At 39.9% G+C, this 57,671-nt stretch carries 44 protein-coding genes, 1 tRNA gene and 1 pseudogene (2 of these 46 cut by a window edge); 17 read left to right on the plus strand and 29 right to left on the minus strand.

Translation table 11 applies throughout. The features are described 5' to 3' along the window. The 4 genes in view from G7074_RS14625 to G7074_RS14640 are tightly spaced (at most 56 nt apart) and all read left to right on the plus strand, a layout consistent with a single transcriptional unit that may run on beyond the window. Positions 1-422, plus strand: the final stretch of a protein-coding gene (locus G7074_RS14625; RefSeq protein WP_166209126.1) for a RagB/SusD family nutrient uptake outer membrane protein. Its footprint begins 787 nt before the window's first position; the window shows 422 of its 1,209 coding nt (coding positions 788-1,209); the start codon falls outside the window, past its left edge; it ends in the stop codon at positions 420-422. 56 nt (positions 423-478) lie between these two features. Further along, positions 479-1,921: a TlpA disulfide reductase family protein gene (locus G7074_RS14630; RefSeq protein WP_166209129.1), complete on the plus strand. Its 1,443-nt coding sequence runs from the start codon at positions 479-481 to the stop codon at positions 1,919-1,921. Between the two features lie 20 nt (positions 1,922-1,941). Next, positions 1,942-3,048, plus strand: a complete 1,107-nt coding sequence (locus G7074_RS14635) for a peroxiredoxin (protein ID WP_166209132.1) — start codon at positions 1,942-1,944, stop codon at positions 3,046-3,048. Next, a complete protein-coding gene (locus G7074_RS14640) occupies positions 3,045-3,605 on the plus strand; it encodes a hypothetical protein (RefSeq protein WP_166209135.1) in 561 nt (186 codons plus the stop codon). Before G7074_RS14635 ends, G7074_RS14640 begins: the two co-directional genes overlap by 4 nt. A gap of 129 nt (positions 3,606-3,734) precedes the next feature. Here G7074_RS14640 and G7074_RS14645 read toward each other — a convergent pair whose 3' ends face one another. The 6 genes from G7074_RS14645 to G7074_RS14670 form a co-directional block, all read right to left on the minus strand. Beyond that, positions 3,735-5,255 (minus strand): RagB/SusD family nutrient uptake outer membrane protein, encoded by a 1,521-nt coding sequence (locus tag G7074_RS14645; RefSeq protein WP_166209138.1) that lies wholly within the window; start codon positions 5,253-5,255, stop codon positions 3,735-3,737. A gap of 21 nt (positions 5,256-5,276) precedes the next feature. After that, positions 5,277-8,585 (minus strand): TonB-dependent receptor, encoded by a 3,309-nt coding sequence (locus G7074_RS14650; RefSeq protein WP_166209141.1) that lies wholly within the window; start codon positions 8,583-8,585, stop codon positions 5,277-5,279. A gap of 261 nt (positions 8,586-8,846) precedes the next feature. Then, positions 8,847-9,968 (minus strand): FecR family protein, encoded by a 1,122-nt coding sequence (locus G7074_RS14655; RefSeq protein WP_166209144.1) that lies wholly within the window; start codon positions 9,966-9,968, stop codon positions 8,847-8,849. A 77-nt stretch (positions 9,969-10,045) separates the two neighbouring features. After that, positions 10,046-10,618 carry an RNA polymerase sigma factor gene (locus G7074_RS14660; RefSeq protein WP_124558452.1) on the minus strand — a complete coding sequence of 191 codons (573 nt, stop codon included), beginning with the start codon at positions 10,616-10,618 and terminating at the stop codon, positions 10,046-10,048. 720 nt (positions 10,619-11,338) lie between these two features. Further along, the gene (locus tag G7074_RS14665; RefSeq protein WP_158673982.1) at positions 11,339-12,235 is read right to left on the minus strand and encodes a hypothetical protein; all 897 of its coding nucleotides are present in this window, start codon (positions 12,233-12,235) and stop codon (positions 11,339-11,341) included. A gap of 39 nt (positions 12,236-12,274) precedes the next feature. Then, entirely contained in the window at positions 12,275-13,513 is a 1,239-nt protein-coding gene (locus G7074_RS14670) for an O-antigen ligase family protein (protein WP_166209147.1), read from the minus strand. Between the two features lie 900 nt (positions 13,514-14,413). Between G7074_RS14670 and G7074_RS14675 the strand changes: the two genes are divergently transcribed. Then, positions 14,414-14,914, plus strand: coding sequence for a DUF6252 family protein (locus G7074_RS14675; RefSeq protein WP_124558454.1), 501 nt, complete (start codon positions 14,414-14,416; stop codon positions 14,912-14,914). 300 nt (positions 14,915-15,214) lie between these two features. Here G7074_RS14675 and G7074_RS14680 read toward each other — a convergent pair whose 3' ends face one another. From G7074_RS14680 to G7074_RS14720, 9 genes are all read right to left on the minus strand, one after another. Then, complete coding sequence (locus G7074_RS14680) at positions 15,215-16,627, minus strand: efflux transporter outer membrane subunit (RefSeq protein ID WP_166209150.1); 1,413 nt, start codon at positions 16,625-16,627, stop codon at positions 15,215-15,217. A gap of 8 nt (positions 16,628-16,635) precedes the next feature. Further along, a complete protein-coding gene (locus G7074_RS14685) occupies positions 16,636-19,788 on the minus strand; it encodes an efflux RND transporter permease subunit (protein WP_166209153.1) in 3,153 nt (1,050 codons plus the stop codon). A 20-nt stretch (positions 19,789-19,808) separates the two neighbouring features. Further along, positions 19,809-20,873, minus strand: a complete 1,065-nt coding sequence (locus tag G7074_RS14690; protein WP_166209156.1) for an efflux RND transporter periplasmic adaptor subunit — start codon at positions 20,871-20,873, stop codon at positions 19,809-19,811. A 239-nt stretch (positions 20,874-21,112) separates the two neighbouring features. Continuing rightward, entirely contained in the window at positions 21,113-21,868 is a 756-nt protein-coding gene (locus G7074_RS14695) for a LytTR family DNA-binding domain-containing protein (protein ID WP_166209159.1), read from the minus strand. Beyond that, positions 21,858-22,970 carry a sensor histidine kinase gene (locus G7074_RS14700; protein ID WP_166209162.1) on the minus strand — a complete coding sequence of 371 codons (1,113 nt, stop codon included), beginning with the start codon at positions 22,968-22,970 and terminating at the stop codon, positions 21,858-21,860. The genes G7074_RS14695 and G7074_RS14700 overlap by 11 nt, the downstream gene beginning before the upstream one ends. 84 nt (positions 22,971-23,054) lie before the next feature. Beyond that, positions 23,055-23,474, minus strand: a complete 420-nt coding sequence (locus tag G7074_RS14705; protein WP_166209165.1) for a hypothetical protein — start codon at positions 23,472-23,474, stop codon at positions 23,055-23,057. Between the two features lie 428 nt (positions 23,475-23,902). Then, complete coding sequence (locus tag G7074_RS14710; protein ID WP_166209167.1) at positions 23,903-24,616, minus strand: HesA/MoeB/ThiF family protein; 714 nt, start codon at positions 24,614-24,616, stop codon at positions 23,903-23,905. Further along, on the minus strand, positions 24,616-27,231 hold the full coding sequence (locus G7074_RS14715; protein ID WP_166209170.1) for a DUF4132 domain-containing protein: 2,616 nt from the start codon (positions 27,229-27,231) through the stop codon (positions 24,616-24,618). Before G7074_RS14715 ends, G7074_RS14710 begins: the two co-directional genes overlap by 1 nt. A gap of 2 nt (positions 27,232-27,233) precedes the next feature. Beyond that, the gene (locus G7074_RS14720) at positions 27,234-27,623 is read right to left on the minus strand and encodes a hypothetical protein (protein ID WP_166209172.1); all 390 of its coding nucleotides are present in this window, start codon (positions 27,621-27,623) and stop codon (positions 27,234-27,236) included. Between the two features lie 1,029 nt (positions 27,624-28,652). Here G7074_RS14720 and porV point away from each other — a divergent pair. Both porV and G7074_RS14730 read left to right on the plus strand, forming a co-directional pair. Beyond that, positions 28,653-29,813 (plus strand): type IX secretion system outer membrane channel protein PorV, encoded by a 1,161-nt coding sequence (porV, locus tag G7074_RS14725; protein WP_166209175.1) that lies wholly within the window; start codon positions 28,653-28,655, stop codon positions 29,811-29,813. Between the two features lie 92 nt (positions 29,814-29,905). Next, a complete protein-coding gene (locus G7074_RS14730; protein ID WP_166209178.1) occupies positions 29,906-36,247 on the plus strand; it encodes an Ig-like domain-containing protein in 6,342 nt (2,113 codons plus the stop codon). Positions 36,248-36,568: 321 nt separating this feature from the next. Here the strand turns inward: G7074_RS14730 and G7074_RS14735 are convergent, their stop codons facing one another. From G7074_RS14735 to G7074_RS14775, 9 genes are all read right to left on the minus strand, one after another. Then, on the minus strand, positions 36,569-37,585 hold the full coding sequence (locus tag G7074_RS14735) for a zinc-binding alcohol dehydrogenase family protein (RefSeq protein WP_166209181.1): 1,017 nt from the start codon (positions 37,583-37,585) through the stop codon (positions 36,569-36,571). Between the two features lie 21 nt (positions 37,586-37,606). Further along, complete coding sequence (locus G7074_RS14740; RefSeq protein WP_166209183.1) at positions 37,607-38,614, minus strand: aldo/keto reductase; 1,008 nt, start codon at positions 38,612-38,614, stop codon at positions 37,607-37,609. 14 nt (positions 38,615-38,628) lie between these two features. Then, the gene (gene fucP / locus G7074_RS14745; protein ID WP_166209186.1) at positions 38,629-39,882 is read right to left on the minus strand and encodes an L-fucose:H+ symporter permease; all 1,254 of its coding nucleotides are present in this window, start codon (positions 39,880-39,882) and stop codon (positions 38,629-38,631) included. 4 nt (positions 39,883-39,886) lie between these two features. After that, positions 39,887-40,225 (minus strand): L-rhamnose mutarotase, encoded by a 339-nt coding sequence (locus G7074_RS14750; protein ID WP_124561918.1) that lies wholly within the window; start codon positions 40,223-40,225, stop codon positions 39,887-39,889. Positions 40,226-40,361: 136 nt separating this feature from the next. Continuing rightward, complete coding sequence (locus tag G7074_RS14755; RefSeq protein WP_166209189.1) at positions 40,362-41,807, minus strand: alpha-L-fucosidase; 1,446 nt, start codon at positions 41,805-41,807, stop codon at positions 40,362-40,364. Between the two features lie 222 nt (positions 41,808-42,029). Next, positions 42,030-42,245 carry a hypothetical protein gene (locus G7074_RS14760; RefSeq protein WP_166209192.1) on the minus strand — a complete coding sequence of 72 codons (216 nt, stop codon included), beginning with the start codon at positions 42,243-42,245 and terminating at the stop codon, positions 42,030-42,032. Between the two features lie 466 nt (positions 42,246-42,711). Next, positions 42,712-43,071, minus strand: a complete 360-nt coding sequence (locus G7074_RS14765) for a PleD family two-component system response regulator (protein ID WP_166209195.1) — start codon at positions 43,069-43,071, stop codon at positions 42,712-42,714. A gap of 200 nt (positions 43,072-43,271) precedes the next feature. After that, positions 43,272-43,688 (minus strand): hypothetical protein, encoded by a 417-nt coding sequence (locus G7074_RS14770; RefSeq protein WP_124561914.1) that lies wholly within the window; start codon positions 43,686-43,688, stop codon positions 43,272-43,274. A gap of 10 nt (positions 43,689-43,698) precedes the next feature. After that, on the minus strand, positions 43,699-44,415 hold the full coding sequence (locus tag G7074_RS14775) for a hypothetical protein (RefSeq protein ID WP_166209198.1): 717 nt from the start codon (positions 44,413-44,415) through the stop codon (positions 43,699-43,701). 1,336 nt (positions 44,416-45,751) lie between these two features. Here G7074_RS14775 and G7074_RS14785 point away from each other — a divergent pair. The 4 genes and pseudogenes from G7074_RS14785 (at position 45,752) to qatD (ending at position 50,323) form a co-directional block, all read left to right on the plus strand. Then, positions 45,752-47,445: pseudogene (locus tag G7074_RS14785) on the plus strand (P-loop NTPase fold protein). Beyond that, positions 47,445-48,278: a Qat anti-phage system associated protein QatB gene (qatB, locus tag G7074_RS14790; protein WP_166209206.1), complete on the plus strand. Its 834-nt coding sequence runs from the start codon at positions 47,445-47,447 to the stop codon at positions 48,276-48,278. The pseudogene G7074_RS14785 and the gene qatB overlap by 1 nt, the downstream one beginning before the upstream one ends. Continuing rightward, positions 48,265-49,608 carry a Qat anti-phage system QueC-like protein QatC gene (gene qatC, locus G7074_RS14795; RefSeq protein WP_166209208.1) on the plus strand — a complete coding sequence of 448 codons (1,344 nt, stop codon included), beginning with the start codon at positions 48,265-48,267 and terminating at the stop codon, positions 49,606-49,608. The genes qatB and qatC overlap by 14 nt, the downstream gene beginning before the upstream one ends. After that, entirely contained in the window at positions 49,595-50,323 is a 729-nt protein-coding gene (qatD, locus tag G7074_RS14800; RefSeq protein ID WP_166209211.1) for a Qat anti-phage system TatD family nuclease QatD, read from the plus strand. Before qatC ends, qatD begins: the two co-directional genes overlap by 14 nt. Positions 50,324-50,455: 132 nt before the next feature. Here the strand turns inward: qatD and G7074_RS14805 are convergent, their stop codons facing one another. The 3 genes from G7074_RS14805 to G7074_RS14815 are packed head-to-tail and all read right to left on the minus strand — an operon-like array spanning position 50,456 to position 52,297. Next, complete coding sequence (locus G7074_RS14805) at positions 50,456-51,295, minus strand: ImmA/IrrE family metallo-endopeptidase (protein WP_166209214.1); 840 nt, start codon at positions 51,293-51,295, stop codon at positions 50,456-50,458. After that, a complete protein-coding gene (locus tag G7074_RS14810; RefSeq protein ID WP_166209217.1) occupies positions 51,267-51,614 on the minus strand; it encodes a hypothetical protein in 348 nt (115 codons plus the stop codon). Before G7074_RS14810 ends, G7074_RS14805 begins: the two co-directional genes overlap by 29 nt. After that, complete coding sequence (locus G7074_RS14815; protein WP_166209220.1) at positions 51,611-52,297, minus strand: sigma-70 family RNA polymerase sigma factor; 687 nt, start codon at positions 52,295-52,297, stop codon at positions 51,611-51,613. Before G7074_RS14815 ends, G7074_RS14810 begins: the two co-directional genes overlap by 4 nt. An 86-nt stretch (positions 52,298-52,383) precedes the next feature. On the opposite strand from G7074_RS14815, the gene G7074_RS14820 reads away from it, so the two are divergent. From G7074_RS14820 to G7074_RS14845, 6 genes are all read left to right on the plus strand, one after another. Beyond that, a complete protein-coding gene (locus G7074_RS14820; protein ID WP_166209223.1) occupies positions 52,384-53,220 on the plus strand; it encodes a hypothetical protein in 837 nt (278 codons plus the stop codon). A gap of 1 nt (position 53,221) precedes the next feature. Beyond that, a complete protein-coding gene (locus G7074_RS14825) occupies positions 53,222-54,370 on the plus strand; it encodes a nucleotidyltransferase (RefSeq protein WP_166209226.1) in 1,149 nt (382 codons plus the stop codon). A 4-nt stretch (positions 54,371-54,374) separates the two neighbouring features. Next, positions 54,375-54,767 carry a hypothetical protein gene (locus tag G7074_RS14830; protein WP_166209229.1) on the plus strand — a complete coding sequence of 131 codons (393 nt, stop codon included), beginning with the start codon at positions 54,375-54,377 and terminating at the stop codon, positions 54,765-54,767. 11 nt (positions 54,768-54,778) lie between these two features. Beyond that, on the plus strand, positions 54,779-55,111 hold the full coding sequence (locus G7074_RS14835) for a hypothetical protein (RefSeq protein ID WP_166209232.1): 333 nt from the start codon (positions 54,779-54,781) through the stop codon (positions 55,109-55,111). Between the two features lie 341 nt (positions 55,112-55,452). Further along, entirely contained in the window at positions 55,453-56,199 is a 747-nt protein-coding gene (locus G7074_RS14840) for a recombinase family protein (RefSeq protein ID WP_166209235.1), read from the plus strand. Beyond that, positions 56,180-57,103, plus strand: coding sequence for a zinc ribbon domain-containing protein (locus G7074_RS14845; RefSeq protein WP_166209238.1), 924 nt, complete (start codon positions 56,180-56,182; stop codon positions 57,101-57,103). Before G7074_RS14840 ends, G7074_RS14845 begins: the two co-directional genes overlap by 20 nt. Positions 57,104-57,291: 188 nt before the next feature. On the opposite strand, the gene G7074_RS14850 is transcribed toward G7074_RS14845, so the two are convergent. After that, positions 57,292-57,376, minus strand: a tRNA-Ser gene (locus G7074_RS14850). A gap of 171 nt (positions 57,377-57,547) precedes the next feature. Next, on the minus strand, positions 57,548-57,671 hold the final stretch of the coding sequence (locus tag G7074_RS14855) for a DoxX family protein (protein WP_233603958.1). Its footprint extends 317 nt past the window's final position; only the last 124 of its 441 coding nucleotides appear in the window; the start codon falls outside the window, past its right edge; its stop codon occupies positions 57,548-57,550.

Here is a 57,671-nt window from a genome sequence, read left to right on the forward strand (position 1 = left end):
GTACAAGTGTTAATCCCGATTTTCTGGGCACTACACCAAATTTCAGCATCGGGGTTCCCGAAATGATGTTAATCAAAGCCGAATGTTTGGCCAGATCGGGAGATAAAGACGGAGCAGTTGCTTTGCTAAATGCATTGCGCGTAAAGCGGTTTAAACCTGCAGATTATGTGGCAGTTTCGGCAACAACTACAGATGATGCCCTGATAAAGGTACTATCAGAGCGTAGGAGGGAGCTTCTTTTCCGCGGAGTGAGGTGGTTTGAGTTGAAAAGATTAAACCGCGATGAACGTTTCAGGAAAAACCTGAGCCGTGTAGTAAGTGGCCAAACTTATACCCTCGAAGCCAACAGCGAACGCTATTTATTGCAGATAGCCCCTAAAATTATTGCAATAAACCCATTAATTATTCAAAACCCCAGGTAACAGGTGTTAAAACCTGTTTACCTGAATTTAGTAACCCATAAATTATTCCTTCAATAATGAAGTACCTACTTATTATATCATTACTCTTTCAGTCGCTGCTTGCCACTGCAAAACAAATTACTTTCTATGGGAGTTTTTCAGGCCCCCAACCCTTAACCGAAATAAAAGCCACCCTTTGGGATATTACTGAAGGATACCGCGATGTTGGTTTAGGAAGGGTAAAGAAATATGAGCTCACTTTCGATGAAAAAGGTGGCTTTAAAGTACTGCTTAATGCAGCCAAACCTGGTATTTATAAACTGGCCTATACAGTAAAAGGCAGTCCGGGTGCTGTAGATTTTTTTGTAATGCCCGATAAAGATGTTCATGCCAGTTTTACCGTTACCAACAGTACCGCTACTTTAGATTTAGCAAAAGATATTAACGAAGAGACCAGGGTGCTTTATCAGGTAAATACAGCCGTAACGCCCATTATAATGCGTATTTACCGCGAAAACAAAAACCCCGATTCGGTAAAAATGGAGCTTGGGGAGATAAAAGAACTGTATGCCAAAGCAAAAGCCGGTTACAGCGGAAAAAGTACATTTATCAAAACCTATCTCGATGAGGCAGCATTTTTTCAATACACGGCTATATTGTACGATTACCCGGGTCTTTATAAAGGCCGGAAAAAGAACAAAGACAATATCTGGGTAATGCAGCCCACATACTACAATGATGGTTACGATTATAAGAAATATTTAAACCAGGATGGGGTGATGCTGCATTTAGATGCACCCTTGTATTGGTTAGATCAGTATATAGCGGTAAACCATGCCCCGGTTAATGTTACAGATAAAGCTAAGGTTCTGGATAATTACTTACAGCAAGCCTATCAACTGGTAACGAACCAGCAATTACGCGATGCCTATTCTTTTTATAAGCTAAGTAGCTATTTAAAGGCCACCAAAGGACTTATCCCTACGTCCGAAACTGAACAAATCATTGCCGATAACCTGCACAAGATTAAAGATACGGCTTATACCAATGTGCTTTCGGTAAGCGTTCAAAAATCAAAAAGGATGCTGGCCGGTGCCGAAGGTTTCAAATTTGCGCTCGAAAATACAGGCGGGAAACCTGTTTATCTAAAAGATTATGCAGGCAAATACCTGTATGTAGATGTATGGGCAACCTGGTGCGGCCCTTGTAAAAAAGAGCGCCCTTTTTTCGATCAGCTGGCTTCGCGTTACCAGGATAAGAACATTCGCTTTGTTGGGGTTTCTATTGATAATGTGAACCAGAAGCAGAAGTGGCTGGATATGGTTAATGCAGATACCAATATCGCTATCGATCAGCTTTTTGCAGGCAGTGGTTCGGCATTCGTAAATTATTATGATATCACTGCAATCCCGAGGTTTTTGATTTTCGATCCCAACGGAAAACTGCTTCAATACGATGCGCCCAGACCCAGCAATACCGCAATTACAGCCTTACTGGATCAGTTGGTTGGAACAAAATAAGACTAATAAGACATTAAGAAATGATTGTTTATTTTAAAAGAAGCCTTGTTGCAGTACTATTACTGGTGGCAGGCACATTTAATGCAAAGGCACAATCTTCAGGCAAGGTAAGTATCGATATTGTATTAAGTTCGGCACTACATCAGCCCGGTACCAAATTAAAGCTTTACCGCGATTGGCCAAACAGAAAACTTATAGATACCGGTATACTGGATAGCCAGCACCAATATAGCTTTAAGGTTAGCGATAGTATGCCAGCTGTTTTTACCCTCTCGGCACGAAAGCCCTTTCTCGATCGTACGATAATTTTAGAGAAGGGCGTTTGCACCATTGTAGTAAATGCCGATTCGCAAACTGTGGTTAGCGGAGGTGCATTACAAAGCACTTTCGAAAACTATCAAAAAATGATTAAACCGATGGAGAAGGAATGGACCATCATAGGTAACAGGTATGTTAAGGCCACTACACTTGATGAAAAGCTGCAAGCTGAAAAAGAAAATAAAGTGTATGCCGAAAAGGTTCAGTTGGCTCAGGTTACATTTATTAAGAATAACGTAAACAACACCATCGGTCAGTACCTTACGCATAATCGCATCAATATTTGGCAGGACAAGGATTTAAAAACACTCAGAGATGCCTTTTATCCAAGCAGGAAAACAAATCTGGTATCGGATGAGATCGAAAAGAAAATACTCGAATCATCTCGTAACCTGCTGCTTGGAATGAAAGCCCCTTTATTTACCTTACCAGCGGTTAATGGCGATTCTATTTCTTTGGCGCAATTGTTAAAAAAGAACAAGTATGTGCTTGTCGATTTTTGGGCATCGTGGTGTACGCCATGCCGCGCAACCAACAGAAATATAGCGCCATTGTATACCCGTTTAAAAAATAAAGGCATAGAAATCGTTTCGGTTTCAGTAGATGAAAATAAAACCCTGTGGAAAAAGGCAATAGCAGCTGATCAGATTCCCTGGATTCAATTAATTTCGCCCCTGGCCATGAAATCAGCAACTGTGCAGGATTATCAGGTAAAAACATTGCCAGCTACCTTTCTTATCGATCAAAACGGAGTAGTGGTAAAGCAGAATTTAGAAGTGAAAGCGTTGGAGCAGCTGTTGTTAAAATGAGTAGCAGAAAAGCGCATACCATAGGGGAGAGAAAGGCTTTTTTGAAGTTTTTACTCCTCTTTACTGGTAAATCAGGCGCCTCTGCACGGAAACGGGTATATCAGCTCGCCGAAATTGTTCAATTGCAGGCCGGAGATCATCTCCCGGCTGTAAAGCTAACGGCTTCGGTAAATAAAATAATCATCGTGCTTGATGGGCTGGTAAGCGGCTATGTATTAAAAGCATCACAACCCCGACGGGATATTTGGTTAGGCTCGGGCAGGAGTGTATTTATCAATGAGCGCTTAATGCCGGGTACCAATTATATAAACCTCGAAGCCATCGAAAACTCACTTATCCTGTTAATTTCACAACAGGAGCTTGAAATTGCATGTAATTCTTTTCCTGTGCTCGACCGGCTTTTTGCTCAGTTTATCTTCCCCAATGCAATCAGGGGTTTATCGCACCATACCATGCTAAGTAAGATCGGGCTCCCGGCCCATAAACTCAGTTACTTCAGGAAAGTGTACCCCAGCATATTGGATAGGGTGCCCCCAGGATATACAATTCTTTTGTAGGGCAACAGGAGTGATAAGGTTGATCGAAAGGCCTGGTGGGGCTACTTTCGTGATAACGAAAAAGCCTGAAATCGTATGATTTCAGGCTTTAAAATTTGTATCGGGCTAAGCCTAATACAAAAATGAGTATTAATATCCGGTATTTTGTACCAGTTGTTTATTGCGGTCTACTTCTGCCTGCGAAAATGGCAATACGTTGTTCTTTTCGCCAAACTTTAGCGGAACGCCTGCCGGATTCTTTAATGGGGACAGTTTAGCATCCATTAAATTCCTTCTTTTTAGATCGAAATAACGATGGCCTTCTAAAGCCAGCTCTATTCGCCTTTCGTGAAGAATAAAATCTCTCAGCTTATCTTTCGTATTGTACACCGTCTGATCAACAGCAGGCATTTTTACACTTGCCCGGTCTCTTATATCGTTTAAAGCTTTATAAACAGATGCATCTGGCCCGCTTTCTTCATTTTTAGCCTCTGCGTACATGAGTAATACATCAGCATAACGGATATGGATGATATTCTGATCCGTTAACGGCGTCTTGGTTCTGTCGAATGGTAATTTCGAAAGGTCTACATATTTCTTTTGAGAGTAAGTGGTAAGCAGCGGATCCGATTCGTTAAAAACCGATCCATCCGGATTGATATACTTCTCTGTAGGTACTTTCACCGTAAACTTTAAACGCGGGTCTCTGTTGCTGTACGGATCAGCCGCATTATAGCCCGAGCCGGCTTCGCCTATCATTTTCCCATTGCTCATCTCATATTCATCAATCAGGTTTTGGTAGGGGGCAATACTGCCATACCAGCCCAGCTCTACCAACACACCTTCTCCGTCCTGAGGGTTATTAGGCGCTAGGTATTTAGTAGAGAATATGATCTCGGGATTATTAATCTGTGTAGCGGTGAGAAAAAGCTTATCATAACCACCCTGGTACAGCTGGAATTTACCACCTGTAATTACATCGTTCGAAAATTTAGCGGCCTGTGCCCAGTTTTGCTGAAATAAATAAACCCTGGCTTTTAATGCCTGTGCACTTCCTTTTACGGCATGGCCTGAATAGGCGCCATCGGGCAGATTGGCAATGGCAAAGTCTAATTCCTGGTGGATAAAAGTTAAAACATCTTCTTTTGTGCTTTTGGCTATTTTACCTTCATCAACGGTTTTTGGAGCGGTTTTATAAAGCACCACACCGCCGTAAGCCTGTACTAGATCAAAGTAAAACATAGCCCTTAAAAAGCGGGCTTCGGCTTTATATCCATTTTTAGCGGCTTCACTGCTGGGTGCCTTATCAATATTATCCAAAAAGAAATTACAGCTGGCAATACCTGCATAAGGCGTATCGTAAAATGCGCCAGGTATGTTGGTAGGGTTAACTATGCCCTGGGTTAAATTGCCGAAGCCGAAAAAACTATGCCTGTCTAAAGCGTTATCCGAATAGGTATCTAACCACAATTTTCTTGCACCATAAAAGCCTGCCTGTAACCTGCGGTAAACACCGGTAAGGCCCATTTGGGCATCTGCATCACTTTTCCAGAATGTTTCGCTCGAAATGGCTGCCGTAGGGTTTTTATCCAGAAAATCTTTTTTACAGGAAGTTAACATCCCAATGATGATTAAAACAGCCAAGCTTATCTTGTTATATTTTGTTTTCATTTCTATATAATTTAAAATGACCTAATATTTAACTTTTAGCCCTATGGTATAAATCCTGATCTGCGGAAATTGTGCAAATCTTCCCGATCCGGCTCTCTCAGGATCATTGCCCTCATATTTGGTCCAGGTAATCAGGTTGTCTCCTGAGGTATAAACAGTTACCCCGGTCGATCCGATTTTCTTTGCTATGTTTTCGGGTAAGGTGTAAGAGAGGTATAAATTCTTCAGGCGTAAATAAGAAGCATCCTGTAAAAAGTAGGTAGAGTTGTAACCCGCTACACCTGCATATCCGGTAAGGTACACCGCTGGTATGGTATTGCTTGGATTGGTTGGTGTCCACGCATTAAGAAATTTGGTTGGTGGAGCTGAACCTTGCATAAAAGGTTCGTAACCCCATTGGCTTACGTTAACTTTCTGCCCTTCTACACCCTGAAAAAATGCGCTCAGGTTAAATCCTTTCCATCCTGCATTTAAACTAAACGAATACGTGTAATCGGGAAAACTACTGATGCGGATCCTATCTTCGGGCCCAACAGTACCATTTCCACTTACATCTCTTATTTTTAGGTCGCCAGGTTTTAGCACACCCGAATTAGGTTGTTTAGGCGAGTTGTCTATCTCTTGCTGACTTTGAAAAACCCCAATCCAATCGTAAACAAAGAAATTGTTAAACGGTTGGCCCACTTCAAAGGTTCCGAGTGTTTCTGTAATTACTTTGGTTACCTTGTTTCTATAGCGGTGAAAAATAAAATTGGCGCCGTAGGTAAAGTCGCCAATACGGTTCTGGTGTCTCAGTTCAATTTCTATACCTTTATTAACCATGGCGCCGGCATTTACTGTTGGTGCAGCAAGCCCAAAACTTGTAGGAAGATCTGTGCGGGTTGCCAAAATATCGGTTGTATTCTTTCTATAATAGTTAATGGTTGCACCAAATAAACCTTTATATAAATCGAACTCCAGACCGATATCTCTAACAGATGTTTTTTCCCAGCGTAAATTCTTTTCTACCAGTCTGGTAAGTTGCACACCAGAGCTTAAGCTCGAAAAAGGATAAGTAGTAAGCGAAAGAATATCCTGATAAGGATAGTAGTTTAAATTTCCATTGGTTACAATTTCCTGGTTACCCAGTACACCATAAGAAGCTCTTATTTTTAAATTATCGATCCACGAAAAATTATCTTTAATAAAGCTTTCTTCTGATATTTTCCAGGCAGCCGATCCGCCGCCGAAAGTTCCCCAGCGGTATCTTTCATCTACCCTCGATGTTCCGTCATGCCTGATGTTACCTTCTAAAATATACTTTTCCTTATAGTTGTAATTTACCCTTCCAAACAGCGATTGAAGCGCCCATTCAAATGAATTGCCACCTAATGTTTGGTTAAGCGGCGAGCTTCCATCCAGTTCCATAATGGTGCTGTTCGGAAAATCGAACCTGCCGCCACTCAGGTTGGTACTTCTGTTATCTTGCTGTTCGTATCCGGCTAATACGCCAAAATTATGGTTGTTGGCAAAAACTTTATTGTAATTTAAGGTGCTGTAAAAAGTTTTGGTAATGTTCCTTGCCGAGCTTTGTTGAAGGCCGGCAAAATTCGAATTACCATTACCTACCTCCTGATAAACACCAGCGGCATTGGGCTGATAGGCAAATGAAGGACTTCTAAACTGGCGGTTCCTGAAATCCTGATTAAAGAAGGTAATTGCGCCTTTTGAAAGCCAGTTTAATCCCTTGATAATATTGATATCGATATAGCCCTGCGCATTTACGTTGTAGTTTTTTGTAAACTGAGAACCTGTATTGTACACTTCTTCGGGGGTACGGTTTGTTCCGCCGCTCGATACGTAATCGCGGGTAGCTACCCTGCCGCTTCCATCGGGTAAAAAGGGCTTAAAAGTAGGCGCTGCTGCATAAGCCAATAACAATAAATCATCGTTCACTAACCATGGAGCCTTTAAATCCTGAAAAGACATGTTAATGTTAGCACCTATTTTTACCCTCGAATGTACCTGTGTAGAAAAATCAAGCAAGCCATTGTATCTTTTGTACAAATAGCCTTTGGTAATACTGTTTTGATCGAGATAATTTAAGGAAACATTGTATGTGCTTTTAGTAGTACCACCCGAAAAACCCAGGTTATGGTTGTGGATAGGGCCTTTACCTAAAATATATTCCAGCCAGTTAAAATTAGGGTATTGTTCGTTGTTTGGATTGTTTCTGTAAGCATCTATCTGGGCCTGTGTATACTGTGCAGGCTGGCCACTCCTGGCTTTGGCCTGGTTATACATTTCCATGTAAGTAACCGAATTGGTAATCAGATCGGGCATTCTGGTGGCCTCGCTGGTACCGTAACTGCCATTATACTCAATAACATCAGTACCCATTTTGCCCTTTTTGGTGGTTACCAATATTACGCCGTTAGCTGCCCTTGCACCATAAATAGAGGCCGAAGAAGCATCTTTTAATACCGTTATGTTTTCTACATCTTGTGGCGAAAGATTATTGATCGAGCCTATAATCCCATCAACCAATACCAGCGGAGACGAAGAGGCACCATAAGAGCCAAGGCCACGTAGCCTGAAGCTACCATTATCTCTGCCGGGCTCGCCGGTTGGCTGTACAATATCAAGTCCGCTGATGCGCCCCTGCAATAAATTTGAAATGTTGGGTACAGGACGTTCGGTAATGGTTTTGCCCGAAACCGAGCTTACCGAACCCGAAAGGTTGATCTTTTTTTGCGTTCCATATCCCACTACCACAAACTCATCCAGGTTAGCTGACATTTCTTTGAGGGTTATGCTGATAAATGTACGGTTGTTTACCGCCACGGTTTGTGTTTCAAAACCTATGGCCGATACGGTGATTTCGTTTTCTCCGGTAGCCAGTGCCAGGCTAAAATTGCCATCCACATCGGTTGACACCCCGCGCTTTGTTCCCTTTATCAGGATGTTTACGTTTGGAATGGGTTTACCACTCACATCGATAACTTTTCCCTTAATATCTATTTTCTCTGCTTTTTCTATTACCCGCTCGGGCAGCACTTTCTGCCTGCTCAGAATAATAGATTTTTGTTTGATCTCGAAATCGAGCTTTTGATCTTTTAAGATAATTTTTAATGCCTCATTTATAGGCGTCTTCTCTAAATTAACCGATATTACTGCTGCCCTGTTTACAATTGAAGATTCGTAGAGCACAACGTATCCTGTTTGTTTTCTAATTTGTGAGAAAATGTTCCGCAGGTTTTTATTCGTCTCTTTCAGCGTTACATATTGGGCAAAGGTCGATGCCCTTATCTGCAGGATAAAGGTTGCCAGAATGACTAGAGTCAGTTTCATAATACGCAATGTGCGTTTAAATGTAATATCTTGAATACCACATTTAAACAGATGGATAGATTTCATAAATTTGTTTGTTTTGGTTGATTTACGAATGCCTTCTCATCGTCGAAAATTTGTAGGCAATCGTGTCTTAAACGATAAAATAATTCCATTTTAGGAGTGTAATCAAAACATCCAGTCAGTCCTGACTTAGTTCAGGGCTGATTGTTATAAATAGGTTTTTTTGGATATCTTGAATTACCGGGTGGTTTAATAAGCTTATTTCATAACAATTATTCTCCTTTCTTCTATTTTTAAGTGTATATTTTTTGTTGACTCCAAAATTTCCAACACCGTAGATACATTTTCGTACCTGGAAACCCCTCCACTATATAATTTATCCTTATCTACATCTTTTGCATATTCGATGTCTAAATTATACCATCTCGATATCCGGCGCATAATGCTTTCTAAAGGTTCATCTTCAAAAAGAAAAACCCCATCTTTCCATGCTACTGCATCATCAGCATTTACATTACTCAGGGTAAATTTTCCTCCTTTATCAATTGCTGCCTGCTGATCTGGTTTTAACATATGGCTTATCGGTCCCTGTTTAACTTTCACGCTTCCTTCTAACAGGGTGGTTGTGGTTGCAGGCTCATCAGCATAGCTGTTGATATTAAAATGGGTACCCAAAACTTCTACCTCCTGATTGGCTGTGCTTACAATAAAAGGATGCGACTTATCTTTAAAAACTTCGAAATAAGCTTCTCCCTTTAATTGAACCCTACGTACACCCTTATCAATAAGATTTGTAGAGTAAGTGATGCTGGATGCTGCATTAAGCCAGACTTTTGATTTATCGGGTAAAATAAGCAAATAGGTTTCGCCACGTGCAGTAGAAAGGGTATTCAGCATATTTTTTTTAGCGCTACCATTGGCTGTAGGTGCAAATTGATAAGCCAGCTGTCCGTTTTGCATTTTGGTAATGCTTACGCCGGTTTCTTTGGCTATTTCGCCATTTACTGCATCGCTTAGCTTAATCTTTTGTCCGTTGGCCAGGGTTAGTGTTGCCCCTGTTTTACCGGGAACTATATTTTTTACGGTAGGTTTTTCTTTTTGGGACGGAGGAGTGTTTGTTTTATAGTAGGTGATGCCAATACTCATTACTATAAATGCAAGTGCAGCGGCAATAGAGAAGCGTGGCCATAAACGACGCCCACGGTGTAAAGGTAAAGCACTTGAAAGGGCATTCATCTGGTTTTGCAGCTCTTTTTCGCTTAAGGTAAATTCGGGAAATTCACCAAAGTCTATCCAACTTTCAACCTGCTCTTTTTCAAACTGGCTACAGTTGCCCGACTTGTATTTCTCAAGGAGCTGCTTTGCGTAATGTTGATCCATCTACTAATTATATTTGGCTGTAATTAGTAGTTAGTCAGTTACCAAGCAATTTAGGGTTAGTCTTTTTGTAAAAAAAATTAAAGTAAAAAAACAATGCTCAGCATAGAGCCCAGTTTCATCTTTAATCTTTTGAGCGATTGGTACATATGGGCTTTAACAGTCTCTTCAGAAAGATTGAGGAGTTCGGCAATCTGTTTGCGGTTATAACCGTTTTTACGGCTCATTTCGAATACTTTTCGCATTTGTGCCGGTAGTGCATTAATTTCCCGGTCGATGAGGATTTCGAGTTCATGGTGTCGTACTGCATGATCGGTAACATCCTTTTCGCTTGATAGGTATAGGGTAAAGCTATCTAAATAACGTGCCGAAACATGCTTATGGGCAATGGCATTGGCTACCTTATTCCTCATGGCGGCATGCAGATAAGTAGATAATGAATGCTCGATGACCAGATTTTCGTGATTTAGCCACAAGGAAAGAAATACCTCATGAACAATGTCCCATACCTCTTCTTTTTCTCCAAGTCTGCGAAAAGCAAAGAGGTATAACAATCTTTTATAACGGTTGTAAACTTCGGTGTATGCCACACGGTCTCCTTCACGCAACAGCTGAGCGAGTAGTTGGTCGGTGTATGCGTTATACTTGGTCATTAACTCGGTTATCTATATATGATTGGATAAAAAACACATGATGCAGCAATTCAGAGAGGGGTAACGGCTGGTTCGTATGCGGTTAAGCCGCTTTTGGTAGCTTCGTGATTTATTTGGTTATACATGGCTCATATTGCTTCGAAGCAATAGTGTTAAATCAGCAGGATAAACTGACTTACAGTGCAATTAAATGATAAAGTTAGAATTAAAATTCAATTAAATTGGCAAATTATTACCTCTTATTGGTAAATATATTTGGGCTCTTGCTAGTCCGGATTGGTAATCCAGATCTATGGTTCTTTGGATTTAAAATCCATTTATGTCATCGTGTATTTAAGATTGTGGTTAAAAGACGGGATTACAAATCCCGACTAACTGGAAGATGTTGTATCATAAGTAGGCTATATGCCGGTGCACTTGTACTGTGTGTGGAAATATGATCTGATAGAGCTATGTTGCTTAGTACAAACACTAAAAAGGTTGTAGCCATAAAAATGCCCCCAATAAGTGTCTAACTTTTTGGGGCAGTGTACAGGACTACAACCTTTTTAATTATTGCCTGTTATGGTTATTTCCATTCTTTTTACTAAACTTTTTTCGTTAAAGAACGAATCAAGGCTCTATAAGGATTCTATGAGGTCAATTAAGGTAGTAAAAGCCATATCACGATTAAAATAGATCATGTCAAAGTATTACTAATAAAAATGATCTTCATATAGATTACAAGTCTCCTCCATCTCCCTGCCTCAATGGAATGAATCCTCCATCAAGATTTACCGTTACATTAGCTGGCGGTGTCCATGTTCTTATGGCTTGTGCTAGACTATGAGGATAATCACCAATGGTAGTTACAGTTGGTAATGAAATTCCGATTAAACCAATAGCCTCTTTGAAAAGGTGGTATCCTTCAAATGAATTAATAGTATAATTATGGCTAACTGTAGGTGTTTGTCTTTTTGATAAATAATTGAGAAACGGCCCGAGGAAAGTTGCTGTTTTCGAAATACTATACGTATACGCCAGGCCACTGGTATTCGTAAACACTCCCGGGTAACTCACATCTTTAACAATTGAATAGGTGTTAGGATAAAATGCAACTGCTCTGCTATATCCTCCATTTTTAATACCTAAAGAAATTACACCACCATATGGACCATATTCCAATATATATAATGTAATAACCGAACCTCCAAACTCTGGTGCCGAACCAACCTCATCAATTATGCTGGTTGTTGGCACACCATATTGAAGAATTGAAAAAGATTGTGGGGCTTCCTTTTTTGGATCATTAAGAACAGGTGCAGTAACTGGATATTTTGAAGGATTTGCTTTGGTAATCGAATCAATGCGTTTAGCTCTCTTGATATCTTTCTTATTCAATGCCAGTTCAACCGAATTTTGAGGGCATGCGTATGAGACAGACCACTGCCATATATCATAGGTCTCAAGACAAGCGTTAAAAGTAGTCGATGACATTTTTTGATTCAGACTGATGTTTTTAGTATCAAGTAATTCATCAAAACTGTCTTTAGATTTTTGACAAGATGCAATTATTACAATAAATGCAAAAACTGAAATTGTAATTCCAAAACTTAGGAGGTAATTTGATTTTTTCATGGTTTTTTAGGTAAGGGTTATACTTCTATTATTGAATTTTCATTTAATCAACATTTTTTTTACTTCATTTTTTATGCTATCTACTTCATTTGAAGGTATTTTTACTGGCATGGTCAATATTTCTTGCGCTACAGCATCTGCCTTCTTAAAATCTTTAATTTCGTGATAAAGCCTAAACAGATTGTATTTTGGGATAAATCTATTAGGTACCATAAAAGAAGCATCTTTGAAGATTTTCTCAGCATTATTATATTGTTTAACGGCCTGGTAAGATTTACCTAAGTATAGCATTACGTCTAGAGTGACAAACTTATTCCTAAGGTCTTCGAAGATTTTAACACTTTCTGGATACCGGCCATATTGAAATAATGTAACCCCATAATTGTAATTAAAAGCTGGCCGATGGTTTAATTCGTTAGATATTTCTTTATAAACCTTTAACGATATTTCGGGATGAGATTCCATGTGATTTATTGCTTTCTTCCACCTGGCAGTGGCATTGTATTGTTCTAAACTATAATAGAATAATAAAGAACATAAAATAAATAACAAACCTTTTATTAATAATGTAACCGATTTATTTATAGTTACGTATAAATTTAATTCACTTTCTCCGCTAGAGATATAGGCCAGGCACAATAGGAGGACCAAAAATATTGTCGTAGATTGAAAAGTAAAATAGACAAAAGCCGATAACAAGATTAAAGTTAAGGTAAAGAAAAAGGAATATTCATTCTTATTATGGATGTTTTTCGAAAATTTCCAGATTATTCTGATCGTTATAGCCAAACATAAAATACCCATAATGCCATGATCTACAAGTATTTTTAGGTATTCGTTAAGAGGTGAGGATACACTATCAGCGACCATCTTATATTTATAAGCGTCTGAAGATAGATTGTTTTTGAAATATGTTGCCTGTTGATCCAGATATGATTTTTCAAATCCACCAGATCCCCATCCTAAAATGGGTTTTTGCCAAAACATTTCAAAAGAATTTTGCCATATAAAAAGTCTGCCTAATGCTGATGGAACTTTTAAATATATCAAAGTTGTTATTAAGGCTGTTGAAAAAATAATTGTCGCTGTAAGCAGTATAACCTTATATCTACTTTTAGAATAAAAGCTTTTTATATATGTACGGAATAAAAATATCAAACTGATGCAGTAGAGAAATAATCCAGCTCGGGATTGGGTAGCTAAAACCAATAACAATATGAATGATAGCAGAAAGATATTCCAATAACTAAATATTGAATCTAACTTGTTTTTAGCCATGTTAAACCTTATAGGAAGGAATGATGCTAGATAAATAGAAAAAATTCCGGAATGCCTAAAACTTCCGCTAACAGTTAAAGAAATGTCTAAACCATTCAAGTAGGAGTAAAAAAACTGTACTGCTCCAAGATGAGATGTATATCAAATATTAATATAAAAACCTGAACTACAGAGGAGTAATTGTGTTTTATTAAATACTTGAAAGGAAAGTACATTATTAAAATAAAGCTTAATGATAACAAAGAATCATTAAGAAATAAATTTCCCTTCCCTATGTTCCAAATAATATGAATTATAAGAAACAGAAAAAAAAACACCACTCCCAGATCAATCAGGTTTAATCGTTTTTTTGAATCATTCAATTCTAGTATTAGTATAGGCACAGAGAATAACAATGAAATAAAAAAGAATAAATAAACATTTGGCAATGCACTCCATTGACTTATTAATGGGTTATTTAGGCAAGCTAAAACTAGCACAAGAAATAGAAATGCCTGAATTAAAACAACTCCTTTTTTAGATGTAAAAGAAAAATTATTGAGCATAATTCTTTCGTGGATCTAGAGACTAAAGTAGAACTTCGATAGTTCTCCATTCTGATAGAGATATTGTGATAATTTTGAGCTCTTGGCTGGAAGTTTTTTGATTCATTGAGGGCGTTTAAGTAATTTATTCTAAAGTAGCAAAAGATTGAACAATCTCCAAAATATCAGATACCTTACGCTTATGAAATTTATGGAATATGGAATCTTATTTTAATGCTATTGGATCCAGTTGAATTATTTCTTAAAAAACTTTATGTGTGATACATAACAACATTCATTTTTTTAGAAAACACTTATTTATCAAAAAAAATATCTAAGTTTTTTCCGAAAAACGATACGCTCAACTCTACTCCTTGTGAAAATCTCACTGCATTTGATAAAATGCTATATATCAATCTTACTGTTAGTTTTAACATTAACTTCTTGTAAGAAACATTCTTCTATAACTAAAGATGAAGAACTACCAGCTGAAACCCAGGTAGGAGCAAATACATTTGGGTGCCTTATTGATGGTAAGGTATACACGCCAGATGGTGTGATTGGTCTGCCGGCACTCACAGCCTCAATACAATCTGATATTTTATCCCTTTATTCCAGAAGAAAAAGCACTAATGAAGGAGTTGGTTTACCAGTTAGAAATATGGTAGCCACAGGCGAGTATCCAATTACTTCCGAAACGACGTATAGCGGTTTTGATGCTGCTTACCCTGCCATTGAAGGAAAAATAATCATCACCAAGTACGATAAGGTCAAAAATATTATTTCTGGACGATTTTACTTTACTGGCAAAAATGCCTCTACAGGAAAGCTAATCTCTGTCACAAATGGGCGGTTCGACATTAATTTCACGAACTAAAAAATACCATAAATATTTATCCAAAATGGTCTTATTTCTGTTATTGTTTAAAAAACTCTAGTTCTTAAGATTTTGAATCCATTTATGGCATCGTTTATTTAATATTGAGGTTAAAAGCCTGGATTGCAAATCCCGACTAACTGGATTATAGTAACGGTAAGGCTTACAGCATTGGAGAAGCTGTAATGAAGCGAAAATGCAGAAGCGGCTCGAGTGTGTAGTGAGGGGTATCCAATAGGGTGAACGTTGCCCACCCTATATAGATCAACCTTAAAGATAGCAAGAGAAATGCTTAAATATTTATTCTACGCCACCACCTAGCGATCGGTAGAGATCGATTATGGCATTGAACTGATCGCGTTTGATCTCCGTTCTTTCCAACTCGTTCTGTAAACTGTTGTTTTGTGCTACAATTACTTCCAGATAAGTTGCCATTCCGCTCTTAAAGAGTAGCATCGCATCACGACCTGCTTTTTCGAGCGCAGTCCTTTTTTCGTCAACAAGCAACGAACGTTCCTCTGCATATTTCGATTTCACTAATGCATCCGATACCTCGCCAACGGCTGTCATCACCGAAAGCCTAAACTGTTCTGCCGATTTCTGCTGTTCGAGTTGCGCAATTTCGTAGGCCGTTCTTAATTCCTTTTTGCGGAAGATAGGCTGAGCAATATTGCCAGCGAAGTTTCTTGCCAGCGAACCTGGTAGGTCAAACCAGTTATTAAATTTAAATGAGTTCATGCCTACAGAAGGAGTGAGGCTGAATGCCGGAAACATGGCTGCTTTAGCCAAGCCTGTATTGGCATTTGCAGCCGTCACCGCATATTCAGCAGCTTTAATATCTGGCCGGCGGGCAAGCAAATTTGCGGGTACCCCTGTTGGGAATAATTTGGTACGAACCAATTCAGCCCTGTCTGATGCTCTTTCAATCTGGTCTGGGAATTTTCCGCAGAGAATACTCAATGCATTTTCCTGTACTTCTATATTCAGTTTTGTTAAGGGAACAAGCAGTTCGGCCGTTTTTTTCTGTGCCTCTGCCTGGGCTACCGCCAAAGAATTAACCTGTGCTGATTTAAACTGGATACGGATCATTTTCAGTGTACTATCGCTCAATGCAGTGTTCCGCTCAGCAACCTTTAACTGCTCATCCAAAGTGATCAGGTTATTATAACTTTGTGCTACCTGTGCTACAATTCTGGTTCTTAAGGCCTCCAGGTTTTCTTTTTGCATCAGGTAGTTTGCTTTAGCCCCAGCTTTTTGCATTTTTACCTTGCCCCATATATCGGCCTCCCAGGATAGGGAAAGTGTGGCATTGAAATCATCCAGGTACCGCTCGCCCGTAAACTGTTGATTTAATGATCCGTTAAGCGAATTCTTTGAAGGGAAATTCCTGGATGCACCAATGGCCAGATCGAGCGAGGGAATCAACCCCAGCTTGGCCTGTTTGTAAGTAAGGTTAACCTGTTCGAGGTTTAACATGGCTACGGATACATCCATGTTTTTTACCACCGCCTGGTTAATCAGTTCAACCAGTTTTGGGTCCTGAAAAAAAGTTTTCCATGGCAGTAGCACCGTATCGCCGGTTACCGAAATTTGTTGCCTGTAAACCACAGGGGTTTCTATTGCCGGACGACTGTATTTTCTACCCACAGCACAAGAGCTGAGGTAAAGGGCTGTACCGAGCAGCAGATATATATTGATTTTAGCTAATTTCATTTTAAAATTTACTTTGCTTGAACCTTGTGTTCTTCTTTCTTTATTGATATCTTTTCTTGCAGGAACTGGAAAAGGATGTATAATAATGGAATTACGAATACACCTAATATTACCCCGCTAAGCATACCTATGGCAGCTCCGGTACTGATTGATCTGTTACCCATGGCAGAGCCACCTGTTGCGGTCATTAATGGGATCATCCCCACAATAAATGCGAGTGAGGTCATAATAATCGGGCGTAATCTTGATTTTGCCCCATCGATAGCCGATTCGACAATACTTAATCCCGACGCCCTTCGTTGAACAGCAAACTCTACAATCAGGATTGCGTTTTTGGCCAGTAGCCCCACAAGCATAATCAAACCTACCTGTACATAAATGTTGTTATCTAAGCCAATGGTCTTAATTGCTGCAAAAGCACCAAGTACGCCCGTTGGGATAGAAAGCAGCACCGAAAGCGGTAACAGATAACTTTCATATTGGGCAGCCAATAAAAAGTATACAAAAAGCAGGCATAATCCGAGGATCATTACCGTTTGGTTGCCTGATGATTTTTCCTCCAGGCTTAAGCCTGTCCATTCGTAACCATAATCGGTAGGTAATGTATTGAGTACGTTCTTTTCGAGCGTTTCCATAATCTGTCCGCTACTCGCATCCGGATTGCCCACCACACTGATGGTTAATGCGTTGAAAAGATTGTACCTGGATAATGATTCAGGTCCATATACCTTGTGCATTTTTACCAGGGATTTTACGGGTACCATCTGGTTCTGATCGTTGCGGACAAAGATCTCGTTAAAGGCATCTTCATCAGTTCTGAATACACCTTCGGCCTTAACGTTTACGCGGTAGAATTTTCCGAACCGGGTAAAGTTCATGCTCTGGTCGCCAGAAAAGTAGGTTTGGATGGTATTCATCATCCCACTGATATTTACGCCCATCTGGTTGGCCTTATCTTCGTCAACATCGAGTTCTAATTGCGGGTAATCGGTTCTAAAAGTAGTATAGGCGTACTGAACGCCTGGTTGCTGCATAATCTGGCCGATCAGCTTATCCGACATGGCTTTTAAAGCAGCAGGATCTTTTCCAGATTTGTCCTGAAGCACAATCTCTGATCCGCTGGTTACTCCATAACCTTCTACCGGAGGGCTTCTGAATGCCATAAGACTCCCTTCTTTAATTTCTGCAAACTGGCCGGTTAGCGAAGCCATGATCTGATCTATATCCTTTACTTCGCCGCGTTCTTCCTTTGGTTTTAACTTAACGAAACCCATGGCATAAGCAGGACTTGCACTGTTAGAGAGGATATTGAAGCCGGTAATCGAGGTACTTGTTTGTACTGATGGCGTTTTAGAAAGGATAGTATCAATTCTTTTAGTTACCGCTGTGGTACGGCCAAGGCCGGTTCCTGGAGGCATGCTCAAACTAAAGATTATAAAGCCATCATCTTCCATGGGTACAAAACTTTTTGGCGTACTCATCATCAGCCATGCAGCAAGGCCTGTAACTACGAGTACCAAACCGGCACCTAACCATTTCTTATTAATCAGAAATTTAAGCCCTTTGATGTATTTTCCCGTCAGGTTATCGAACCCCGAATTGAAGGCGATAAAGAAACGTTTCTTAAAACCTGGTTTTTCTGCTTTTTCTCCGTGGGCACCTGCGTGGTTATTTTTTAACAGCAGTGCGCATAGGGCAGGGGTTAAGGTTAAGGCATTAACTGCCGATATAATAATTGCGATGGCAAGGGTATAGGCAAACTGTTTGTAAAAAATACCTGATGAACCTGTCATAAAGCCAATTGGGATAAATACGGCCGACATTACCAGTGTAATGGAAATAACCGCCCCGGTAATTTCGCCCATGGCACTGTGGGTAGCTTCTTTACCGGTCATATCCGAACCTTCCATTTTTGCATGCACAGCTTCTACCACTACAATGGCATCATCAACCACAATACCAATGGCCAGCACAAGTGCAAACAGGGTAAGTACGTTAATGGTAAAACCAAATGCCAGCAGGAAGAAAAATGTGCCCAGTATGGCAACCGGAACCGCAATAGCCGGAATAATTGTTGAACGCAAATCCTGCAAGAAAATAAACACTACAATGAAAACCAGTATAAACGCCTCAATGAGGGTGTGTTTTACCTGACCTGTAGCCTCATCCAAACGTTCTTTGGAACTTAATAAGCTGGTGTGCGAAATGCCGGGAGGAAATGATTTTGCCGCTTTTGCAAGTTCGGCCCTTACACCAATTTCAATCTCGTTTGCATTTGAACCTGTAGTTTGGAGAATGGCTACGGTAACTGCATTTTTTCCGTTAGAGGTAGAGTTACCGCTGTAGCTCAATGAACCAAACTCTATCCTGGCCACATCTTTTAAACGTACCAAATCTCTGCCGTTCCGTTTTATCACAATGTTCTCGTATTCTTCGGGCTGGTTTTTCTTTCCTTTGTAGCGCATTACATATTCAAGTGCTGCGTCTGATTCTTCACCCAGTTTTCCGGGGGCAGATTCGATACTTTGGCTGGCAATGGCCTGGTTCACATCATCCGGAATCAGGTTGTAACTTGCCATTTTCTGTGGGTTTAGCCATACCCGCATCGAATAATCTTTTTGGCCGAATACCTGCGCCTGGCCAACTCCGGGCACTCTTTTGATGCCTGGAATTAGGTTAATGTTCACATAGTTTTGCAAAAAAAGCTCATCATATTTCTTATTGTCATCCGTATAGATGTTGAAGATCATGATCATACTGTTTTGCTGCTTGGAAGTGGTAAGCCCCATCCGAATCACTTCCTGTGGAAGGATCGGGGTAGCTTGTTGCACACGATTTTGCACGTTTACAGCCGCCTGGTCGGGATTAACGCCCTGTTTAAAAATCACAGAGATCGAGAAGGTACCATCATTACTTGCAGTAGATTTGATGTACTGCATATTCTCAACGCCGTTAATCTGCTCTTCCAGTGGGGTTACCACCGAGCGGATTACAGCCTCACTGTTACCTCCCGGATAACTGCCCGATACCATTACTGTAGGCGGAGAGATATCAGGAAACCTGGTTACGGGTAAGCGCGTTAAACCGATGATACCCAGAATGAGGAGCACCACGGAAATAACCGTAGCCATTACGGGCCTATCTATTATCTTTTTTAACATGTTTTCTTTTTTTAAGCTGATTATTTCTTTGATAAATCGCCTTTTGCAGGAGTTGGAGTTACTTTCATGCCATGGTTAAGGTTGTCGATGTTGTTGAGGGCAATCCTGTCACCTGCTTTAAGCCCCGAGGAGATGATATAATCGTTACCCGAATGGCCTGCAATTTCAATAGGTTTCATTTCTACCTGGTTACTGTCGCCAAGAACAAATACAAAAAGTTTGTCTTGAATATCTTTAACACCTGCCATAGGCACCCTTAAAGTTGAACTGATGTTCCGGCTCAGGATAATCCTTGCCGAGCCACCTGAACGCAGCATTTTATCGGGATTGGGAAAAATTGCTTTTAAGGCCATAGTGCCGGTAGATTGCTCGATGTTTCCACTGGCCAGTTCCAGGGTACCGGTATGGTCGAATATTTTTCCATCAGCCATTACCATATCTACCTTGTTGCCTGCGATACCCGATTTTTTGTCTTTGGTGTAAGAGATAAAATCGGCCTCACTCATAGAGAAATAAACAAAAACCTGATTGATATCAGATAATGAGGTTAATGGTGCAGTATCTGAAGGAGTTACCAGGTTGCCTATGCGATTGGGAATCCTGCCGATATATCCACTAACTGGTGCTTTAATTACAGCAAAATTTGCATTAATCTTTGATGAGCCTAATGCTGCCCTTGCCTGTAATACCTGCGCGGTGGCCGATTCGTATTGTGCCTGGGCAGTTTCTAACTGTAAAGGCGAAACAACTTTACCCTCAACCAGCGAGCGGATTTTTTCTACTTCTATCTTCGCTGTTGCCTGTGCTGCCTGCGCGGCTTTTAAACTGGCCTGACTGTTGTTTACCTGCTCCTGAAAAACATCACCCTTTATTTTAAAAAGCGCTTGTCCCTTAGTTACGTAGTCGCCTTCTTTTACATAAATCTGCTCCAGATAGCCTGATACCTGCGCTTTGATATCTACATTCACAGTACCTTCAATGGTACCCGGATACTTTTTTTCGAGGCTTGCAGCCGCTGGTTCAATGGTAAGGAAATCTACCTTGATGACCTGCTGCAGGGGGCTTCTTCTTGCTTGCTCCCGCATGATGCGGCCATTACCGATATCGCAATAAGCAGGAAAAACCTGACTATATTTGCTGCCTGAATCTTCTGTTTTATCATTTCGATATATCTTTTTTTACGGTGCAAAAGAAGATATAATGGCAAAGGTTTTTAAGTGAAATCTAACTCAAGTGTCTTAAATGAGGTTTGAAACGAAACCGTGTCTTCCTGAAACGTTATCTGATTATTCCACTTGTGCTCACAAATCAGCCTTTCTGATAACTAAAAAGAAATCCAGTCTTTTAATGATGCTGCTTTTTCCCTGCTAACAATTACCTCAGCAGTATTTCCTTTTAGAATGACTTTGAGTTTCCCGTTAAAATAGTTTAATATCTGTTTTACTGAATCGATATGGATAATAAATTGTCTGTTGGCACGAAAAAACAGTTTAGGATCAAGTTGTTGCTCCAGTTCCTCCATGGTATGCTGGAGGATGGCTTCTGCGCTGTTAAGCAGGTGTGCTGTGGCAATCCTATGTTCAAGAGATATGAAGCAGATTTCGTTTACCGGTACTACTTTATAGCCGTCTTTAAAGGGCAACAGAAATTTACTTCTAAACTCTTTTGGCCTTAGTAGTTCCATTAAGCGCCCCATTGTAGTGGTATCATAAGGGTTGCCCGAATGTGATCTAACCTTATTAAGGGCTTTCTCCAGTTCCTCGGTTTCGATGGGTTTGAGTAGGTAGTCAATGCCATTGTGCCTGAATGCCTGTAAGGCATACTCGTCATAAGCGGTGGTAAAAATAACCGGGCAGTTGATTGCTACTTTTGAAAAAATATCAAAGCTTAGTCCATCAGATAACCTGATGTCCATCATCACAAGATCGGGCGGGGGATTGGCATTAAACCAATCAACGCTGTCGGCAATACTATCTAATACGGTCAGAATATTGGCTTCTGGGGCCAATGTTCTAATTAGGCGTACCAAACGATCTGCATTTGGTTTTTCGTCTTCAATTATAACGAGTTTATTGATCATTGGCTATGAGATGAATGGTCACCTTAAAACTTCCTTCGTTGGCCGTCACAGTTGGGGTTTGTTTTGCCAGTAAGCTAAAACGGCGAATGATATTGGCAAGTCCTATCCCGGTTGATCCGCCAATGGGATGTTCTAATGGTATAAGTTTATTCTCAACTACAAGGTTATCTTTTAAAGTAGAATAGATATTGATTTCAAGTGGATTGTTTTTACCTGTTCGATTGTGTTTAATCGCATTTTCGATCAATAGCTGAAGGGTTAAGGGCGGGATAAGCAGCTGGTTAGCTGATTGATCAACTGCGATATTGAAGCTGACGCCGCTCCCGATTCGCTGTTCGGTTAGGAAGATATATGAACGGAGAAACTTCAATTCTTCTTCAAGCGGGATGAGATCTTTTTTCGAATTTAGCAGCAGGAAACGGTATACTTTGGCAAAATTCTCTGAATATTTATAACCCAGGGCCTGATCCTCAAGAATTAGCTCAGAGAGTACACTCAGGTTATTGAAAATGAAATGCGGGTCGAGCTGAAGTTTAAGCGCATTAAGTTCGGCCTCAACTGATGCCTGCCGCAGTTCGGATACACGGAGTTTCTGTTCGGTAACTTCAAGCTCAGAATTTTTCCAGTTGTTTACCATATAACTACCTGTGTTAACGCCCATAATGATGAAGGCAATAACAAGACTTACAATAATCCACTGTAATAGGTTTCTAATATCTTCTATCGACAGCTGCTCTGCTGCTTCTGTTTTGTTATAGATCAGGTACATGCAGATTACGTTCAATAAAATTACCGCAAACACTACTGCGATGTTCAATAAGGTTTCAATAAATAAACGCTTGCCTGGCTTTTTTGTCCATGGGATACGCTTGTTCAGTTTGTTGTGGATTACAATGGTGGCTTCGGCAACCAGAAAGCAGAACAAAAAAGTAATCAGCCATTCTGCTGCAATATCAAGGTGGCTGCGCTGAAAATAGTTCTGCCAGAATTTAGCATAGGGATCGATCAGAAAGGATACTAGGTAGTAAAGCACAAATGCACAAAAAAGAAAAAGAATCCTTCTGGTTTTATTACTCAAAAATGTTTCTGTGGCTATTGGCATCTGCTCTGCGTGGTTGTTTTCCTATTTATCGCTACAATAATAATGTATCTGAAAGATATTTGGAGCCATATGCTAATCAAAGATTTAAGATAAAGAATTTCCCTCAAACGGTTTAAAAGCAATTACATGCACCAATTCCCTTTCATCATGGCAAGCAAATTTTACTTTCAGGTTGTAATATATTTTCTCGTCGATGAATTTTATACCGAAATGTGCTTTAAGTTGTGGCCTGTTGATAATGCCCATTACAAGCCCCAAATACTGCTCAGCCACCTGATCAAAGCTATTGCTTATGGCAATAAGTTTCATTTTGCAGATTAACTTACAGGCAAAATCTTCATCGGGGATGCTCCTGAAACGTATATCTGAATGGTAATAGAGTAACCTTTCGCGTTTGTAGGCTGAAGCGGGCAGATAGATGGCTACCAGGTGAGTGTAGCCTAAAATTTCTTGTGTAAATGCTGATGGTAGCGTAAACTCCTTTTTAAGCTGTGCTACAGGCATTGAAAAAATTGAGAAAGGCAAGGTTGACTTACCGTTCGGGGTTTTGGAAAAAAACTGGTTCAGCCAGCCCGGATTTATAGGGCGGTATCCTGTTTTAAATTATTGCTCATCGTTATCTCCTGCTCAAGGTTAGTGATTTGGAATGTCCAATGATACGATCAATACTAGGATATTTTGATCAAAATAGAGCCGAACTGTTAAAAATAGTACCTTAAGCAGATCGATAGGTAACTGAAGTGTAGTTCTTTTTTCATCTAAAGAACATTCAAGCAATTAAGTTCAAATTATAATTATCGCCCTAAAACATCATCATAACAGCGTAAGGAAAGCCTACTGGTGCAAGTCTTATCGCACTTGGGATTTTAAATCCATACTGGTATCATTTGTCTAAAAAATGAAGAAATTAAAGACGGGATTACAAATCCCGACTAACTGGAAGGCTTTTGAATTTTAAAGAATTTAAAAGTATTGCTTAAGGTCTCAATACAAAGCAGGTTCCCGTCTAGATTACTGTCGACCATAAGTATTATTTTTAGCACTTCTAAGGCTTGCATGGTGCCGGCTATACCGCAAGTGGTATTGATAATACCTGAGGTGCTGCAAGTATTATTGGCATTCTCGCGCAGCATTTGACTGGAGAAGATGTCTTCGAGTTGGATTTTGCGCTTATGGTTTAATACCGTGAGGTAGGCCGTCCATTCTAAAACAGCTGCATAAACGAGCGGTTTGTTATGTGCTGCGCTTACTTGCCCGATTAAGATTCTGGTTTCGGTGTCGTCAGTGCAGTCGCATAAAATGTCGTAGCCTTGAATAATAGCTTTTGCGTTGTTTTTGTCCAGATTTTCTCTGTAAGCAGTTATTTTGGCTGTTGGGTTCATTGCTTTCAGCCGTGTTGCTAAAACGTCTACCTTGTATTTATTAAGGTCTTCGGTAGTATATAAGAATTGGCGGTGTAAGTTGGTAATGGCGATTGTGTCCTGATCGATGATACCAATATGGCCTACACCAGCGGAGGCAAGGTAGGTGGCCAGGGGCACACCTAAGCCACCTGCGCCGATGATTAAGACCCTGGCATTAAATATTTTTTCCTGACCACCTTTTAGTACCTCGGGAACTAAGATTTGCTGTTGGTATCGCTGCATTAACTTCGGTTAATTTGAGAGGTAATGGTGCTATCGGTAATTTTATCGTCCTGGGCTAAAAGAAATGCTTTTGATAGGATTACTGACAGACCTGCATCGCCTTCAAATGGGATAAAGAGGTTTTCGGTATGGTTTTTCTGACTCCTATCGGGTACAATACAAAGGTATTGGTCGTTAGGTTCCATTAGGATATTGGTGCTGCCCAGGTGAATTTTGTAAGTGCGCAATGTACCTTGCACAATTAAGAACTTATCTTTGACCTGGGCAACTTTGCTGATTTTTAGTCGCGGCAATAAATTAGTGATGATTTCTTTTCTGTTTTTAGCTACTTCTGATAGTTCGCCAAAAGAGAAAGCCGTCCAGTAATCTCTATAGGCAGGCAGGCCACCCGAATCTTGCCAGGTGGGGTCGTTACCAACGCTAGCTACGCCAACAAAGAGGTCTACATCGCGGAGTACTTCTGATAAGGGCAGTGCAGGGATGTCGATAAGGTTTTTTAACTGGTCGTTAGTAGTATCTACGAAGCGGACCTGATCAGTAGAAATGTAATTCCATATACCGGTATCATTGAATGCATCATCAGCAGCAACTTCATTAATCCAGTATTCTGCGCGGAGATTGTATTCGGGAAGATTAACCTGGGCAGACTGGTTGTAACGGCCATCGTCATAAGCACCAAGCAGGGAATATTTCCAGCCACGGGTTTTGGCGAGCATGTTAAACTGGTGCTGCTTCAGGATGTGCGATGCCATCCGGTTGCTATAGGTGCGGGTATTAATTTCAGCATCAGTGAGCAGGTATACTTCTCTATAAGCTTGCTTTAAAGGCTGCTGTATTTTCTTTTCTGTAAGGAAACTTCTCCAGTCAGTTGTTTCCTGTGTGCTTGCTAAGGCCGGATGCCAGAGCGATACTCTTGAAGTGTGCTTAGGTTCTTGTTGGTTACCTTTATTATCTATCCAGCCATCATTGATTTTAATGAGGCTTTGTTGTTGGCTGTTGTTTTCTGGGTTAGTAAAAGTCCAGATAATTTTTTCTGCTATGGTGCTTACCAAGCCGTGATGAAGAAAGTACTTTTCAAAGTTTTCATAATTCCATTCTCTCCCGGTTCTAAACAGTCTGTCTATGCGGTCGCGCTGGGCTGAAGTATTTTGGTCGATTTGTTTTTGGGTATCTTTTATTTTTTTAAGCCTTGAGGCGTACTTTTCTTTGATGAAGGCAGGTACGCTTTTTTGCGGACTGTCATCGGGCTTAACCCAGTTAAGCACTGATTTACCAACTCCGGTAATTTGAAGCGTGCAGGTATAATCTTCAAATGAATAACTTCGTTTTCCATGTTCCAGTTTAAAGTCTTCAACCGCCATGTCTTCGATGTCGTGTGTAGAAACTCCCTGCACGGCTGCGGCTTCTGCAATGTATTTTTCAATTAGCGTTTGCGTGTTTGATTGTTTGATCCGCAGTTTTAATCTGGAAAGGTGTCCAATGCCATCAAGTCCTTTAGATTTATAAAGTGTATATAAACAGGCGTTTCCGAGGCCTGCAGCGGTTGGGCCTTTACCAGGTATTTTTTTGAAGCATCGTTCGGCGAGTTTAGCGATTAGATTTAGGGTATTTTGGTCGTGAAAGTGTGCACATATCCAAATGAAACCTTTTATGGCATCGAGGTTAATGCCGCTTAAAAATTCAGTTAGCGTATAGGTGTAGCGTTGGGCACCAGTGCCGTAGGTATGCTCGGTAGAACTTTCTTTATGGGCAATCACAAATTCTACCCAGCTTGCAATAACTTTTTTGAACTTATCAGTCCCCAGGGTTTTAATCAGGGCCAGCGATTCGTCCAGGTATTTTTTACTGGGTTTTGCACCAGTTGCTTTCTGGGCTTTGGCAAGTAAATCAAACCAAAGTTGTTTTTCGGGGTTTTCCATGGCTAAAAGCATGGGGTTGGCAAATGCAGCAAAGGCATCTTCACCAATAAAAAGGGTGGGTTTGATTGCTACACTGGTTTCCTCGAAAAGAAGCTCATCTAGCTTAGCTTTTAATTTGACCACTTCTTTCGATGTTGCCTGATCGCTGCTGGTGTAGGCTTTTTTTAGTTTTATGATGGCAGCTTTTACCGCTTCACCTGGTTTTTCATTTTTGTATTGGTTTAGCAGTTGGTTAATAAATAATGCAATAGGCCACTGGTTAAAAGCAGACCATTTACCATATAGTTTTTTGGTGAAGAAATCGTTTACGATCCCAATCAGTGCACTATCACTATAATGGATTTTGGTTCTCAGGAGTTGGGTTAAATAGGCAACTCTAACAATGTTGTCTTTGCTGGAAATCGAGTTGTATGGAACGCCATCTTTTTGGGCATGAGTGTCTATTTCCTTAATGCAGTAACGCAAGAAATCTGTTTTTTGCTCATTTGTCCAGTTTTGTACCTGGTTTTGGTAAACATCGCTTGAACTGAATTTAACGTCGTAGAAATGTTCGTTTGTTTTCAGGCATTCATCTCTGGTATCGGATATGATTTTTTTAAATTCGGGGTTTTCACCCGTTAATGCTTCGGTAAGGCTGGAAGAAACTTTGTCTTTTGCACTGTTAATGGCATGCTTAATTTTATCAAATATTTTCATGCTTATCCGCCAACTAAAGGTGTTAGTTTTATAAAACTGATATTGGTATTTGCATGGAGCACTACTTTATCTTCGAGGCTTTCTGATTGCTGGTTATCTATGAGCACAAAAAATCCATTCTTTTGAAAAGCATCTAAAGCTACGTAAATCTGTTTTTCAGCATCGATTAACTTACGGTCTTTAAGTTTATAACCATTGAGCGTTTTCTCAGCATCAGTGGGTTCAACCAAGCCCCTAAAGTACTCAGGAAGTTTGCTGTTGTAGTTTTCTACTTCTTTTTTTACACGGCTGGATATAATGTCTGATACCGTTACCTCGCTGCTTTGAAATTGAAGTTCGATTTCTTGAAGAACCTTTCCGGCAAAGGTTTCATCTTTAATGGTAATGGTCATAATAAATGGTTTGATGGCGATTTAGAATTTAATTTGAATATGCATTTTTTCTTTTTGTCTGGCAAATTAAAAACCTCGCTGGCATATGTATGCAGCTTGTAAAAACATTTTTTTTCTTGCTAGTCCTGATTTGTAATCCGGATCTCTAGTTCTTTGGATTTTAAATCCATACTGGCGCCTTTTGTTTAAAAAATGAAGAAATTAAAGAGGGATTGCAAATCCCGACTAACGGAGGATGACAGTGATTGCTGACTTTTGTTTATAATACAGGATAACTTATCCTCAATAATTAAGCACAAACGTTTGCGTTTGATTTACTGCTTTAGTTGCTGTTTTAAAATAATTATTTTCAATGCTCCAAAATCGATTGAATTTTATGTTTTTTACCTGCTGTTTATTTCGATTATCTCTTGTTTCTGTAATAATAAATTTACATTCTTAATATGTTTGGTAAATAACCCAGTGAATTGTTGGCTAACCCACAGATTTTGACAATGTTGTATAGGCTTTATTAATTTTCCCTTTTTGGACTATCGCATTATATCATTCTTTAAAGTTTTAAGGTAGATATGAGATATAATCTATAGTATTTATAGGACTTAAATGCCTTGTTACAGGCAATTTGCTGCTAAACAAACGTTTGTGCTGTCTTTTTCCATTTACTTGAAGCAAATGTAATTAGCTTTGAGTAAGGTCTCTAACTAAGATCCAAACCAATCATCCTAACAAAAAAATTACAAGCTAACCAAACCAATTAACTGGTTGTGATAACCAGGTAAACTATTAACAAATTTTGCAAGATGTAACATCTTGAATGCAATGGTTCTGTTGAAATAACGGGGTAATAGAGTATTGCCCAAAATTGGCAGTTCCACTTGCTACAGGCCGTTCAGCAAAAGATAATCGGTAAAGCGTAATATCCAATTAGAAAGATATGACTGGTACAGCATCGGGGATTAAGTGCGCTGGAAATGATAGTTATTTTTTGATCATAAAGAATTGAAGATTTTTATGCATAACCCTTATACAATGAACAGAATATTTTTTCTTTTGACCTTAATTGCCTTAGTTGTTACAGATGTAGCTGCCCAGCAGGGAGGGGATATTAATGGAAGCAGAACCAATAGCCTGATTGCTGCGGCTCCCTTTTTACGGATTACGCCCGGTGCCCGCATTGGTGGTATGGGAAACGCAGGGGTAGCGGTAGAGGCCGATGCCCATTCGGCGGCCATTAATGCTGCATCAATGGCTTACCTACCCGAGGGATCGACAGGAATAGGGCTAACCTATACGCCCTGGATGCGGAATCTGGTACCCGATATGAACCTTTCTTATTTAAGTGGTTATTTGAACCTGGATGGACGCAATACTATAGGAGCTTCTTTGCGATACTTTTCTATGGGTTCGGTTAACCTTACTGATGATAACTCGCTTGAACTTGGAACTGCACGCCCAACTGAGTTGGCAGTTGATATTACTTATGCACGTAGTTTTGGAAAAGAATTTGCACTCGGTGGAAGTATCCGTTTCATCAACAGCAGCCTATTTACCGGGATAACCACTTCAGGCATGCAAACAGGACCCGGAAGGGCTTTGGCTGCCGATATATCCGGAATATACAGAACAGAGGCGATGATGTTTGGCGGGCAGGCAAATTGGTCGGTAGGGGTAAATGTATCCAACATCGGCACAAAAATGAGCTATAGCAATACCGGGCAGCAATATTTCTTACCTACTGAGCTCAAACTGGGTTCTGCTGTTGCTTTTGTTGGAAATGAAAGCAAACTAACCCTTGCCTTAGATGTAAATAAACTATTGATACCTACCCAACCCCTTTATTCGGCCGATGGGAAGATTATTAGTGGGAGAGATCCTAACAGGTCTGTTCCTGCAGGGATTTTCGGATCTTTTAATGATGCACCGGGCGGTATTAATGAAGAACTGAAAGAAATTGGTTTTTCAACAGGGCTCGAATTACTATTTAGAAATATGGCCGTATTTCGCGCAGGCTACAACTATCAGGATGCGCAAAAAGGCGATGGCAGTTATTTTACCCTGGGTGCTGGTTTTAAATATCAGATCTACAGCATCGATATGTCTTACCTGGTAACTTCCGAAAGAAGTAATCCACTGGCCAACACACTAAGGTTTGGCCTTGCCGTAAATTTTCTTCCCAGAAGGGGGAAATAAAAATAAACCAACCGCTTTAAACCAACAGGCCAATTTGACTTTGGTTGAAAAGCACGCATAAATTCCTTATTGTTTAATTTAAACCCAACCAAATGCAAAAACGATTACTCACTTTTCTCGCGATGTTATTGCTCTGTGCAATTGCAAATGCCCAAAACCCGGTCACCATTACTGCCGCCGCTTCAAAACGGCCATCGCAAAGTGGTAGCGAAATTTCGAAAGCCTATGATGGCAATCTGACCACCATGTACCACTCTAACTGGTCGTTAAATGCGATGCCAGATACGGTTGATTTTTATTTTACCGGTGTAAAAAGTATTAACAAAGTAGATTATACACCACGGCAGTCCGGGCCAAATGGTATCTGGACCACAGTAGATGTTTATTATGCTCCGGTAGATGCGCCTTCAGTTTTTGTAAACAAGCTGAGTAATATCAGTTGGGCTCAAACCAATGCAGTAAAAACAATCGACATGACGGCCAGCCCCATTGCAAAACCCTACATTGTACGCTTTGTGATCAGGGCAGCAGGAGGCAATTTTTCGAGTTGTGCTGAAATCAATTTTAGCTCAGCCGAAACGGGGACATTTGTTCAACCGATAGATTGTGACAATCCAATAGCAGAAGATTTTACAACTTATACCGATGTTAAACTAGGTATTTCAAGTGCCAGTGTAAGCCCTGCGGCAAATGGCGGGGAGGATATTACACGTACTTACGACAACAACACGGCTACATTATATCATTCTAACTATGCCGGTGGCGGATTTCCGATGAGTTTAACCTATAATTTTACCACCAATCCAACTATCGATTATATTAATTACATACCCAGGCAAGATGGCGGTGTAAATGGTATTTTTGGTACCGGCGAAATCTGGTATAAAACCACTACACAAACTACCTTAACCAAACTGATGAATTTTGATACGGGCTTTAGTTCAGCGGCATATCAAATCAGTTTTCCTGCAGCATTAACCAATGTTACCCAAATTGTGGTGAAAGTACTTACGGGTAAAAATAATTTTGCCAGTTGTGCCGAAATGCAGTTCTTTCAGAAAAACACGGCAGGCAATTTGTACACCAACATTTTTGCCGACGATTTGCATACTACCTTAAAACCCGGCGTTAACCAAACCGATATTGATGCCATTGCTTCGCCATTTTTTAAATCTTTGGCCCAATGTATTTTTAACAACAGTTATAACAGGAAATACCGCGTGCAGAGCTACGATTTTTATCCAAATCCAGGCACTGTAGAAGGTATATTAAAAACAAACGGCTTAAACAGGGTTGAAAACCCAACCGGAATTGCTTTTAAGGCAAATACCAAGGCCATTGTTTTTGTTGGCGATACCTATGGCGTAAATCCACAATTAATTGTTAAAGATTTTGGGCTTGATTATAGCGCCACTACAGATAGCTATCCATTGAAAAAAGGGGTAAACATTGTTAACGTGCTACATGATGGACTAGCCTACATTGGTTATTTTAGCGATAACCCAAATCTGCAACCTATACAGATTAACATTACCACAGGTCAGGTAAACGGCTATTACAATCCTTTAACCGATACCAACGATCAATGGACACAGATGTTGCTTAACGGAGTATATTCGAAACTGGATATTAAAGGAACCTATGTTAATTTAAACCTCAACAAAAATATACTGCTCGGTAATTCAGCATCGAGCGGTAAAGCACTGGTTGTAGCTTACGATACCATTGTGCATAATGAGTACACCCTAAATGGCCTTACCAAATATAACCGGGTACCTAAAAATCACATGTTTTTTAGGTCGATAACTGGCGATGGAAATCCCAATGCAAGTGGCGACGGCGTAAATTATCCGATAGGCGTTGGCGGAAATGGTGCTAACCTGGCAAGCCCTACCGGGGTTTTTAAAGATCCATGGGGCATTGCACACGAGTTTGGCCATAATAACCAGGTTAGGCCGGGCGCTAAGTGGATTGGCATGACCGAGGTAACCAACAATGTGAATTCGGCATGGATACAATATCTCTATAGCACCAACTATTTAAATACAACAAGACTTGAAAAAGGTAACGACGTGCCTAAAGCAGGGGCTGCAAGTTTATATGGTGGCCGTTACGGATCGTTGTTTGATAATTGTCTGGTACAGAAAAAGCACATGGAAGCACAAGGTGACGTGTTTTTAAGATTGGTACCTTTATGGCAATTGGAAGTGTATTACCAGCTTGCCGGTGCCGGGAAAAACCTGCCTACCATGCAGCAACGCTTATCGGGTACGCCAGCTCCGGTTGGGCAACCAGATGTGGCATTTTGGTATGGAGATGTATTGGAGAAAATGCGAACAACCAGCCAAACCGGACTAAGCGAGGGCCAGTTATTACTCAATTTTGTAAGCGCCACCTGCGATGCCGTTCATGAAGACCTGACCGATTTTTTTGTTAAAAGCGGTTATTTGTTGCCTATTGACCTGGATATAGACGATTATTCTGTAAAGCGGTTAACCATTACACAGGCACAAATCGATGCATTAATTGCTGCTGTACAGGCTAAAGGATATCCGAAGCCAGTATCACCAGTTCTAAATTATATTTCGGCAAATACGATAAATACATTTAAAAACCGCACGCCATTGGCGACTACCGCGGCTACAACGGTTGGTGTAACGGTTAATGCCAATACATTAAAAATTGATAATACGAAATGGGCCAATGCAGTAGCCTTCGAAACCTATAATCAAAAAGTACTTACCGATGTGGCTATTTATGGTGCCGGAGAAGCAACTACAGCAAATGCAACCACAACGGTTCAATATGGTACAGGCTCTACAAGTGTTTATGCGATTGGATACGATGGTTCAAGAAAATTGGTTTATCCGGCGGTTGATGTTGCTAACCTGCTACCAACGGTATCAATTACTTCGCCGGTTAACGATGCAGTAGTTACAGTAGGTACCAATGTTGCCATTAACGCCAATGCTGCCGATACTGATGGTACAATTAGCAAAGTAGAGTTTTATCAGGGTAGTACTTTATTGGGCCAGTCAACCACTGCGCCATATAGCTTTACCTGGAATAATCCTGCTGCTGGAAATTACAACCTTACTGCCAAAGCAACCGATAATAACGGCGGAACAAAGGTATCAGACACAGTTAAGGTGATTATAAATACCTTGCCAACCGTAGCCATTAGTTCGCCAGCAAACAACGGGGTATTTTCGGCCGGTACAAATGTAACTATTGATGCCAATGCAACAGATACCGACGGAACAATTAGCAAAGTAGAATTTTATCAGGGCAGCACATTATTGGGTCAATCAACAACTGCGCCATATAGCTTTAACTGGAATAACCCTACTGCCGGAAATTACAATCTTACTGCCAAAGCAACCGATAATAACGGCGGAACAATTGTATCGGATACGGTTAAGGTGACTATAAATACCTTGCCAACCGTAGCCATTAGTTCGCCAGCAAACAATGGGGTATTTACGGCCGGTACGAATGTTACTATTGATGCCAATGCAGCTGATACCGACGGAACAATCAGTAAAGTAGAATTTTATCAGGGCAACACCTTATTGGGGCAATCAACCACTGCGTCATATAGCTTTATCTGGAATAACCCTGCTGCCGGAAATTACAACCTTACTGCCAAAGCAACCGATAATAACGGCGGAACAATTGTATCGGATACGGTTAAGGTGATTATTAATACCTTGCCAACGATAGCCATTAGTTCACCTGCAGGCAATGCAGCGTTTACGGCCGGTACGGGTGTTACTATTGATGCCAACGTAGCTGATGCCGACGGAACCATTAGCAAGGTAGAGTTTTACGAGGGTAGTACTTTGTTGGGGCAATCAACCACTGCGCCATATAGTTTTACCTGGAATAACCCGACACCGAGATACTACAACATCACGGCAAAGGCAACAGACAATAACGGCGGAACAGCTGTAGCAGATTCGGTTAGGATTAAGATCAATGCCGTACCAGTGGTAGCCATCACTTCGCCAGTAAGAAACTCGACATTTACAGGGGCTAACCTTATCATAAAAGCCAATGCTACCGATCCCGACGGAACCATTACTAAAGTAGAGTTTTACGAGGGTAGTACTTTATTGGGGCAATCAACCACTGCGCCTTATAACTTTATCTGGAATAATCCTGCTCCGAGATATTACAACATTACGGCAAAGGCAACAGACAATAACGGAGCAACAGCTGTAGCAGATACGATTAGGATTAAGGTAAATGCAGTACCAACGGTAGCCATCAGTTCGCCGGCAAGCAATGCGGTAATTACAGCAGGGTCTAACCTTATCATAAATGCTGATGCTACTGATAGCGATGGAACCATTAGCAAGGTAGAGTTTTACCAGGGTAGCACCTTATTGGGCAAGTCAATCACTGCGCCTTATAGCTTTAGCTGGAATAATCCTGTTGCCGGAAGCTACAACCTTACCGCAAAGGCAACAGATAATAACGGAGGTGCCACAGTATCAGGTATTGTTATGGTTACCATAAATACCTTGCCAACGGTAGCCATCAGTTCGCCTGCAAACAATACGGTATTTACAGCAGGGTCTAACCTTACCATAAATGCCAATGCTACCGATACCGACGGAACAATTAGCAAAGTAGAGTTTTATGAGGGGGCTAACTTATTGGGGCAGTCAACTACTGCGCCTTATAGCTTTAGCTGGAATAATCCTGCTTCAGGAAACTACAACCTTACTGCTAAAGTAACCGATAATAACGGGGGTACCACGGTATCAGGTATTGTTATGGTTACGATAAATACCTTGCCAACGGTAGCCATCAGTTCGCCTGCAAACAATGCGGTATTTACAGCAGGGTCTAACCTTACCATAAATGCCAATGCTACTGATACCGACGGAACAATTAGCAAAGTAGAATTCTATGAGGGGGCTAACTTACTGGGGCAGTCAACTACTGCACCTTATAGCTTTAGCTGGAATAATCCTGCTTCAGGAAACTACAACCTTACTGCTAAAGTAACCGATAATAACGGGGGTACCACAGTATCAGATATTGTTATGGTTACCATAAATACCTTGCCAACGGTAACCATCAGTTCGCCGGCAAACAATGCGGTATTTAACGCAGGAACAAACGTTGCTATTGGCGCCAATGCTGCTGATACTGACGGAACAATAGCCAAAGTAGAGTTTTATCAGGGCAGTACGCTTTTAGGTCAGTCAACTATTGCTCCTTATAGTTTCGTATGGAACAATCCTCCTGTTGGAACCTATGCACTTACGGCAAAGGCAACCGATAATAATGGAGGAACAACCTTATCAGTAGTTGTAAATGTTACGGTTAGTGCTGCTCCGACAGTGTCAATTACCGGTCCGTTAAACAACACTTCGTTTGCGGCAAATTCGAATATTACCGTTAATGCCAGTACTACCGGTACAATTGTTAAAGTAGAATTCTATCAGGGTTCAGTATTATTGGGCCAATCTACAACGGCACCCTATGCTGTGGTGTGGAATAATGTTTCACCAGGCATGTACACGCTTACGGCAAAAGCAACCGATAATTTAGGCAGGGTCGCCACATCTTCAACAGTTAATGTGAAGGTAAATGTAGCACAAGCTTTGGCCGTTAATCCGGTAGCCGATGCGTTTGTGCGCGATGGCATTTTTGCAAACGCCAATAGCGGGAACTCAAAAAATCTGGACGTGAGCAGTGATAACTGGTCGTTTTTAAGAGAATCTTATCTCCGTTTCGATTACAGTACATTTGCAGGGACAGCAGTAAACAGTGCAAAAATCAGGGTATATGCTTCGCGTGTGGATGCGAATGCATCGAGAATTGTATCGGTATTTGGCCTGTCAAATACAACATGGGGCGAAAACAACATTACCTGGAATAACAAGCCGACAGAAAGCGGTACATCGCTGGGTAGCTATACTGTTAACAATACAGCGCGTGCATGGTACGAACTGGATGTAACTGCGTATATCAATAGTCAGTTGGCTTTGGGTAAAAAAATTGTTTCTATTAAGCTGGTTAATCAAGGCGCAAAAGGATCGGGTAACCTGGTTACCTTTAATTCGCGCGAGGCTGCCAGCAATAAGCCAGAATTATTGTTGAATAAGGAAGCCAGTGCAGCGAGCATGGGTGAGTTTTCGCTAAGCGACGAGATCAGCAATACGATTGGTTCGTTGTTGGGATTAAAAATTACCGCCTGGCCAAATCCAAGTACAACCGGGTTTAAAGTGCAGGTAGAAAGTCCTAGTAACGAGGCATTGCAATATAGAGTGTACAATATTGCACAGCAATTGGTTAAAGAAGCTAAAATAGCAGCAACTGATCAGCTAACTTTTGGTTCAGAACTTCCTGCCGGTGTGTATCTAGTAGAGGTACGTCAGGGTACTGAAAGAAAGGTTGTAAAGGTGATTAAGTTATAGCCATTTATTTTTAAGCTTGAGAAAAAGTGCGCCTAAAAAGGAGTGAACTGAAAGCGTTCTCTTTTTACAGGCTAAATTCAAAACCTGTCAGGTAAAACATGTTTTACCTGACAGGTTTTTTATAAAGGGTTTTGTGGTTTACTTTCGAAAGCGGTTTCTGTATGGTGATGGTAGATTGTTTTAAAATTATTAGCGACTAACATTGTCTATATTTTTAAATCTTTCGGTTAATGAGGTTGTGTATTGACGCAATCATAATACCATTAAAACTGTATAATGTGGTTGTTCTACTGGTTGTTACAAATGTGGCAAATCTATTCATCAATCCATTTCAATCATCACTTTAATTACTCCATTTTTAGGGTCAAGCCAGCTTTCAAATTCATGCTCCACCTCACTGAATTTTGTGCGGTGGGTGATGTATGTCTTCGGATTTACCAGGCCGTTTTTCATGGACTCAATTACCTGTTCAAAATCTGTGCGGGTAGCATTGCGGCTGCTCATTAAAGTGGCTTCGCGCTTATGAAATTCAGGGTGAGCAAAAGAGATATCGCCTTTTTGCAAACCAATCATCACAAAGCGGGCGCCATGAGCCATGTACTGAAAGGCGCCGTTAATGGCTTTCTGATTTCCTGTTGCATCAATTACCACAGTAGGCATATTACCATTTGTAATTTTCATTAAGACTTCGGTTACATCATCACTGAGGGCATTGATGGTATGCTCAATTTTAAACTCCGTTCTGCAAAACCGTAAACGGTCGTTGTTAATATCCAGTACAATTACCCTGGCTCCGGCAATACGCGCAAAAGCTATGGTTCCCAATCCGATAGGGCCTGCGCCAATTACCAGTACAAATTCGCCATGGCTAATGTTAGCCCTTCGCACCCCGTGCGCACCAATGGCCAAAGGTTCTACCAGGGCCAGTTCATCATAACTGAGGCCTTCGCCATGTAATAGGGAAGAAGATGGTACAAGCAGGTATTCGGCCATACCACCGTCAATGTGAACTCCGCAAACTTTCATACGGGTACAGCAGTTCGGCTTATTGTTCCGGCATGCAATGCACCTGCCACAATTAAAATAGGGGATAAATGTTACGTTTTCTCCAATTTCAAAACCAGGTGCCCCGTCTGTTTCGATTAACTCGCCGGAAAGTTCGTGACCAAGAATGCGGGGATAGCTAAAAAATGGTTGTGTACCCTCATAAGCGTGCAGATCTGTGCCGCAAATACCTATCCTTTTTATTTTAAGGATGGACCATCCTTTTTTTAATTCTGGTTTTTCTTTGTTGGTGTAATAAAAATGGCCTGGTTCTGAACAAACTAAAGCTTTCATAAATTGGTAATTTGTGTGGAATTAAATAAATTTTACATGATCAGCAATTAATGCCTGATCTTTTATAGCCTGCCAAAACTTAGCTGGCATTTTTTCTTCGGCCATACTGATATTTTCTTTTATCCGGGCTGCATTCGAGGTGCTTAATGCAATGCTGGTAACACCGGGAGCTGCCAGGGCAAACTGTATACAGGCTGATGCCGGCCTTACTTTAAACTGCCCACAGAGCGCAAAGAAATCGGTACGCCATTTAATGAGTTTCAAATCTTCTGCCGAATCTTTTACCAGTCTATAATCGTAGTAGTCTCCACCTGTAAGAAAACCGGCATGGAATACAGCTGAATTGATGATTTTAACCCCTTTTTGGTTCAGTTGTTCCATAAATTTAATGAGCTCAGGCGGATGACTTTTAATGGTCATGCTATTGGCAAACATTACCCAATCCAGGTTTACATGTTCAGCTACTTTTTTAATTGCCTGCCAGCTTTTTGCCCCCACACCAATTAAAATATTATGCTCTTTTTTCAGGTCTTGTAAAGCGCGGTAAGCTTCTATGATATCGTTATAAAGTTCTTGCTCATTTTCTGGTGATTGTGCAGTAGCCAGGTATTCATCGCAATCATGCACTGAAACCATTTTGGGTTTGTATTTTCCCAATAGCGCGTTGCCTTGCTCAAAACAATCGATAATTCCCTGATAACTGATTTTTTGTATGGCATCGTGTTTCAAATCGCGCCATACTCCTGGCTCGAAAGTTGGCTCCTGGGTTAGCAATGGTGTTCTGTACCAGCCCAGTTTATTGCTAATTACTACATCTGCAGGGTCTATGTGCAAACTTTCCAAACATTCGGCCAGCGATTCGAGTGCGAGCCCTGCTCCATATTTTCCGGCCGAATCAAAAATGAGCGGCCGCGGGGCATGTTTGAAAATTTGGTATACAATTTCTCTTTTTTGTTCGATGGTAAGTGCGGTATACAGGTTGCCCAGGGCACTGGTACCAAAAATTACCTTTGGAAAATCGGATGTCATATTACTTATTTATATTAATGTGAAGTGCTTAGTGTAATTTTACCAGCATTCAGATTTTTAATGGCGAAATAGAAAATCACAGTGAAACAGCTTGCCGGAACTAAGTAAGCTGTTTGAATATTGCTTGCATCAGAAACGGCGCCCATTATCACCGGGAAAATTGCGCCGCCAACAATCGACATGATCAATAACGAAGAGCCCTGCTTGGTTTTACCGCCCAAACCGAGTATGGCCAGAGAAAATATAGTTGGAAACATGATCGACATAAAAAATTCTACGCCAATAAGGGCGTAAACAGCTGTTTTACCTGTTGTAAGGGCTGCGGTACTAAGTAACAGTATATTGAATACGCTGTAAAGTGCCAGTAATTTTGCCGGCCTTACAAAACGCATTAATGCAGTGCCTACAAATCTGCCAATCATAAATCCCAGCAATGCGCCTGAGAGGAAGTAAGCTGCCGATTTTTCTTCTATACCAGCCACACGCTCAGAGAAGCGGATAAAAAAACTACTTACGCATACCTGCGCACCTACATAAAAAAACTGCGCCATCACACCGATAAGCAGATTTTTCTCCTTTAATATGCTGCCTTCTTTAATTAATTCATTATCCTGTTCTTTTACATCAGGGAGCCTGGTTTTCCACAATAGGATTACGATCAGCGATACCACTATTCCGATTAAAATAAAGGGTAGTCGAACAGATGATGCTTCGCGGTCGAGGTAATCGTTTAACTCCGGTAAGCTCATGGTCTTTTCCTGGGCTTTGCTTAATGTTTTTCCCGAAAGGATGAATATGCCGCCCAGTAGCGGAGCCATGAAAGCAGCAAGCCCGTTAAACGATTGCGCAAAGTTGAGCCTTTGTGTTGCGGTGGCAGGGTTACCCAGAATTGTAATATAGGGATTGGCCGCGGTTTCAAGAAAAGTAAGTCCGCTGGCTATTACAAAAATGGCAAACAAAAAGAAGCCGTACTGGCGGCTAACTGCCGCCGGATAAAATAAAAAGGCGCCGGCTGCGAATAGCAGGAGTCCGACAATGATTCCACCTTTGTAGCCATACTTCTGCATAAACTTGCCGGCCGGGATGGCAAGTAAAAAATAGGCAATGTATGATGCTGAATCGATGAGTGCCGATTGGCTATCGGTTAACTGGCAGGCTTTTTTTAAGTGCGGTATAAGTATTGGATTAAGATTTAATGCGAAGCCCCATAAAAAGAATAATGAAGTGATTAGCACGAAAGCAAATTGTTGTTTGTTGGTTTGAATCATACTGTTAAAGTTGAAAGATTTGTGTCATTGATACCCATTTTTCTCCATCTTTGGCCCATGGCAATGGCTGTTGGAATTGCCACATTAGCTTTTCCCATTCCTGTACTTTTGGGTTTGCAGCATTTTGTGCGTTCATTTCTTCAATGCTGAAATCGGAGCTGGTTTCCATTATCATAAATAACCGGTTGCCGGTACGGTAAATCTGCATATCCAGTATTTTATTATCGATGATACTTTTTCGGATTTCTGGCCATCCGTTTGTGCTTTTATGCCAAAAATCGTATTCGGCAATAAGCAATGGATCTTCTTTAAGATCGAGCGCAAAACATTGTCTGTTGTTCATAAAATTAGTTGCGTTTCAATGGCTATTATCAAAATAGCCCCAGGTATATTGGGCTTGTAGTTTAAAAATGTCCCGGACTAAGGCCCGGGACATGGTAATTTTTGGTTAACAGGTAGAATATGAGTTTTAGATAAGCTTAATTGCCCACGCCAACTTCACTTATTGTTGCATCATCAACTGATGTTAAAATTTGCAGTTTAACGTATCTTGTTTTAACAGGTGGAAAGCTGGTAATTTTTAAATCCGTGGTTTTTCTCCAGCTATCGCTAGTAATCTCCCGAAAGTTCTGGTTATCTGTTGAAACCAATAACTGGTATTGGGTAATAATACCACTATAGCCTTTTAGCTGAGTTGGCAGGTAGTAAAACTTGCTTATGGTTTGCTCAGTGCCTAAGTCGAGAATCAGATAGCGCTCTTTTTCTGGAGCGAATTTCCAGTAAGTTTGGAATGCCGCAAAACCACCGCGATCGCCAACTAAGTCACTTACCCCATCAAGGGTTACCGAAGCTGTTTTTTCATTGAGCAGGGATGCAATGGGAGATCCTGTTTTAGCAAGCCCTTCGGGTTCTATAAACGCCTTGCCGGCCGAAGTTGTAATGCCTTTTACCTCAAGGTATGAGCTCGGAACAGGCGGCTGTTGTGGCAGTGGTTGTCTTTTGGCTGGTTTCCATGTTTTTCCTATTGCTTTCAGGTGTGCCACCACTTCATCATCAAAAAGCCCGTCCCTGTTGGGACCGATGTTGATCATGTAATTGCAATACAATGGAACTACCCTTTGCAGTTTGTCGAGTGTAAAGTTTATGTTTTTAACATCTTTTGGCGAACTTGGATGCCAGAACCATCCATTGGTTAGTGTAAGTGCCATTTGCGAGGCATAAATGTTATTTCCAGGCGGATATACTCCCTTAGGGCCCTCGTAATAGATGATATCGGTTTGTAAAAGGCCATTCCCATTATGCTCGCTGATAAGACAATTGGGTTGCAATTTCTTAACGTGATCATAAATGCGTTGGTATGAAATGGCTTTATGGCCCATTTTCCAATTCCAGCCATCAAAAATAATAAGCGGAATTTCGCCATAATTGGTCAGTAGCTCGGTGAGTTGGTTCATTACAAATTCTTCCTGTTTTGCTCCTCCGGTTTCTATGCCGTTATGCCTATCCCAAATAGAAAAATACAAACAAGGTTTTAATCCCTGACTGCGAAATGCTTTTACATATTCTGCAACTACATCTCGCTTTGCGGGGCTATTACCAATATCGTATGTTGTGTATTTCGAATCCCATAAGCAAAAGCCATCGTGATGTTTGGTGGTTAATATGCCGTAAGTCATACCAGCCGATTTGCATGCTTTGGCCCATTGATTACAATCTAGTTTTTTAGGATTGAATATTTGGGGATCGTGATCGGGTTTCGCCCACTCTTCGTTTGTAAAAGTGCCCATATTAAAGTGCATCATTACGCCGAAACGCAAATCAATAAAATCTGACTGGAGCTGTTGCAGGTTTTTTTGTAGGCTTTGCTGCGCATTAACAAAGAAGTTAACTGTGCAAATGAAAAGTATTGTTATAATTTTTTTCATGGTTTGTTTTAAAAATTGAACTGCACTTAAAAAAGATGCCTCAATGTTGTTTGGTAGTATATTTGGTTAGTTTATTGATGTAAAGTTATTTCGGACGCAGAAAGAAATATCAGATTGGCTTGTTCAAAAAAAGAGCAAAATAATGGATAGGGTAAGTGTTTGATTTGCAGTGTGCTATTTGGTTATTTGTTTTCTTTTTAGTTTTCAGCGCAAAATTGTATCCTAATTACACGGAACGAAATCAGCTATTGCCTCTTCCGGGAATGGGAAGTGCTTCCAATAGGTATAAAACTGGCGGTTAATGCGATAAATTTCCATATACTGCATTGGGCCATCACCAATGATTTGTTGGTTTACGGGGCGGTAGTTCGTGTTTTCATGCGGGGTACTGTATTGGGCAGTAAACACGTCATCATTTTTGAAATCGGGTTCTAACATTGTCTTTTATTCATATTTGGTTAGGCGCTATCGGCTGGCATAAGCAGTAGCATGGAATAATTATTCAAAAATAGGGATGCAGGCTACCTAAAAATTTGGCCTAATGGGACTATTTTTTGTACAAATCCGACTTTTTGTACTTTATTTATGAAGTGAATAGCCTGGAATTTAATGATTTATAGTACATGTGTTTAACAGTAATCGGAATAATACTGTATCGTTCTGCCCCTCCAGTCGTAGCCTTGGTTACTTCTTCTTTAATTAAATTTCTATTTGATTAAAAATTGTGCAGTAAATAAATTATAGAGGAGGTAACGGATTAATAGAACTGGATGAGGTTGTAATGAAGATAAAAAGCACATGTAGTGCCAGCGAGGTAGACCAAAAAAGAGTTTGTATGGTAAAGAAATTCTATCCGAATTCGTCAAATTGAGCTTATTGGGTACTTCCAGTATATTAATACCGATTATTTGAGCAAATCAGAAATTGTATGAAGAAGTGTGTCGTAATTACATGGTTTTCCTAAAATAGCATCGGCCTGGCAATCGAACTCACTGATTTTTTGATGCGAAAGGCCAGTCAATAATATTATTGGGATTTCTGTGGTAAGCCACGAATTTTTAATTTTATCGCAAATTTCCCTTCCGTCAGCATCATCTAACCGAATGTCCATCACAATTAGATCTGGATTGAAGGCAACGATTGATTCTTTAATCAATGATGATTTATCGACCAGGTGAACAATGTATCCCTCATCTGAAAGCAAAAGTTCCAAAGATCTAAGCATAAAGAGGTCATCATCAACTACCAGGATTTTCTTATTCATATGCTATTTAAGTAGTGCGCTTAATCTGTGACATTACAGCAGCGCATTTAACAATTCAAAATATTATTTTTTTAAGATATTAAAAGAATATTAGTGCATTTTAACTTTATATTTTTTTGTAATTCTGCGTTCTCGACGATTGGTTTTCATACCATTGCCTGGCTTTCGCAATTACAGGGCAATTTTTGAGCTATCCAGGCTTAAATTCCGTTATATTTCCAAACGCCTGAAATGGTTAGTATAGTCAGTCCAGGCTGTTTTTCTCCATAGCTGAAAACACAAATATATTTTGAATGACAAGACGGACAATCTGTTCCAAAGTACAACGTTGGTAAATCATTTACTGTCAATTCTCCAAAGTGAAGTAAGTTTATGGAGGTTTCGGAGACAATTTTATTTTTTAACAATTCATTTTTAGCTAAAACCTCTTCGTTATTGTACAATTGAAAAATCGGAAAGCCTGACTCATAAGGTGTTATTTTAACGGTATTTTCATGTTCACAGTTACAGCATTTGAATTTTACTTCTGCTGAGTTACCGATCTCAGCAGAAGTGAATGTGTTTTTGAAAACAGCAACCTGTTTTTCAATGAATATTTTTTTTGAAATGGAATACATCTAAATGATTTTATTGTGCAATAACTACACCCACAGCTCCCGGGTATTTTCCACTCGGGTTTTTCTTAATTGTTACTTTAATATACCCTTCCTGGGCCAATTTATTCCAGGTTTTTTGGTAGCCAGTCGCCGGATCTATCGGGATTTTCCACATGGTCTGCTTACCATAACCAACCTGATTAAACCAGGGAATAATATCTGCTGTTTGGCCCTTGAAATTTAATGAATTATTTAAAACTTCGATTTCATAATAAAAATCATAAGCATTTTCCTGTTGGTTCAAGGCTCTTTGCCCAAAGGTATAAACATATCCATTGAGAATTGGACTTGTAAAACTTCCTCCCAAAGTCGGAGCTCCTGTTCCGCTGTAGGTTCCAATTGAGTTACTGTACCTATCGTATTTCTGTCCCATGGTGATTGGTGTATCATCTACTATATTGAAACCTCCGTTTGCAGGTGGCCATTTTCCGTTTAAATTGTTGTTTGTAAATAGCGTTTCCAGTTCGCCCCACTTTTGTTTCTTGTATAAATCGTAAACCTGATCCCTCAGTGTCTGGCTTACCGTGTTTGAAGGATCATAGGTGGCAGCGAGTTCGTTTGCGTTTTTGTAGAATTGGGTGGTTGCCGTAATTGGCGGTTCTTCTAAAAGTCCATCCTTATCTGAGCGGCAAGCTACAGAGAACAATGCAATGTTTAAAAGCAGCAGGTACTTTAATAAATTTTTCATGATTGTTAATTTAGTTTAGTAAAACGATAATTTTGAAAATAGATCGGTAATGAGAGTAAAATAAGACATTAAATTGCATGGCTAATCTAATATTTTTTGATGATAAAAAATACAATTTAATAAGAATATTCGCTACATGTTGAAGTAAGAGTGGTTTCGGATTCGATTGCCGGGCAGTTGTTAAAACCGTCCCTTTCCCCTAAACAAATATGGTAGCCAGCTTCACATCGTTTTGAGATGGTTTAATTAAGTGTTTAAGGCTCGTGGGGGCATCTGTTTTTCCAGGGAATACGCCTGGAAAAATACCACATCGCTCTCGTACAAATGCCTGGTGTGCACAATATGCAGGAGGCATGCTTAGGCCAGAGCAGCAAAACAAAAAAAGCCTGGAATCATAAGATTTTAGGCCTCAATTTTTTCCTGCAGTCCGGAAAACAAAAAACCCGACTATTGTCGGGCTTCGTTCTTATGGGCGGGGCACCGGAGGATGTAATGCAACATCTACAGGAACTTTTCAGAATAATCAGGGAAATTTATAAGAATAAGAAGCGAATGGACGATAATGGAATTTTATAAGTTCGACTGATGTCAGTACAGGAGACTCTAACCACATTTGAACGTCGTTTTTTATCGATGAAAATGAAGAGATACTTAGTAGGGAATTAATGAAATACTCTACTAGGTAGCTTGTAAAGTCGGTCTCTTGTTAATATTTACTTAAATTTGGTTATCTCATAAAATATAGAAGCCAACCTAAATGTGGGAATTTCGATTTTTTTTGAGTCCGGCACATTTAAGGAGAGGAAAATACGAACAAACGGAGAAGATTATTAGTGTATCTTAACTGAAAATATGATTTTGTCGATGGCTAGTTCTAACCACTTTTTAGCACGGGAAATTTTAAGCATTTCAGCTATTATTGAGAATGGAGTTAGTTATGATTATTTAAAATTCGCGTAAATTACTGATCATTTTTATAGTTCAGTGGATAAGGTGATATGTTATTCAAATAAATATTGTAATTTGTCATCATAAATCTAACCAACTACGATCTCAAATGAACCAAAACTCAAATTGGCGCGTCCAGTTACAAGATTCAATCATAATCAATCTTTCCATTAGGATGAGAAAAAAGTCATCCATAAATTCTGCCTCTCCATTTATTGATCTTCAAGCATGCAATTACCATGTGGAATGATAATGAAACAGACGAAGATCTTATCGATTGTGGGCATTTAGTTACAGCCGTATCTAATATTGTAGATTCCAAAAATCTTCTTCCTTGTAGTATCGGAATCTTCGGGATTGGGGAAGTGGCAAATCGTCACTGATGCGGATGATCGAAAACAAATATAGCGCAAAGCCTAATATACTAGTTATAAAATTCAATGGTTGGCTATTCGAAGGGTATGAAGACGCTAAGATTGTGCTGATGTCAAAGATTGTTGACGCAATTGTATCTGAACGCACATTAAGTGAAAAGGCGATCAGTTTTGCTGCAAAACTATTAAGGAATATTGATGTGATTAAGGCTGGCGGTCAACTGGTAAAGTATGGAATTGGTTTTGCTGCGGGAGGACCTGTAGGAATGGCTGCCGTATCAGCGTTAGATATCGCAAAAAAAGCTTCGGAAGCAGATTATACCAAACTACTTAAAGAGAATAAATCGAAGCTCAAAGAAGATGATGTAAAGAATAACATTCAAAGCTTTCATGAAAATTTTTCTAATCTTCTATCGGAAACTGATCTAGAAAAAGTTTTAATCTGCATTGACGATCTAGATAGGTGCTCTCCCCAACCGTAATTGGTACTTTAGAGGCTATCAAACTTTTTTTGTTCACCAAAAAGACAGCATTCATAATTGGAGCCGACGAACGGTTAATTAAGCATGCTGTTAAGACAAGATTTCCAGAAATTTCCGGGGATAATGCTGAGGTGGGGAGGGACTACCTTGAAAAACTCATCCAATTTCCGATTAGAATTCCACCACTAAATGCGACTGAACTTACCAATTATGCCAACCTGTTATTTGCCCAGTTGCATACTGACGAAGGAGAATTTGGCATTGCGAGAGAACAAATACTAAAGGAGAAGCGTAACAAAGGCTTTGACTTTTTATTCGATATGAAATGTGCAGGAGATTTCCTAAACACTGTAAACGATGAGCTCAGCGAAGCCTTACTAATGTGCGGGCAGATTGTTCCGGTATTAAGTGTAGGACTAAATGGCAATCCTCGCCAATGCAAGCGCTTTCTAAACACCTTACTGCTTAGAAAAGGCATGGCCGATTCAATAGGAATTGATTTGAAGAAAACAGTATTGGCCAAGCTCATGTTGCTAGAATATTTTAAACCGGAGACATTTAGGAATTTCTACGAAATGCAGGCCAATAACCAAGGGGCCATACAAATATTAGATCAACTAGAGGAAAAAAATGAGGAACAAAACAGCGATGTTTCGCAAAAGTCTAAACCAGAACTAGAGATCTACCAAAAAGACAAATGGCTAATTAACTGGTTCAAGCTAGAACCAACGCTTTCAGGCATAGATCTAAGTCCGTATTTTTATTTCTCAAGGGATCATCTTTCTGTCGTATCATCAACAGCACAACGGTTGAGTCCGGAAGCGAGCGTAGTCGTACAAAAACTATTCAGTAATTCAAAAGCAGAACGTAACGTAACCCTAGGCAAATTAGGGGACTTAGCCCCGGCTGACATCACAGCTGTTTTTGCGCTCATCACGGAAAGATTTAGGCAGGAAGAAGATCATTCAGGTGATCTGTCTTATATGGAGCTTATGTTTGATTATGCTTCAAAACGAAGTGAGGTTAAAAGTGAGCTGATTACACTGCTTGGGACATACCCTGAAAAAGGACTGCCTGTGAAGGCGGCAACACTTGTCGCAAGGACTTTTAAACAAACCGAATTTCAAGATCCTGCAATTAAGTTATTAAAAAAATGGGAAAAAAGTACATCCAATACCAAGCTTATACCTTTTGCCCAAAAAGCGATAAAAGACCTCAATAAATAATGGGAACATCAGCATCTAATAACGGCCCTGTAGGTCGCAGTCCACTTCTACCACCTTGGTATCAGCCGTCCGCAGGGACCGGAGAAAATAACTATGACACTTCAGAAAGTTCCCCGGACAAAAAAAACAATGCTGATAAAATAGACAGTCAACCAAATTGGACCTCCGGTAAAGGTGCGTTGAAGAGACTTGCAAATGGAACGCGCGGATCAAGCATGAGAAAAGCTGGCGCTGCATATGTTCGTTCTTCTGGTGGAGCGACTAGTGCAACACGCGCGGCAGCTATAGGATCTTCGACAGGCGCAAGGTTCGCCGTCTTTCTAGGTGGGGTTGCTGCCGCGGGGATCGCTGGTAGTTTAAGTGATCTGGGTATTAAAAATTTAGACGGCCTGAATCCAGAACAAATGCTTGCTGCCATATCTGATGCGCTTGCCCCAGTTGGGACGACCAATGATGAAGCTATAGCTCGTGAGGCACTGATTGTAACCTTGGATGGGCTATATGAGAAAATGATTGATGATGGCAAAGATATTACCAACCTTGATCAAATCGGCCAGACGGATATTGGAGAATCGGTATCATCCTATGTGAGCAATTACATTTTCCTCAAGTGGATGCATGAGCTGGGACTTGCATTGGAGAAAGGAGATCTTTCTGTTAAGCAAGCAGTAAAGCTGGAAAGCGAAATCAAAGACTATGTTCGACTTGAAGTACAAACAGCTTATGAAAATAATGAAATTGACCCATTTACGATGAGTGTAGAACAGAATAAAATTATAATAGATCAAATACTCCTTACCTCTTACACTGCTATAAAAAATGAGCGCAATTAACATTCATGTAAAATTCGATCCTAGGGATGCGACTGAGCAAAAAGCAGTGGAAGGAGATAAAAATATTGTTATATCCATAAGTCAGGCAGACAGGGAGAGGTGGGTAACAACAAATATTATATCGCATCTCCATGATCACCGGTTAGCATTGAAAGATGAGGTTTTTGACTTATTGAGAATAGGTATCGCTATTTACACTGTGGACCAGACAGTGTCTAGAAAGGAAAACGGTTTTCAAGGCTGGAGCAGGTACCTCAAAGTCAATCTGCCAGTGTATGATCCTGCAAAATGGAAACAAGCAGTCCCGGTGCTTGAAGAAATGTTGAGCTTCCTTAGTGGAGACAAATGGGAAATAAAATTCAGAAAGAATAAAGTAAAGAGAGAGACACAGTCAAGTTTTGAGAAAAATGCTAATGGTATTGAAAAAGTGTGTCTTTTTTCAGGTGGGCTAGACTCATTTATCAGCTCCATTGACTTACTTAGAGGAGGATCGAAAGTTGCTTTTGTCAGTCACTATAAAGCATCTGAAAGTGCTGTGCAAACGATGTTGTATGATGCCCTTGCTGAAAACTTCAGCAAAGCTGGCTTTGAACGACATAAGATACGGGTTCAACCCGTACATAATAAGGCCAAGACCGAGCAAGAGAATTCATCTCGTGCTAGATCATTCTTGTTTTTCTGTTTAGGCATTGCCGTCGCCAATGCTCACGGAGAAGAAATTCCATTAATCATCCCAGAAAACGGTCTAATTTCATTGAATATACCGCTAACCTTAACTAGGCTAAGCAGTCATAGCACCAGAACGACCCATCCCTACTACTTAGATAAATGGAGGGAGATGCTAGAGATTCTTGGGCTAAAGAATAAGTTGGTCAATCCATACCAATTTAGAACAAAAGGTGAGATGATGGCAGAATGCAAGGACAGAAAGTTTCTAAACACCTATTATCCCCATACTATATCTTGCTCGCATCCTGAGGTTAGTCGATATGAGAAAAAGAAGCCCGGCCTAAATTGCGGCTACTGTGTTCCTTGCATCATCCGACAAGCTGCAGAAAAACGGGCAGGTAAGGTATTGACAGCTTACTCCAATCAGATATTAAAGGATGTATTACCTAATCAATCCAAAAAGGGCAGTGATCTAAGGGCATTCCAGATGGCATTCCAACGCAACGAAGGGATGAAGAGTTCCCGCCTCTCATTACAAGTTTTACGATCGGGACCTCTTCCTTATCAAAATCCAGAGGAGCTCAGCGCATACATAGATGTCTATAAACGTGGTATGGAGGAAGTGAAAAATTTTTTAAAGGACAGGAATGAATCTACATGATACGCATTTTCATTTAGACCTTTGCCCGGATGTTACGAAAATGGTCGCACAGATTGAGCGTGAAAAAATTTACACCATTGCAGTCACGAACTTGCCAGATCTATTTCTCTATACCAAGAATTTTGTAAGGAATACCAAATACATTCGGCCTTCATTAGGATTTCATCCAGAACTGGCGGCAAGTCACATAGGTCAGTTGGGCAAATTCATTGCTCTTGCCAGAGAAGCAAAGTATATTGGAGAAATTGGACTTGATAATTTCAAAAAGCAATCAGATGATTATCAGAGTCAGAAGAAAATATTCAAGGCCATTCTAGAATGTTGTGCGATGCATGGAGGAAAAGTTCTCAGTATTCATTCGCGCCGTGCAGAAGCAGAGGTGATTGCTATGGTTGGAAAGAATTATCCCGGTAGCCCTATCTTGCATTGGTATTCAGGTTCAATAAAAAATCTGGAACAAGCTTTAGATAGTGGATTCCTTTTTTCAATTAACTATGCTATGACGCAATCCACGAATGGAAAAGCAATTATAAAGGCTCTTCCATTAGCACATATCTTACTCGAGAGTGATGGACCTTTTACGCGTCTACGAGATGAGGAAGGTTGGCCAGGTCATGCTAAAGCTGTCGTTGAACAGATCGCCAGTATCAAAGGGCTCTCTGTTTCAGAAGTCTCTACTAACCTCATAATAAATTTTAAAAAACTGGTTTCTTAGTAAGTTGGGAAAGATCAAGACAATCAGTGATAAAAAAAATAGGCCGTGAGATATTTTAATTACAATAATTATTCACGATTGATAAGCAAAGACTCTAGTAGGGTATTTAACAAATAACCTACTAGGTATTATTTAATACCATAGCATAGTTAGCACCATGCCTTGCTTTTTTGCATAAATACAAAATTCTTTAAGCCGGAAAGTATTGGGCTCGTGGTCGGTGTAGTTGAACCAGTCTTCAGCGTATAGATCATTCTGAGGAACTGTATACTCGGTGCCGTTTTTATAGAACTCTGCTGTTACAGACACACCTGGGATTGATCCTTTCACGGATTTTAAATATTTGAATTCAAAATCATCACTTTCCCATCGCCAGCTGATCTTACCTTTTTTACTACAAATTACCATTAATGGTACTTGCTCACTATGTACATAACGCAATAAAAATGCTGTTGCACTGACATTATATTTTTGAGTTAGTGAATTAATAAGTTCTGGGCCAAATGGTTTACGATTACAATCTGCCTTAAATCTATTCTCTGGCATTAGCAAGCAACTGGCAAAGTAGTCAGCCTCTTTTTCAATAATGTTTTCCGACTGAAAGTTTGTATAGGAAGGATGAGAAGGTGTTAGACCTGCTTCTAATGCAATACGATGTTCATCAATAAAATAGTGCCCCAATTCATGGGCAAAAGTAAATCTTGACCTTGTGCTATTTTGAAGCGATTTATCAAGGTTCATATAAATGTGAAAATCGCCTGCAATGTGCTCAAGCATTCCGTCGAAATAATCCTCGTAATTTCCATAGTTAAATGTAAGGCCACTTGCTTTTGCTATTTGCTCTGGTAATATTGGTAGATCTGGACAATATAGATCAGCAACACCACGTGCCAAGGCAGAAAGAACACGCTTCCTGGGGATTTTTAATTGTGTTAAGGAAGGATTATTTGTTTTTCGACTTGTTCCTGTCATCTAACATTTTTTGTTTAATTGCATCTGTTGGAGCCTTTCCCTCACGAGCTGCTTGAGCCATATTTTGGGAAACTTCTTCATCAACAGGTGGAGTTATTGTCCAGTTCTTCTCAATTCTACCCCTTTTCAGAATGTCATCGGCTGAAGGAACCTTAGAAACAGCATTTCTAATCTCCTTTTTATGGCAGTCCTCAAAATGTTCAATTTCCTCATCAGACAATGGAAACAAATGTCCGTTACCTCTGAGAGATTTGATTAATCTTTGCTCAAACTCAGAAAGGTTATCTAAATTCCCTGGAACTAATTTAAGATCAGTCATTTCTTAACTTTGATTTTTGATTGTAGATAATTTACTTGTTGCAATAATTTTTCCAGAGCCCGCTTCTTGATCTGTCGTCGGTTTGGCTCTTTGATATTAAAAATAGTGTTTATTCTCTCAATTACATTAGAAGGTATATTTTTTCCGTCTTCGCTATACTGGTAACACATTAATAAAATACCTCTTTCCTTATCACTTAACGTCGCAAGGGCCTCATTTAATATCTCCTTCTCATAGCATTCTATAATAAGAGGTTCTTCGTGATCGATTTCTGATTCCAAAACCATGATATCTTCCATAATGTCAAGGTTCGAGCCGGCCTTGATCTTCCGCAGTTCAATAAATAGTTCGTTGTTTGCTATGCCGTAGAGCCATCTTTTTACATCATTATCCACTTTTTTGGGATCTCTATTGTCTGATTTAAACTGAGAGGCCTTGAAATATGCGTTGCAAAGTGCATTATTAAAAATAACTTCTGCCAAGCCGTCATATAAATCTTTGTAATGGTAACAAGCCTTTTCACAGACTACCATAAATGCGGAAGAAAATTTCTCATAAAATATATTAAATGCAAGTTCTGCGGTGGCTGGTTCATCCTCGTTCATCCCCATATATTCCAAAAGCGTAATTGTTGATTCCTTACGCAGATCGTCCAGAGAAACAAATGAAGAAGCGTCATCCATACAGTGTTTTCAGTTTAGTATATGATATTCCGTGACAAGATACGGCTTTGTCACGTTTTTTCATATACCTATACAAAAGAGAGATTATGACTTTATACTACATTATTACATTTCTGTTTCTCGGAGTATTCATATTCTTCGGCGATAGCTGGATACCCAATAAGCAGGTGAATGATACATTACATGAATTAGCCATAGGAGCGTTTGGCGCTTTGTTAGGTATGGCCATTAACACCATCATCAATTTAAGAAGCAAGCTATGGGTTTGCTTTCTTGCAGCCACAATTTATAGGAACCAGCACATTAGGGTTTCTGCCGCTTATATTTTTAAAATTAATATTGACGGTAAGTGTCTGCTCGTAAAAGGGCGCAACATAGACCAATTACAGCCGGTAGGTGGGGTCTACAAAAGGTTGCCGGATTCATCGAGATTGTTTCAGGACTTAGAAATTTTAGATGATAAATGTATCCCTATATGCGATACCACACGTCAGGATCTTAGAATACGTGTAAAAGGGAAGTACCTGCATAAATTTTTGCAATGGTTTGACTCCAATCAAGATAGGGAAATATCACATTGGCGGGAGTTCTGTGAGGAATTGATAAGAACACATATTCTGGATAGCAATGTGTTTCCACTTATCAATTATAAGTTCCTGCATAGGAATCCGCTCTATATACACTACTCGGCATTTTATGAGTGTCCCGAAATATTAATCCATGAAGTGTATGAGTTACTGCCTACCGAGTCACAAGTAACATCACTGAGGCACTTGTTGCAGACAGAGCAACTTGGCTCCAAATTTAGGTGGGTAACAGAAGATGCAATCAAGAGACTGGGTTATTTACCAGACAACACTAAACCATTTGCAATCGCAGAACATACTATTTCACTATTTGATAAAGAATTTAAAATAAAATAATATGAACCACATGTATATACCACAGACATTTAATCAACAGCTTGATGATTTACTAAACCGTATCGCGGAAAAGCTGCAACTTGATGATTCCAGGCGAGCATCAGCAGAACGAAGCTATAACGCAGTTTCCGAATGGATAGAAGGTGATCTTGGCTTTTTTAAGAACGTTCCATTTGATATTTATGCACAAGGTTCCTATCGTATCGGCACCAATGTAAAACCTTTGCAAGGCGATGAATTCGATTTGGACATTGTTATTCACATGACAATACCGTATGAGGGATTAGACCCTGTGGAAGTCTTAAATCAACTAGAAAGAAGATTAAGGGAACATGGACAGTACAAAACAATGCTTAAAAGAAAAAACAGGTGTATCAGAATAGTTTACGCTAACCTGTTTCATATCGATATTCTTCCCGGTTTTCAGGAGTCGGCCCTTGATGTAAATAGAATTGTTGTACCTGATCGCTCATTAAAAGACTGGACACCCAGCAATCCGAAGGGATATGCAGAATGGTTCAAATCAAAATACATTAGGGAAGAATTGATGCTATTGGAAAAGTCTTTACGTGCTGAAGACCTGCCAAATCAGGTTCCGTATCACTTAATGCAACCTCTGCAGCGTGCCGTTCAGCTTATAAAACGGTATAGGGATATTTATTTTAAGGACAATCCGGATTCCGCAACTTCAAGTATCATCCTTACCACCATAGCAGGAATGTTCTACAACGGTGCGCAATCTGAATATGAAGCCATCAAAGGTATTATAAACAGAGCCTATGACAATTTAAGCATGCTGAATGGAAAAGTGCTACATATCGTTAACCCAGCAAACACCAATGAGGTTTTTTCAGACAAATGGATAAACGAACCTCACTTATATAGAAGCTTTATTCAGTTTATTATCGATTTTAAAGAACAGTGGGATAAAATAGAGGGTGCCAGAGGAATACATAATATCATAGGCGTATTCAAGGAAATGTTTGGTGAAAATACAAGTTCCAACTCGCTGATTGAGCAGTCCGATTACATTCAGAAAGCAAGAAATAGCGATCAACTCGGCGTATCGAGGCAGAGTGGTTTGTTAACAGGCATTGTACCTTCTTCGACTACCGTTATACCTAACAATTTTTACGGTAGTAAGTATTAGGGATATGAAAAAATTAACGCCAATGCAGCAGTATTTGGATTTTAAACAGAATCTTCCTGATTGGTATGCTCAGTATCAACCAAATGGATTTACCGCTAAAGCAGTCATTAAGCCAACACCGTTGAGTGACAGCTATAACATTAGAATTAAGTATATACAGGAGTGCCCGCCTGTTATTACCGTGCTTAATAATCAGTTAAAGCCAAGAGAACCAAATGGTAAGATTAAACATACCTATGCGGATGGTTCATTGTGCTTATATTATCCTAAAGCAAGAGAATGGACTCCACAGGATTTTATCTCTGAAACGATTGTCCCTTGGATTTCGGTATGGTTATATTACTACGAGATATGGTTTGCTACCGGGCGATGGCTTGGTGGTGGAATTGAACATTAAAAAATAAATTTATGGCTATAATTATTAAAACAAGTGCACCAGCTGATTTATTAGCTGCCATCAAAAAAGAAATTGACGAAGAGAAAATTGAAACCTGGTCCTATGACGCGGACGGCGATTTTACACATACACCTGAACAATGGAAATATGACGCCTGGTTACGTCCTAAGATATATGTTGGTGAATTAAGGTTTGGGATTTTAAAAAACAAAGACATCAATATGAGTACTGTAATTTATGGGGTCTATCATGGGCGATTTATAGAAATGTTGTTAAGTCACTTCGATAACAAATTCACTAATGCCCAAGCTACTGCGCATAAAACTGAACCAGATAATTTCTAAGGCATTTGTTTTTTGAATGATAGGATAGATAGCCGATTTACCAAATGTGACTATTTAAGAAGTAATCGGAAAAGTACATCAGTATTTTAATGTCCAAAAGAAGTGTATTAAATTAAGGGTTATTATAACTATATGCTAACTATATGGTTCTTTAGGATACTCAAAATGAATCTGTAGAGCAAGGTTGTTCTAAATCGGTAGGTAGAATGGCTAAGTTAAATTTATTCAATGGATAGACAATATTCTTATCCTTAGCTTGTTCTCACGTGAGATCAGTCAACTTATGACTACTTTCCCTTAAAGTTGTCATAATCAAACGTTTTAATGATAAACGTTTGATTATGACAACTGCTATTTTATACATCAGAGTAAGCACTGATGAACAAGCCATAAAAGGCTATTCGTTGCATGTTCAAGAAGAACGGCTGCAACGGTTTTGTTTTGCTAATAACATTGTTGTACTAAAGGTGGTAAAGGAAGACCATTCAGCTAGGACATTTGATAGACCGGCTTGGAAAAATTTTATTAAGGAAATAAAGAGACCTAAAAAAATATGCCCTGATCTAATTCTTTTTACCAAATGGGATAGATTTAGCAGGAACATTGCAGATAGTTATTATATGATCCGGTTACTTAAAGATCTACAAATCGAACCTCAGGCCATCGAGCAGCCTCTCGATCTTTCCGTACCTGAAAACAAAATTCTGTTAGCTGTTTATATAGCGACATCAGAGGTTGAAAATGACAGGCGATCACTAAATGTAAAACAGGGTATAAACAAAGCCAGGCAGGAAGGGCGATGGACGTCTAATGTACCCTTAGGATATTCTTTCCAGTTAACGAAAAGCGGGGTAAAACTAATAGTCCCCAAAGAACCGGAAGCATCGTTAATAAGAAATGCATATCGAATTATCGTTTCAAATAACCATAGTGATATTCAATCTGTCTACAATGGATTGGTAAATTCAGGATTGAAATGTAGTAGAAGCCATTTTTGGCGAATAATAAGAAATCCCTTTTACAGCGGGAAAATAGTTGTCCCTAAATTTGAGGGGGACCAATTCCTATTTGGTAAAAGGAAATCATGAAGCAATTATACCAGAAATATTATTCAATAAAGTTCAGCGAATTTTGAATAGTGAGAAGCGAAAAACGATTGCTAGGCTCAAACCCGACGAGAAATTGCCGTTACGTGGATTGATGCTATGTCCAAATTGTAAGGGAAGATTAACAGGTAGCAAGTCAAAGGGGAAAATATCTTATTACGCTTACTATCACTGCCATCATTGTTGTGCTTTCCGAGTTCGTGCGGACAAGGCTAATCATTTAGTCGAGAACGAATTAAATAAACTCGTAGCTGATGCGGCATATCAGAAGATATATTCAGATGTCCTAAGATATGTTTGCAAAGAATTTTTTGAAGAACAGATTGTAACACAGAATAGGGCTGTTCAAAGTATCCATAAATTAATAGAACGGATTGTAAAAGCCAAAGAACTTTCCTTAAAGGGGGAAATAGAAAATGACGATTTTATTCTAATCAGGACGGATTGCGAAAAGAGGATTAACGGAATGGGACTAGAGCTACAACATTCTACGGTGCTAAAAGAACAAAATAAAGTGCAGCTGACAAGAAAGACACTACAGCTATCTCTACTAGGCATGATATGGAATCGGTACAATTCTATCAAAAAACGCGAGCTCCTTACTATGCTATTACAGACTAGCCCGGTTCTGCAGAAAGAGTTTAGGATTGATGATATTTTAAACAATCCAGCCAAATTTGTCTTTGGTTTAAAGGTAATTAACAAAGCAGCAGAGCCAAATGATATCTTCCCAAATAACCTTCCAGAACAAATGGCTAATGATATGGTTGATAAGATCCTGAAGCATGAATTATGCATTGGTAATGATTTGTCAAGGGTAGAGGGGCAGGAAATACTTGATTTTATAGTGAAATTTGCACTTTTGGCCGCTGAGGATGTAAATTGAAGGTGTTCGAATCCCCTAATGCTCTCGGGGTTTTATGGTCTATTTTTAGAAAAACAGTATGATTTTTAGTATAAATCGTTAATACCCATAAAATAATGTTTATTTTGTTGTTTTGTAGATGGTTGATTATCGGTGCTATATAAAAATAAAAGCGTGTGTTCTAAAAACACACGCTTTTGCATTTACTGCGGAGAGCGAGGGATTCGAACCCCCGGACCTGTTACAGTCAACAGTTTTCAAGACTGCCGCATTCGACCACTCTGCCAGCTCTCCGCTGCAAAAGTACGAAGTTGAAGCAAATCTGCAAACCTTTTATAATTTATTATTGATATTAATTTTTTATGTTCTGCTAATCATTTAGTTAGCTGCGATATTTTTTTTAAAAAAATGATTTAGAGGGCTAAAATGAGCTGTTTCGAGCAGGTTTTAACCGTAATTTTTATTTTAAATTGCCTTACTTGGGTAGGTTTTCTGCCTGTCGACAGATAAAATTCCATTTCCTTCGATCATAAAACAGACTAATCCGAAGAGTACGGCCGATGAAAACCAAAATTCGGAATAGGGTTTA

Source organism: Pedobacter sp. HDW13, from assembly GCF_011303555.1.
Lineage (GTDB): Bacteria > Bacteroidota > Bacteroidia > Sphingobacteriales > Sphingobacteriaceae > Pedobacter.

Coding starts and splice junctions, on each gene's coding strand:
- G7074_RS14630 (WP_166209129.1), top strand. CDS start 479: ATGAAGTACCTACTTATTATATCATTACTCTTTCAGTCGCTGCTTGCC.
- G7074_RS14635 (WP_166209132.1), top strand. CDS start 1,942: ATGATTGTTTATTTTAAAAGAAGCCTTGTTGCAGTACTATTACTGGTG.
- G7074_RS14640 (WP_166209135.1), top strand. CDS start 3,045: ATGAGTAGCAGAAAAGCGCATACCATAGGGGAGAGAAAGGCTTTTTTG.
- G7074_RS14645 (WP_166209138.1), bottom strand. CDS start 5,255: ATGAAAACAAAATATAACAAGATAAGCTTGGCTGTTTTAATCATCATT.
- G7074_RS14650 (WP_166209141.1), bottom strand. CDS start 8,585: ATGAAACTGACTCTAGTCATTCTGGCAACCTTTATCCTGCAGATAAGG.
- G7074_RS14655 (WP_166209144.1), bottom strand. CDS start 9,968: ATGGATCAACATTACGCAAAGCAGCTCCTTGAGAAATACAAGTCGGGC.
- G7074_RS14660 (WP_124558452.1), bottom strand. CDS start 10,618: ATGACCAAGTATAACGCATACACCGACCAACTACTCGCTCAGCTGTTG.
- G7074_RS14665 (WP_158673982.1), bottom strand. CDS start 12,235: ATGAAAAAATCAAATTACCTCCTAAGTTTTGGAATTACAATTTCAGTT.
- G7074_RS14670 (WP_166209147.1), bottom strand. CDS start 13,513: ATGGCTAAAAACAAGTTAGATTCAATATTTAGTTATTGGAATATCTTT.
- G7074_RS14680 (WP_166209150.1), bottom strand. CDS start 16,627: ATGAAATTAGCTAAAATCAATATATATCTGCTGCTCGGTACAGCCCTT.
- G7074_RS14685 (WP_166209153.1), bottom strand. CDS start 19,788: ATGTTAAAAAAGATAATAGATAGGCCCGTAATGGCTACGGTTATTTCC.
- G7074_RS14690 (WP_166209156.1), bottom strand. CDS start 20,873: ATGCGGGAGCAAGCAAGAAGAAGCCCCCTGCAGCAGGTCATCAAGGTA.
- G7074_RS14695 (WP_166209159.1), bottom strand. CDS start 21,868: ATGATCAATAAACTCGTTATAATTGAAGACGAAAAACCAAATGCAGAT.
- G7074_RS14700 (WP_166209162.1), bottom strand. CDS start 22,970: ATGCCAATAGCCACAGAAACATTTTTGAGTAATAAAACCAGAAGGATT.
- G7074_RS14705 (WP_166209165.1), bottom strand. CDS start 23,474: ATGCCTGTAGCACAGCTTAAAAAGGAGTTTACGCTACCATCAGCATTT.
- G7074_RS14710 (WP_166209167.1), bottom strand. CDS start 24,616: ATGCAGCGATACCAACAGCAAATCTTAGTTCCCGAGGTACTAAAAGGT.
- G7074_RS14715 (WP_166209170.1), bottom strand. CDS start 27,231: ATGAAAATATTTGATAAAATTAAGCATGCCATTAACAGTGCAAAAGAC.
- G7074_RS14720 (WP_166209172.1), bottom strand. CDS start 27,623: ATGACCATTACCATTAAAGATGAAACCTTTGCCGGAAAGGTTCTTCAA.
- porV (WP_166209175.1), top strand. CDS start 28,653: ATGAACAGAATATTTTTTCTTTTGACCTTAATTGCCTTAGTTGTTACA.
- G7074_RS14730 (WP_166209178.1), top strand. CDS start 29,906: ATGCAAAAACGATTACTCACTTTTCTCGCGATGTTATTGCTCTGTGCA.
- G7074_RS14735 (WP_166209181.1), bottom strand. CDS start 37,585: ATGAAAGCTTTAGTTTGTTCAGAACCAGGCCATTTTTATTACACCAAC.
- G7074_RS14740 (WP_166209183.1), bottom strand. CDS start 38,614: ATGACATCCGATTTTCCAAAGGTAATTTTTGGTACCAGTGCCCTGGGC.
- fucP (WP_166209186.1), bottom strand. CDS start 39,882: ATGATTCAAACCAACAAACAACAATTTGCTTTCGTGCTAATCACTTCA.
- G7074_RS14750 (WP_124561918.1), bottom strand. CDS start 40,225: ATGAACAACAGACAATGTTTTGCGCTCGATCTTAAAGAAGATCCATTG.
- G7074_RS14755 (WP_166209189.1), bottom strand. CDS start 41,807: ATGAAAAAAATTATAACAATACTTTTCATTTGCACAGTTAACTTCTTT.
- G7074_RS14760 (WP_166209192.1), bottom strand. CDS start 42,245: ATGTTAGAACCCGATTTCAAAAATGATGACGTGTTTACTGCCCAATAC.
- G7074_RS14765 (WP_166209195.1), bottom strand. CDS start 43,071: ATGAATAAGAAAATCCTGGTAGTTGATGATGACCTCTTTATGCTTAGA.
- G7074_RS14770 (WP_124561914.1), bottom strand. CDS start 43,688: ATGTATTCCATTTCAAAAAAAATATTCATTGAAAAACAGGTTGCTGTT.
- G7074_RS14775 (WP_166209198.1), bottom strand. CDS start 44,415: ATGAAAAATTTATTAAAGTACCTGCTGCTTTTAAACATTGCATTGTTC.
- qatB (WP_166209206.1), top strand. CDS start 47,445: ATGGGAACATCAGCATCTAATAACGGCCCTGTAGGTCGCAGTCCACTT.
- qatC (WP_166209208.1), top strand. CDS start 48,265: ATGAGCGCAATTAACATTCATGTAAAATTCGATCCTAGGGATGCGACT.
- qatD (WP_166209211.1), top strand. CDS start 49,595: ATGAATCTACATGATACGCATTTTCATTTAGACCTTTGCCCGGATGTT.
- G7074_RS14805 (WP_166209214.1), bottom strand. CDS start 51,295: ATGACAGGAACAAGTCGAAAAACAAATAATCCTTCCTTAACACAATTA.
- G7074_RS14810 (WP_166209217.1), bottom strand. CDS start 51,614: ATGACTGATCTTAAATTAGTTCCAGGGAATTTAGATAACCTTTCTGAG.
- G7074_RS14815 (WP_166209220.1), bottom strand. CDS start 52,297: ATGGATGACGCTTCTTCATTTGTTTCTCTGGACGATCTGCGTAAGGAA.
- G7074_RS14820 (WP_166209223.1), top strand. CDS start 52,384: ATGACTTTATACTACATTATTACATTTCTGTTTCTCGGAGTATTCATA.
- G7074_RS14825 (WP_166209226.1), top strand. CDS start 53,222: ATGAACCACATGTATATACCACAGACATTTAATCAACAGCTTGATGAT.
- G7074_RS14830 (WP_166209229.1), top strand. CDS start 54,375: ATGAAAAAATTAACGCCAATGCAGCAGTATTTGGATTTTAAACAGAAT.
- G7074_RS14835 (WP_166209232.1), top strand. CDS start 54,779: ATGGCTATAATTATTAAAACAAGTGCACCAGCTGATTTATTAGCTGCC.
- G7074_RS14840 (WP_166209235.1), top strand. CDS start 55,453: ATGACAACTGCTATTTTATACATCAGAGTAAGCACTGATGAACAAGCC.